Source organism: Chryseolinea lacunae (assembly GCF_016735595.1).
In the GTDB taxonomy this organism is placed as follows: domain Bacteria; phylum Bacteroidota; class Bacteroidia; order Cytophagales; family Cyclobacteriaceae; genus Chryseolinea; species Chryseolinea lacunae.
The window spans coordinates 784,367-829,600 of record NZ_JAERRB010000002.1 but is presented as its reverse complement, the minus strand read 5'-3'; the positions used below and the strand labels follow the sequence as shown (position 1 = coordinate 829,600).

General features: G+C 49.2%; 37 protein-coding genes and 1 tRNA gene (1 of these 38 running past the window's edge). 11 read left to right on the top strand and 27 right to left on the bottom strand.

The features are described from left to right. From JI741_RS09145 to JI741_RS09090, 15 genes are all read right to left on the bottom strand, one after another. Positions 1-7,821, bottom strand: a 7,821-nt coding sequence (locus JI741_RS09145) for a non-ribosomal peptide synthetase (protein ID WP_236675965.1), incomplete at its 3' end; no start/stop codon positions are given. Between the two features lie 110 nt (positions 7,822-7,931). Next, positions 7,932-10,313 (bottom strand): ABC transporter permease, encoded by a 2,382-nt coding sequence (locus JI741_RS09140; RefSeq protein WP_202008733.1) that lies wholly within the window; start codon positions 10,311-10,313, stop codon positions 7,932-7,934. Between the two features lie 110 nt (positions 10,314-10,423). Further along, a complete protein-coding gene (locus tag JI741_RS09135; RefSeq protein WP_202008732.1) occupies positions 10,424-11,746 on the bottom strand; it encodes a M20/M25/M40 family metallo-hydrolase in 1,323 nt (440 codons plus the stop codon). Positions 11,747-11,763: 17 nt separating this feature from the next. Next, positions 11,764-13,293, bottom strand: a complete 1,530-nt coding sequence (locus JI741_RS09130) for a S8 family serine peptidase (protein WP_202008731.1) — start codon at positions 13,291-13,293, stop codon at positions 11,764-11,766. Positions 13,294-13,339: 46 nt separating this feature from the next. After that, positions 13,340-15,364, bottom strand: coding sequence for a lanthionine synthetase LanC family protein (locus JI741_RS09125; protein WP_202008730.1), 2,025 nt, complete (start codon positions 15,362-15,364; stop codon positions 13,340-13,342). Continuing rightward, positions 15,361-16,293 carry a DUF6734 family protein gene (locus JI741_RS09120; protein ID WP_202008729.1) on the bottom strand — a complete coding sequence of 311 codons (933 nt, stop codon included), beginning with the start codon at positions 16,291-16,293 and terminating at the stop codon, positions 15,361-15,363. Before JI741_RS09120 ends, JI741_RS09125 begins: the two co-directional genes overlap by 4 nt. A 22-nt stretch (positions 16,294-16,315) precedes the next feature. After that, the gene (locus JI741_RS09115) at positions 16,316-16,996 is read right to left on the bottom strand and encodes a glycosyltransferase family A protein (protein WP_202008728.1); all 681 of its coding nucleotides are present in this window, start codon (positions 16,994-16,996) and stop codon (positions 16,316-16,318) included. 426 nt (positions 16,997-17,422) lie between these two features. Next, positions 17,423-18,016: a D-glycero-alpha-D-manno-heptose-1,7-bisphosphate 7-phosphatase gene (locus JI741_RS09110; protein ID WP_236675964.1), complete on the bottom strand. Its 594-nt coding sequence runs from the start codon at positions 18,014-18,016 to the stop codon at positions 17,423-17,425. Between the two features lie 84 nt (positions 18,017-18,100). Continuing rightward, positions 18,101-19,729 carry a condensation domain-containing protein gene (locus JI741_RS09105; protein ID WP_202008727.1) on the bottom strand — a complete coding sequence of 543 codons (1,629 nt, stop codon included), beginning with the start codon at positions 19,727-19,729 and terminating at the stop codon, positions 18,101-18,103. A 44-nt stretch (positions 19,730-19,773) separates the two neighbouring features. Further along, on the bottom strand, positions 19,774-20,283 hold the full coding sequence (locus tag JI741_RS09100) for a UpxY family transcription antiterminator (RefSeq protein WP_202008726.1): 510 nt from the start codon (positions 20,281-20,283) through the stop codon (positions 19,774-19,776). Positions 20,284-20,964: 681 nt separating this feature from the next. Then, complete coding sequence (locus JI741_RS32785) at positions 20,965-21,093, bottom strand: hypothetical protein (protein ID WP_255534529.1); 129 nt, start codon at positions 21,091-21,093, stop codon at positions 20,965-20,967. A gap of 44 nt (positions 21,094-21,137) precedes the next feature. Beyond that, positions 21,138-21,266, bottom strand: coding sequence for a hypothetical protein (locus JI741_RS32780; protein WP_255534528.1), 129 nt, complete (start codon positions 21,264-21,266; stop codon positions 21,138-21,140). A 42-nt stretch (positions 21,267-21,308) separates the two neighbouring features. Then, positions 21,309-21,437: a hypothetical protein gene (locus tag JI741_RS32775; protein ID WP_255534527.1), complete on the bottom strand. Its 129-nt coding sequence runs from the start codon at positions 21,435-21,437 to the stop codon at positions 21,309-21,311. Between the two features lie 267 nt (positions 21,438-21,704). Beyond that, positions 21,705-22,418, bottom strand: a complete 714-nt coding sequence (locus JI741_RS09095) for a LytR/AlgR family response regulator transcription factor (RefSeq protein ID WP_202008725.1) — start codon at positions 22,416-22,418, stop codon at positions 21,705-21,707. Positions 22,419-22,458: 40 nt separating this feature from the next. After that, positions 22,459-23,589, bottom strand: coding sequence for a sensor histidine kinase (locus JI741_RS09090; protein WP_202008724.1), 1,131 nt, complete (start codon positions 23,587-23,589; stop codon positions 22,459-22,461). Positions 23,590-23,778: 189 nt separating this feature from the next. Here JI741_RS09090 and JI741_RS09085 point away from each other — a divergent pair, with 189 nt between their 5' ends. After that, positions 23,779-24,171 carry a LytR/AlgR family response regulator transcription factor gene (locus JI741_RS09085; RefSeq protein WP_202008723.1) on the top strand — a complete coding sequence of 131 codons (393 nt, stop codon included), beginning with the start codon at positions 23,779-23,781 and terminating at the stop codon, positions 24,169-24,171. An 8-nt stretch (positions 24,172-24,179) separates the two neighbouring features. On the opposite strand, the gene JI741_RS09080 is transcribed toward JI741_RS09085, so the two are convergent. Then, positions 24,180-27,233: a lantibiotic dehydratase gene (locus tag JI741_RS09080; protein ID WP_202008722.1), complete on the bottom strand. Its 3,054-nt coding sequence runs from the start codon at positions 27,231-27,233 to the stop codon at positions 24,180-24,182. A 137-nt stretch (positions 27,234-27,370) separates the two neighbouring features. Next, positions 27,371-28,009: a 4'-phosphopantetheinyl transferase family protein gene (locus tag JI741_RS09075; RefSeq protein WP_202008721.1), complete on the bottom strand. Its 639-nt coding sequence runs from the start codon at positions 28,007-28,009 to the stop codon at positions 27,371-27,373. Positions 28,010-28,446: 437 nt separating this feature from the next. Between JI741_RS09075 and JI741_RS09070 the strand changes: the two genes are divergently transcribed. The 3 genes from JI741_RS09070 to JI741_RS09060 all read left to right on the top strand — a co-directional run bounded on the left by JI741_RS09070 (position 28,447) and on the right by JI741_RS09060 (position 31,915). Further along, positions 28,447-29,175, top strand: a complete 729-nt coding sequence (locus tag JI741_RS09070; protein WP_202008720.1) for a DUF1028 domain-containing protein — start codon at positions 28,447-28,449, stop codon at positions 29,173-29,175. 164 nt (positions 29,176-29,339) lie between these two features. Then, positions 29,340-30,431, top strand: a complete 1,092-nt coding sequence (locus JI741_RS09065; RefSeq protein ID WP_202008719.1) for a nickel-binding protein — start codon at positions 29,340-29,342, stop codon at positions 30,429-30,431. A gap of 167 nt (positions 30,432-30,598) precedes the next feature. After that, on the top strand, positions 30,599-31,915 hold the full coding sequence (locus tag JI741_RS09060) for a vanadium-dependent haloperoxidase (protein WP_202008718.1): 1,317 nt from the start codon (positions 30,599-30,601) through the stop codon (positions 31,913-31,915). A gap of 249 nt (positions 31,916-32,164) precedes the next feature. On the opposite strand, the gene JI741_RS09055 is transcribed toward JI741_RS09060, so the two are convergent. Continuing rightward, positions 32,165-32,458 (bottom strand): hypothetical protein, encoded by a 294-nt coding sequence (locus tag JI741_RS09055; protein ID WP_202008717.1) that lies wholly within the window; start codon positions 32,456-32,458, stop codon positions 32,165-32,167. Positions 32,459-32,591: 133 nt separating this feature from the next. On the opposite strand from JI741_RS09055, the gene JI741_RS09050 reads away from it, so the two are divergent. Further along, complete coding sequence (locus JI741_RS09050; protein ID WP_202008716.1) at positions 32,592-33,047, top strand: helix-turn-helix domain-containing protein; 456 nt, start codon at positions 32,592-32,594, stop codon at positions 33,045-33,047. A gap of 172 nt (positions 33,048-33,219) precedes the next feature. Here JI741_RS09050 and JI741_RS09045 read toward each other — a convergent pair whose 3' ends face one another. Further along, the gene (locus JI741_RS09045; protein ID WP_202008715.1) at positions 33,220-33,654 is read right to left on the bottom strand and encodes a hypothetical protein; all 435 of its coding nucleotides are present in this window, start codon (positions 33,652-33,654) and stop codon (positions 33,220-33,222) included. Between the two features lie 40 nt (positions 33,655-33,694). Here JI741_RS09045 and JI741_RS09040 point away from each other — a divergent pair, with 40 nt between their 5' ends. From JI741_RS09040 to JI741_RS09020, 5 genes are all read left to right on the top strand, one after another. Beyond that, on the top strand, positions 33,695-34,426 hold the full coding sequence (locus tag JI741_RS09040) for a hypothetical protein (protein ID WP_202008714.1): 732 nt from the start codon (positions 33,695-33,697) through the stop codon (positions 34,424-34,426). A 306-nt stretch (positions 34,427-34,732) separates the two neighbouring features. Continuing rightward, the gene (locus JI741_RS09035; RefSeq protein WP_202008713.1) at positions 34,733-35,692 is read left to right on the top strand and encodes a hypothetical protein; all 960 of its coding nucleotides are present in this window, start codon (positions 34,733-34,735) and stop codon (positions 35,690-35,692) included. Positions 35,693-35,704: 12 nt separating this feature from the next. After that, entirely contained in the window at positions 35,705-36,598 is an 894-nt protein-coding gene (locus JI741_RS09030; protein ID WP_202008712.1) for a hypothetical protein, read from the top strand. Positions 36,599-36,677: 79 nt separating this feature from the next. Then, positions 36,678-36,890 (top strand): hypothetical protein, encoded by a 213-nt coding sequence (locus JI741_RS09025; protein ID WP_202008711.1) that lies wholly within the window; start codon positions 36,678-36,680, stop codon positions 36,888-36,890. Between the two features lie 152 nt (positions 36,891-37,042). After that, positions 37,043-38,041 (top strand): TolB-like translocation protein, encoded by a 999-nt coding sequence (locus JI741_RS09020; RefSeq protein WP_202008710.1) that lies wholly within the window; start codon positions 37,043-37,045, stop codon positions 38,039-38,041. Here the strand turns inward: JI741_RS09020 and JI741_RS09015 are convergent. Continuing rightward, the gene (locus JI741_RS09015; protein ID WP_202008709.1) at positions 38,028-38,318 is read right to left on the bottom strand and encodes a hypothetical protein; all 291 of its coding nucleotides are present in this window, start codon (positions 38,316-38,318) and stop codon (positions 38,028-38,030) included. The two genes, JI741_RS09020 and JI741_RS09015, sit on opposite strands and share 14 nt — an antisense overlap. 191 nt (positions 38,319-38,509) lie before the next feature. Further along, positions 38,510-40,408 carry a hypothetical protein gene (locus tag JI741_RS09010; protein WP_202008708.1) on the bottom strand — a complete coding sequence of 633 codons (1,899 nt, stop codon included), beginning with the start codon at positions 40,406-40,408 and terminating at the stop codon, positions 38,510-38,512. A 167-nt stretch (positions 40,409-40,575) separates the two neighbouring features. Between JI741_RS09010 and JI741_RS09005 the strand changes: the two genes are divergently transcribed. Beyond that, on the top strand, positions 40,576-41,004 hold the full coding sequence (locus tag JI741_RS09005) for a hypothetical protein (RefSeq protein WP_202008707.1): 429 nt from the start codon (positions 40,576-40,578) through the stop codon (positions 41,002-41,004). Positions 41,005-41,259: 255 nt separating this feature from the next. Here JI741_RS09005 and JI741_RS09000 read toward each other — a convergent pair. The 6 genes from JI741_RS09000 to JI741_RS08975 all read right to left on the bottom strand — a co-directional run. Further along, positions 41,260-41,346: transfer RNA gene (locus tag JI741_RS09000), tRNA-Ser, on the bottom strand. Between the two features lie 62 nt (positions 41,347-41,408). Next, positions 41,409-42,476 carry an asparaginase gene (locus tag JI741_RS08995; RefSeq protein WP_369411739.1) on the bottom strand — a complete coding sequence of 356 codons (1,068 nt, stop codon included), beginning with the start codon at positions 42,474-42,476 and terminating at the stop codon, positions 41,409-41,411. Continuing rightward, a complete protein-coding gene (locus JI741_RS08990) occupies positions 42,473-43,246 on the bottom strand; it encodes a TatD family hydrolase (protein WP_202008706.1) in 774 nt (257 codons plus the stop codon). Before JI741_RS08990 ends, JI741_RS08995 begins: the two co-directional genes overlap by 4 nt. A 96-nt stretch (positions 43,247-43,342) precedes the next feature. Then, a complete protein-coding gene (locus JI741_RS08985; RefSeq protein ID WP_202008705.1) occupies positions 43,343-43,690 on the bottom strand; it encodes a diacylglycerol kinase family protein in 348 nt (115 codons plus the stop codon). Positions 43,691-43,856: 166 nt separating this feature from the next. Beyond that, entirely contained in the window at positions 43,857-44,939 is a 1,083-nt protein-coding gene (locus JI741_RS08980; protein WP_202008704.1) for a glycosyltransferase, read from the bottom strand. Beyond that, positions 44,936-45,234: the final stretch of a polysaccharide deacetylase family protein gene (locus JI741_RS08975; RefSeq protein ID WP_202008703.1), read on the bottom strand. It continues 340 nt past the right edge of the window; the window shows 299 of its 639 coding nt (coding positions 341-639); its start codon lies beyond the right edge, outside the window — the gene reads right to left on this strand; it ends in the stop codon at positions 44,936-44,938. The genes JI741_RS08980 and JI741_RS08975 overlap by 4 nt, the downstream gene beginning before the upstream one ends.

Here is a 45,234-nt window from a genome sequence, read left to right as displayed (position 1 = left end):
TATCGTGCGGCTCACCACCCGTACATCTTCTACGCCCGCATAGCCGCGAATAACATTCTCGATCTCACCGATCTCGATCCGATAGCCTCTGATCTTTACCTGGAAATCGCGACGGCCGAGGTACTGCATGTTTCCATCGTCGAGCCATTTCACCAGGTCTCCTGTTCTATATAGTCTTTCGTCAGCTTCAAAAGGGCTGGCCATAAATTTTTCCTGATTAAGATCGTCTCTGTTCCAATATCCTTTACCAACACCTGCACCGCCGATGTAGAGCTCGCCCTTGACGCCGAGGGGCACCAGTTCTTTATGTTGGTCCAACACGTATAGTTTCACATTTTGCAACGGCTTCCCTATGGGCGAAACCGAAGCTTTGACGGGCAGGCTTGCCACGTCGGATTCATAATAGCATGCATCGATGGTGGTCTCGGTTGTGCCATAACTGTTAACAATGCGTATGCGGTCGCCATGGGCGCGCACCAGGCTGGCATAGTCCTCCAGCAAACATACCTCCGAACCCAGCACCACCATTTTGACAAACGAAATATCGAGCGATTCGTCGTTGATGTAGTTCATCAAAGGCATAATCAACGTGGGCGTCGACTCGAAAAATGTGATTTGATGTTCGCGCAGCAGGTCGTAGAGGCCCGCCGGATCGAGGCGCACATCGGCGGGACAAACCACCGTGCAACCACCATGAAGCCATGCCCGGCAAACGTCGCCAAAGAAAACGTCGAACGCCATGCTGGCCATTTGCAACAGCCGCACCGGAAACTGATCGAGGCCATAGGCATGTCGCAAGGCGTCGGTGAGGTTCACCACGTTTCGATGCGAAATCATCATGCCCTTGGGGCGACCGGTCGATCCCGATGTGTAGATCACATACAGTGTATCGTCAGGCCTGCTTTGCAAAACAGGATTGGTGGCACGAAACGTCGAGGCCTGTTCTAGACATGTGGCCACGGGCAACACGGGCGTGTTGGTTTGGGGAATTGCCGCACTGTCGGTCAGCAAAAGTTTTGCACCGCAGTCGCCGATGAGAAACGCAATTCGTTCCAATGGATATTCCGGATCGATCGGAACAAATGTGGCTCCCGATTTAATAATCGCCAGAACATACATCATCATTTTTTCCGAACGTCCAACCAACAATCCGATCCGGTCTCCTGCCACAATGCCCCTTTCGTCGCGCAGATAGTGCGCGATCCGGTTGGCGTGTTCATTCAATTCGGAATAGGTTAAATTCCGGGTATTGAAAACAACGGCCACAGCATGGGGTGTTGCTTCAACTTGTTTTTCAAACATTTCCTGAAAGGTGATCGCATCGTGCAAAGCATTCCTGCGCGGGTTAAAGGCCGTCAGCAATTGGCTGCGTTCGGCGGCGGCCATGAGGGGTATCCGATGAAGAGGTACATCAATATCTGCACACACAACTTCCATCAGGCGATGAAAGTGCGCGGCCATGCGTTCGATTCGTGCCCGCGAAAAAAGGTCTGAATTAAATTCGATCTCCACATCAACGCCCGCCTTCCGCTCAAAGAAATCGATCGATAAATCGAATTGACTGATGGCCGGATAGAGGGTATGTTGTGTAACATGAACGCCTTCGAGCGTCTTCAACTGTTCCACCACATCTTCCTTGTTCTGGAAACCCACCATCACATCGAAAAGCGCAGAGCGCCCGGTGTTGTTTGGCAAGCCCAGGGCATCGACAAGCAGATCGAAAGGATATTCGTCGTGCGCAAATGCCGCAACAACAACACGTTTCACTTCCGCCAAAAGCTCACGGAAATTTTGCTCTCCGCTGAAGCGCGTGTGCAACGGCAGCGTGTTCAGAAACAGCCCGACCTGGTTTTGCCATGCCGATTCATTTCTACCCGCCACGGGTGTTCCGATAACCATGTCTTCCTGCCCGCTATAGCGATAGAGAAGCGCCTTCACGCCGGCGAGCAATGTCGTGAAAAGACTCACGCCTTGCTTTGCACTCATGGCCTTTAAGTTTTCGTGCAGCGACTGCGGCAGCGAAATGCCGAGCTTGTCGCCGGCAAAGGTTTGTACTTTTGGTCGTGCAAAATCAGTAGGAAGATCCAGCACAGGCACTTCGTCGGCAAACTGGTTTATCCAGAATGCGCGACCTTCTTCGTGTGCGCCCTCGCGCAATTGGCGGGCTTCCCACGCTGCATAGTCTTTGTATTGATAGACGGGTTCGGGAAGCGGATTCGTCTGGCCCTTGCAAAAAGCATTGTATAGCGATGTGAGTTCTTTTACAAGAATTTCTACCGACCAGCCGTCGGCAATGATGTGGTGCACCGTGAACAGAAAGAGAAACTGATTGTCGCCTAACAGTGCCAACCTGGCCCGCACCAGCGGAGCCTGTGTTAACTCAAATGCATGCATCGTTTCGTTTCGAATGATAGCCGAAAGGTCGGCGGGTTGTTGCACCTGAAAATGTTGGATCGAAAACAACGCAGGGTCATTTTCACATATCACCTGCACCGGTTCGCCGTTCACCACCTCGAAGGCGGTGCGCAGGCTTTCGTGTCGTTCGCACAACACGCGGAAACTTTCTTCAAACGCTGCGGTGTCAAGGTTTCCCGACAGCGTGAACGCCCATGAGAGTGTGTAGGCTGTCTTTGCTTCCTTCAACTGATCGAGCACCCAGAGACGCTTCTGCGCATGCGAAAGCTCAAAATAACGACCTTCGGCAACACGCTCTATTGCTATGTTCTCCCTTGCCTCGGCGTGCACCACCAACGTGGACAGCTCGCGCACCGTCGGATATAAAAACAAATCATTCAATGTTATCCGCACGCCAAATTCAGTATTGAGGCGAGCGATCAATTGTGTTCCTTTTATGGAATTGCCTCCGTGTTCAAAAAAGTTTCCATCGTTGTCGGGCGACGTTGCCAGCACTTCGCGCCACAGCGCTATCATTCGTGCAATCACCGCCTGACCTTCCTGGCTCGATGCAATGGGATGGGCCTTTATGATGTTGTCGGCCGATGGTTGAGGCAATGCCTTTTCGTCTACCTTGCCATGGGTCGTCACCGGAAGCGATGGAACGGCAATGAACAACGACGGTATCATAAAGAATGGAACCTCGTCCATCAAAAAGCGTCGAATGTCTATCGACTCCAGTTTCACAGGTTCATCATTTTTCAGCACGATGTATGCCGCGAGATATTTTTCTCCTGCTGCATTGTTGCGCACCACAATGTGGGCATCGTCGATGGCGTCGTGTTTTGTGATGGCCTGCAGCACTTCCATCAATTCGATTCTATAGCCTGCAACCTTTACCTGCGAATCGCGACGGCCCATGAATTCGATTTCGCCGTTGTGAAGCCATCGTGCCATGTCGCCGGTTTTGAAAAGCCGTTCGTTTGGTGCAAAAGGTGACGACACAAAGTTACGCGCTGTTTCTTCTTCCAGGTTGTTATATCCCTTTGCCAGGCCCGCGCCGCCGATATACAATTCGCCGGCAACACCCGCGGGAACGTATTGCATTTCCTGATCGAGGATGTAGACCGACCGGTTCGCGATCGGCTTGCCGATGATGGCGGCATCGGCCAGTGTTTCAATTTTATGGTACGTGGCACAAACGGTGGTTTCTGTTGGACCATAGGTGTTGTAGAGCTCCACGCGGCCAATCAACTGGTCGATATAATTTCCTTTCAGAAGGTCGCCGCCACTGATGAGCACACGAAGGCTGTTCACGCGTTGTGGCGATTCGTTGATGGCTTTAATCACCAGCGGTGTTGTGCTCAACACGCTCACCGATTCGCGTTCAAGCGTTTCCAGTAAAGTGTGGATGTCTTTTGCTCCGCTCTCAAGCACAACGAGCGTGCCTCCGGCGCAAAGCACGGGAAATATTTCTTCGATAGACACATCAAACGAAAGGGATGATTGTTGCAAGACCACATCCATGGCCGTGACGCCAAAGTAGCTCGTGAATGTGCGAACATAGTCCACCAAAGCGCTGTGACGAATCATCACCCCTTTTGGACGGCCCGTTGAACCAGAGGTGTACAGGATGTAGGCCAGACCTTCGGTGTCGACGTTTTCAAATTCTTCAGACGTTGGCTGAAGTTCCTGTAAACGTTCAATCTCCTCGACGACCACGGCATTTGCCTGCAGATCTTTTCCGGCCAGAGTCGGGGCATTGGTGTATATATTTTTTATCCCGCAATCTTCTATGATAAAATTCAAGCGTTCTGCGGGATATTCAGGATCAAGGTAAACATAGGTGCCGCCACTTTTCAGCACGGCGATGAGCCCGAGCAACAGGTCATCAGAATTTTTTAACATAAGCCCAATCCGATCGCCGCTGCGCACACCGTGGTGCAGACGCAGCCCATTGGCTATGTGGTTGGTTCTTTCGTCGAGCGTTTTGTATGACATGCAGGTGTCGCCCGCAATCAGTGCTGTTTGCTCGGGATATTTTGAACATGCGCGGCGCAACAAATCCACCACGGTTTCGTGCGCGGGATATGCCACGCGTTCTTGCGTGTGCGCGGCCAACGCACGATCCTGCGCAAACACGTCGAACGAATCCAGCCGATGCTGCGGGTTTTGTGTTACGAGGTCGGTTAGTGTGATAAAGTGCCCGGCCAGGTTTTCGATTTGCCAAAGCTGAAACCGGTCGCTATTGAATTTTATATCCAGCATCAACGCATCGTTGCGCCAGCCGAATTCAAAGCATAAATCAACCAGGGCCGACGTAACGTCCAGATCGTATGGCGCGATAGACACACCTTCCAGTGCATTTTTAAAACTGCTGTCAAAATCCTGGAAGAGGATGAGCACGTTGAACAACGATGCTCCATTGCCCGACAAGCCCAGCTCGCCAGCAACTTTGTTGACAGGATAGTACTGATGTTCATAGGCTTGCAACGCCTGTTCTTTCACACGGTCGAGCAGCGATTCAAAAGACGCATCCTTTTCAACCAACGTTCTCAACACCAGCGTGTGGAGATAGTATCCGATTTGTGGTTCAAGAACATCCCAGTCTCTGCCGGCAATGTCGGTTCCCACAAGAATGTCGGTTTGCCCTGTGTATTTGTGCAGAAGCAGTTTGACGGAGGCCGCCAAGGTTGTGAACAATGTGGTTTGCCGTGCAGCGCTCAGGTCACGCAGCGCATACAATGTGGATGCGGGCACCTGTTTTGAAAACACCTGTCCCTGATAACGATCCACGGCACCGCCGCTGCTATAGGGAAGCTGAAGGGGCTCTGCCCCGCGAAGAAGCTCCACCCAATAGTGGCGGTGTGCCGTCCATGCGCCCGACGCAACCTGGTGGTTGTGCCACGCCGCATAGTCTTTCAGTTGTATCGGTAAAGCTTCTTGCTGATAAGCGCTTTGCGTGCGATAGCTTTCATAGTTTGCAAAAATTTCATCCAGTGCTTTCAACACAGACCATCCGTCGGAGACGATGTGGTGAATGCTAAAAACAAACACGTGCTCGCGCGCTGCCGATCTGACAACGGCCACACGCCAAAGGGGGCCCGTGGCCAGATCGAACGAACGGTCGGCAACTTGCTGGGCCACGCTCCGAACTTCCGGATCGGAAACATCGGAAAGGCCTTCATAAATAAATTGAAACCGAAAATCCCCGGCCGCTATAACCTGTTGCCGGGCCACACCGTCCTGTTCAACAAAAACAGTCCGCAGGCTCTCGTGGCGGTTGGCCAAAGCCTGAATCGCCTTCATGAGAATGTCCACCTGCAGATCGCCCACCAGGTGCCGGGCAATGGTGATGTTGAGTGCGCTTGCTATGGCAGGACGATTGCTCAGCATCCACAAGTCGTATTGACCGTGCGAAAGTTCATAGCTTTCCTGAACCGGAATTGGTTCGATGCCCACGACAGTCCCGATTGGACGAGCTTGAATAAAAATTGTTACCGCTTCAAGCGTTGGGTTGTTTGCAATATCCTGAATTGATACGTTCACCTGGAAACGGCTCTTCAGCGCTGCGCAAAACCGCATGGCCTGCAGGCTGGTGATGCCCATTTCAAACAGGTTGTCGGTAGCATTGATGCGCTTGCCAAAAAGTTCTGCCCACAGCGAGCGCAACGTTTCCACCTGCGCCACGCCATTGTTCACATCGCGTTCGCCCGTTGCGAACTGGGCTTCCACCAGTTGACGCAATTGATTTATCTCATCGTTGAAAACACCGTGTCGGTATTGTCCGACGAGTCTATAGTTTTGAATTTTTCCACTGGTGGTCTTGGGGATTCTGCGAACAGGAATCACGTGACTGACGATGAGGCCCATCCTGCCCACTATGGCTTCTTTTACGGTGAGCACATCGGGCAGAAATGTTTGGAGCGATCCCTTGTGAAGGATGAACAAAACCAACTCTTCGTTGCTTTGCTCATCATCGCGCACACCGCATGCTACCACGCGGCCAAGTTCCGAATTCAATGCGGCGATGGCCACACGTTCGATATCGTGGGGGTAATAATTTTGCCCGTTAACGATGATAATATTTTTCTTTCTGCCGGTGATGACCAACCGGCCGTTGCACACGAAACCCAGGTCGCCTGTTTTCAGCCAACCATCGGCCGTCATAATTTCAGCGGTTCGTGCCTTGTCGTTAAAATAACCGGCTGTTACGTTTTCGCCTTTGATCTGAATATTTCCCACACAGTATTCATCAAGCACGCCATCGTCGTCGCGGCACACCCGAAGGGCACAACCTTTCACAGGGAAACCAACTTCAACAAAGTTGACACCGTCCTCTTCTTCATTTACTTCAACCACCCGATCGCCAATGCTGAGGTTGGTTCTGGAGAGGGTGTAGCTTTTCAACGGCTCCCCTACCTTCGGAAGTGCCACAGCCACACAAGCTTCGGCAAGGCCATAGCCCGGAAACATGCACGAAGGTTGCAGGCCAAAAACGTTCAGCGCTTCCATAAACGCTTTGCAAAGACCAACGGAAATTGGTTCTGCTCCGTTATAGATCAGTCGCACGCGCGAAAGATCCCAGTCCACAGAAAGTACACGATCCTGAAATGTCGACAGAAAATATTGGTATCCAAAGTTTGGAGCATACAACAAACTTGCCTTGTGCTCGCTGGCCTTTGCAATCCACAACAGCGGGTGGCGTATGAACAGCGCCGTGGGCAGAATATATTGATCGATGTTGGCCACCAATGCACTCAAGTGAAAACAAATCAACCCCATGTCGTGTGTGAGCGGCATCCAGCTGAGCGCTGCATCGCCGGGTACAATTTGCGACCGGTCGATGATGCCCCCGATGTTTGCCATCAGGTTGCGATGTGTCAACACCACGCCTTTGGGGTCGCCGGTGGAGCCCGATGAATATTGGATGAAAGCCACATCGTCGGGATCAGGATTATACCGACGGCCAACACCTTCTGATGTGTTCGCGATATCAAGCGATATGAAACGCGATGCGATCTCGTCGTATACTGGCACGAGTTCGTTTTCTGCGCAATAGGACGCCAGTCGTTTCAGATACGCCTCGTCGCTAAAGACAAACGGATGCGACAGTGTTTTCCAGACCTTCACAAATTTATGTTTGTGATCGTCCTGACCCGACATGGTGAGCGGCACGGGAACGATTTTTCCCAGCAGGCATGCCCAGAACGCGATCAGAAAGGTGCGGTTATCTTCGGCCAGCAAAATCATTTCGTGACCGGGTTCTACACCAGCGTCTTGCAGGGACTTTAACAGCGACATCGCACTGTTGTATAGCTGCTCATACGACAGCGTGTCTTCTTCCTGTGAACTACGGATAAACGTAATTCCGGATTTTGCGCCGCGCTGACAATGTTTTAAAACTGACACTAGTGTTGCACTCATACCAAAGAATATGGACGATGGAAAATTGGTTAAACAAAAAAGACTGAAGGGATGTGCACAGTTGCCCGAATTTTCAACTGCGCCGTTATAAATGAGGTAAGAAGACCGTGTTAGCTCCTCAACGTGTCGACGGGATCGAGCAACGATGCCTTAATGGATTGATATCCTACCGTGACCAGCGCCAGTAGCACTGCCACCACAGCGGCAATAAGAAACGGATAGACGTGAATGGAAATTCGATAGGCAAACCCTTGCAGCCATTGATTCATCAGCACATACGCAAACGGTGCGGCGATGACGAACGCAATCATGATAAGCTTCACAATGTTGCCCGTCAGCATCATCACAATGCTGGACTCGGACGCGCCCAGCACTTTGCGAATGCCGATTTCTTTGCTGCGTTGTTCCGTGGTAAAACTTGTTAGTCCAAAAAGCCCCAGGGAAGCGACGATCACGGCGAGCCCCGAAAAGACGCTGAAGATTTTTCCCAACCTCATTTCTGATTTATACAACTGATCGAAGTGATCGTCGATAAACGAATAGTCGAACGGCACGCTGGGGGCAAATTGATTCCACACATCCTTTATTTTTGCCAGGGCACTTTGTGTGTTGCCGGGTTTGATGCGCACCAAAATGTATTCTGCTGCGTTTGGCGCCAGAAACAATATCATAGGTTCAACTTTTGCCTTTAGCGATTGAAAATTAAAATCCTTGACCACACCAATGATTTGAAATTTGAATTTCCATTGGTTGCTCACCGTCATGTCGAGATATTGATTTACGGGATCGTCTACCTTGATCTGTTCTGCGGCAGCTTCGTTGATGATGATCACCGACGCTTCGTCGTCGGTCATCATATCGGACGTCATTTCCTGTGAAAAATTTCGTCCGGCAAGAAGATCGATTTTCAGGGTTTGCAGATAGTCGTAGTCAATGAAAGAAGACTTGAGCAGGATGTCTTGCGATGCGCCCTCCGGCTTAAGCGCCGACACGCGATACTCTTTGCCGGGAAAGCTGTTGGTGAACGAAACACTTTCAACCTGGCTCTGGCGCAACAACTCTTGCTTGAAGGCCATTCTGCTCTCCATTAACCGATCGTTCGAATTCACAATCACCACAACATTCTCTTTGTCGAAGCCCAGTTTTTGTTCGCGCATGTGCTGCAATTGTTGATATACCAATGATGTGCAGATGATGAAACCGATAGACAGTGCGAACTGAAAGATCACCAGGGCGCTACGAATGCCTTTTGCATTTATGCCCGACTTGATTTTTCCTTTAAGGATATCGACTGTGCTAAACGATGTGAGGTAAAACGCAGGATAACATCCGGATATGACGCCGATGAAAATGGTGAGCAGCAGGATCAATCCGATGACGCGCACATCCTGGAAAATCATGGAAAAATAGAATGTCTTTCCTAAAATTTCACCAAGCTGATTTTGCAGGGCATAGACCACCAGCAGGGCGATGAACAGTGCGAAGAAGGTGAGCATCACCGACTCGGTGAGAAACTGCAGAATGAGATCGGACCGGGTTGACCCCGACACTTTCCTGATGCCCGATTCCTTTGCACGATTTGCCGACTTCGCGGTGGAAAGGTTCATGAAGTTAATGCTGGCAATAAGCACAATAAATATGCCTACGAGGCCCAGTATATAAAGATACTGGATGTCTTCGGTGGGGCCGAGGTGGCTCAGCAGATGTCCCGAATACAAATGAATTTTTGTGATGGGTTGCAAAAACAACGTGTAGCCGCCACCATTCTTTTTCCAGTCTACAAGCGGCTGCCCCATCGTTCGTGTGCACATGTCCGGAAATTTTGATTCCAGCGTTGATCCCGATGTGCCGTTTTTTAGCCGCACATACGTTGACAAACGAGGCCAACTCCAGTTGTCTTTTTCTTCCTGCACAAAGTCAAGCGAATAGATAGACGTGAGCATGGTGAAGCGAAAGTGAGAATTTTCAGGAATGTCTTTCACGACGCCCGTCACCGTGTAGGCAACATTGTCTTTGCCCACCTGCAACACTTCGCCCAAGGCCGATTGCTTTCCGTTGAAATAGCGCCTGGCCGTTTCCTGTGTTATCACGATGCTGTTGGGCTTGCTTAACGCTGTGGCCGGATTGCCTTCTGCAAACGGGAAGGTGAATACTTTAAAGAAGCTGGAGTCAACCGCCAGCGCCTCTTCGGCATAAAAATTGTCGCCATCGCGAACAATAATTTCATCAAACTTATAAATATGCGTGGCGGCCGTCACTTCGGGAAATTCGTCCTTCAACGTGTGTGCCAGTGGCGGCGGCGTGGTGGATTGTTGTGTCACTTCTCCCCCCCATATCAATTCAAGGTTCACACGATTCACGTTCTGCGCTTCCTCATGAAATTTATCAAAACTTAGCTCACCCCACACATACGACAGGATCACCAAACTGCTGGTCATGCCGATGGACAGACTAAAAATATTGATAAGGAAATAAAACTTATGCCTTAACATATTTCGAATAGCCGTTTTAAAATACGTCTTAATCATTCTGCTACGTTTTGAGTTTACAAATTTTAAAATATCCGTTCATGCGGGAATGCGCTTCCTTGGCATCGCCCGTTCTATAACGACACGTATACGATCGTAACATGTCGTGCCCCGGCCACTTCCGCAAAGGCTCCCACCGTAGCCCTCACCACATCACAAACAAACCTGTAGTTGATATTCTTCAACACATCGTCGGGACCATTGAGGTACACATTGCGTGACTCGCCGCCATCGCCGATGTGAAGTGCACTAAACCCATTCACCCAAAATTCATAGTGATCGCTTGCTGCAAGATTGGGCGTTGCCTCTCCATCCCCCTCGGCCATGAGCGAAACCACTTTCAGGTTCGGCACATATTTTCCCGCCGCCTGGGTGAATCGTTGCCCGAATTCAACAGACTGTTCGTTGGAGGTGTTTATTACAAAATTGCCTCTGAAATAATTCTGCGACACTTCGCTGTAGGCCACCGGAAAAAGTTGGTCAAAGCCTTCGGGTATATATTGGCTGCTATCTTCGTCAGACGAAAATCCGATCATGTCGTAGTTGATTACGCTGGCAATGTTTTCATATCGCCGAATGCCGTTCTTGTCAACGTAGGCCTTGCTGCCCAGACATCCATCTTCTTCGAGATCGAAATTTATGAACTTGATAGACTTTTCAAAATCATATTGCGACAAGACGCGCATGGCCTCCAGCATGCCGGCCACACCCGTGGCGTTGTCGTCGGCCCCGGGGCTGTTTGGTGCGCAATCATAGTGGGCGGTGAGAAGATAGGTTTCGTTTTCTTCATACTGCCCGGCAATGCGCCCGATGATGTTCTCGCCCACGTGATCCTTCACTTCTTTTGGATATGCAAATATTTGCCGGTAGGGCGTGATGCCCGTGCCACGGTAGCTGTTGTCGATTGTTTTGCGCACCTCGCCGAGGTGTGCAAGGGTTTGGGGCGAATGATAGTTGCGCTCTCCGTTAATGGCCAGAATGAGGTTGCGGACACGCGCAGAGTCGACCTGGTTCACGATCGACTGGATATCAATTTTATAAAGATCGTCGGCCACCAGTTTAATCTTCAGGTCTTCGATGCGCGCGCGCGCGGGAAGATTCCAGAATATTCTTCTGCGCTTCCCTACCTTTACCGGATATCCCACATCACCCTTCGCAGAAGTTGTGTTCACCAAATAGGATTCCCCGCCGTCGTCCGATATTTTCAGGGCAATGCTCACCACCGACTCTTCTTTATCGCGCACATCATATTGCACCACCAGTCGGTTGTGTGCCTTGTCAAGCTTGGCCTTCACATTTTTTATTGCCGGCTTTTCATTTGACTGTGCCGACACCACGCCGGCTACAAACAACGACACCAGCGGCAGGAGGACATATTGTTTCTTGAATGTTTTCATATTGCTGCAGTTATCACCTACTCCCAAATGATTTCAATGGTTCTATTTTTCAATACCACGGTAGATCGTCTGGCGCGATAAGGCTTTGTTACCGACAGGCTCTCTTTGATGATGTCGATGTATTCCTGGTCGCGCACAAAGAATTGGTCGCCTTTGTGAAACACCACTGCCGACAAACTTTCCGACTCAGGAACGCGAAGGCTGAAAACATTGCCCGCCTGTTTCACTTCTTCACTCACCGGCGCAACCACGGCGTTACTGTCGCTCAGCAACACAAGCACTTTGCGCGCATCGGGCACCCCATAGCCCAGGTAGTTGTTTCCATAGCCCGCAAGGTGACTGGACGCTTGAAGAATGTTCAACACCTGGTGGCTCGTTAGCGAAGGATTCTTCTCTAGCATACACGCCACAATTCCGGTGATGACCGGCGCCGAGTAGGACGTGCCGGTTGAAGAATAGACCGATACGTTTGGTTTAACATATGTTAATGCACTGGGGCCGATAGAACTCCATCGCTTTTTGAGACCAAACACATCGGTGGTGCCAACGGTAATCACACCCTTGGCATCGGCCGGCGCGGCCACCACCTGCCAGTCGAGATTCTCGCCCTCGTTGCCGGCGGCAATCACCAGCACCATGCCTTTGTCGCGTGTGGCAATGTTGGCCACGCTTGAAATCGGGCTGGCCGTTCCATCCATTTGCTCGGGTGTATGATTCTCTTCGGGATTGTCAAAGCCTGACGTATAGCCCAGCGACGAATTCACCAGACGAACACCAACGCTGTCCATCCATTCGAGGGCCGAGATCCAATAGTCCTCTTCGCCTCTAAATTCCTTATCCGAAACTTCTGTGCGCGCCAGGTAAAATCGCACCGAGGGTGCCGCACCAAATCGTTCATCCTTGTTTTTGTCGTAGCCGGCAATCAGCTTAAGCACTGCGCTGCCGTGCATCTCATTGTCGTTCCGTAGCGGCTTGAACAAGTCGCCCGGCGATTTCGATTCGGCAAAGTCACGTGCGGCAACGATTTGCTTGTTTGCAAAAACATGTTGCAATGCCGGGTCTATGTCGGCACAATAGTAGTTGCCATCGATAACGCCCACGTTCACACCGCGGCCCGACAAGCCGGCTTCTTCCAGGGCCCATGCATTGATCTGGCCCAACGCAAAACTTTCCGGCGACGACTTTGCTGCGGCCAGCGTGACCCGGTTCTGCACTCGCCGAACCGACACAACGCCATGCATAAGTGCAACGTCACAGGCTTGCTGGTCGGTGAGGCGCGTCGTCACGGCATTGAGCCATTTCGAATAGTTGATAATCTGCGCTCCGGTGGCTGATTGCAGCTGGCGAACATAGGCTTCGTTCACAGGCGCGTCTGAATATTGAGTAACATTCAGTTGCAGCCGTTGCCTGTTGATGGCCGCCTCACGGGAGATATACGAAACGTCGGCCTTAAACTCCTTATCCTTAAAAAAGACCCAATACTTGTCCTGACCGAATGCAAGAATTGCTCCGCACCATACCAAAAGAAATAGAATAGCTTTTTTCATACGAACATATTTTAAATAAGCAATGGTCACGATATCATCATCGGCACTAAACACTTGCCGTGGGGTTAGCCACCAGGATGCCCGCAATGAGATCATCTTTTATCTGTCGCAGCACGGCGGCCGGTGTCATCGCATCTTCGCTGGTCAACGCCACATGGCAAATTTTCGAAATGTCGTTCATCAGTGTTTTCACCTGGCAAGACTCGTTCAGCCTCGACAGCAACAGCGACTGTACTTTGTTTGGATAGATCTCCTGAACGTGTGCATCGTTCCGGCGTGTTTTAAACTCCAGCGTTGTCTGACGAATGTCTTTTACCATCGAAACCCGGCTTGTTGCTTTTAGCAGCACGGTGTGTTGACGATCGCTCTTGAACACGTTTTCAGAAAATCCCAGATCCACTTTCATGTTGGGATTGATGGAGGTTTGCACCTGCACAATGTTGTCGGCAAGCGACAGCCACACATCTTCACAAAGGCCGTCGGGCTGCCCAACCAAAGCCTCTGCTTTTTCCAACGCCATGATTTCGTTCATTTGCACAAACGACTCGCTAATCATGTTGTCTTCCAGTCGCACCTTGGCACGTTCCAGGTTGAAGATGTCGCTAATCGCCTGAATGTATTTCTCATCGAGGGTGGGAATCACGGCTTCTGCAAACATCATGAATCTGTTCTTGATGTCTGCTTCGCCAATCGCCACATTCAGAAATTCACGCCATGCCGCAGGCGCCAGGTTCTCCAACATAAAAATGGTGCGGTAGAAAATTTTACCCAACAGTCGTTTTGCCAATTCGACCCGCGACATGCCGATGAACGGCATTGCGCTTGTTTCGTGGGCGTCGCCAATGGGAAACTCCAGCCCGGGCAACACCAACGATGTGGTGTCGAACGGGTTTTGCAACATCATATAAAAATATCCCACACCGCTCATGCCATGATACAGACTAAAATCTTCGCGGCCTTCAACCTGTGTCGAATAGTCAACACCATAGCTCAGTTCGCGTGCCGTCCGTTTGGCAAACTGCAGATACTTCACATCCTTTGTAATGCGGTAGGCTTCCAGTGCAAACATGCCACAGCCTATTTTTCCGTCGTATAGTCCATACGCCGGCAGGTCGCTCATGGTCGTCGACACTTTGTCAAATACATTATCCATATCGGTTCGATACCGTGTTTTTCCTAATAGTTCATAGGCGCGGCTTCGGGCCAATCCAATGCCCGCCGCACCGTTATACGACACGAGGTCTTCCGATTGCCGGAACGCCTCGAAATTGCCTGTCTTAAAATTTTCGCGCTGAATAAAATAATCCTCCGCATTACGGGTTTCAGCACTTTGGTTGGGCCAGTTATTTCTCTCTTCGCTCCTGTAATAGTCTTCAAAGAAGAAGACCTGTTCGGCGAAGGTGTAGAAGGTGTCGTTTTCAAAATAGCGACCAAGCTCCAGCAACACATAGCCAATGCCCGATGCGCCAAGCGGAAATCCGCATTCGCTGTGTGCATTCACCTGCGCACTTTTCCAATACAATCCCTGGCGGCCGTGGCGCACATCGCGCATGAGTTTGTTGACATAGAGGTTTATCAGATCGAGAACCCATTTTTCGTCGGTGAGTGCATGCAGGTGAAGAAGCACCAGAAGGCTGCCGGCTCGTCCCTTGTGAAAGGTGTTGAATGTGCCGGGGTTGTTGAGATATTGCTCTGCGCTTTTTTGTGCAATCTTTTTTGCTTCGTCAAGGCAAACTGCGTTCAGGCTCACCTTGTAGAACTGAAGCAGCGTGTAGGCCACGCCCATTCGGCCGTGTGCAAACGAATAGTCGGCTGCGGGTTGTGTGTTCACGAACCGCACCAGGTTTTTCACGGCCTGGTTGGCCAGCGAAATATACCGTGGGTCCTGCGTCTGGCGATAGAGCTCGATCAGGAACAGGGTCACGCCCGAAACACCGTTTGCCAGCGATGCCGAAGCATGCTGCTTGCGATCGCTTTTGAGCGGATCCAGCACGCTGTCGCCACGGCGTGCTATTTTGTCGCCAAGGGTGATGGCTTCTTCCAGGAATGAAATACTTTTTGTTACGTTCATAGCTGTATCGTGTCAAGTTCTTCGAGAATATCAATGATCTTGAAATAGTGATCGGGATGATGCTTGCGGAGTTTATATTCCAGCTGAGCACAAACCGTCATGTTCTTCTTGAACCCAAAAATGGGGTGCACGTAGGCGTTACTTCCCCGCTGCCCGATGAACTGCGCCTGAGGAAACGTATTGTAGCTTGCATCGTCCAGCACACAGGCAACGTTTCGGTTGTGCTTGCCGGTGAAGCAGGTAAAAATGTAAGACTCAATAATTGCATTCATAATATCGATTTTGTTGGTGCCCGAGCTCATCATCAGGTCGCGTTCCAGATACGGAAGATGGGCATCGATGATGTGGAGGTTGTTGTTCACAAACGCAAAAACCTCGCGGGCATATGCCTCCAAAAACTCCACATCGCTGCCACCGCTCACGCCCGGGTTGAAAACACTGATAAAATCTTCATCGCTCTGTGCATGGTCCGAAAAACATGTTGGCACAAACGCAAAACCGGCCATCATGTCGAGCAACATCAAATTGCATTCGGGAGGCATCAACATTTTGTTTTGCATCACCAGCGGTGCATGCTCCAGTGCCGCATGGAGCTTTTCAAAAATAAAAACGTCGTGATCGACATGGAGAAAGGGTTCGCGTTGGTTGCAAAACGTGTGCACTTTGGCGAGCGACCACAAGTCTGCATCATATTCGTTCAGGGCATCGAGCGCCAGCACAACCTTTGTGTAGGGAAGATCAAGTGCGGCAAACAGTTGGCTACCCAATTCGTCGGTCACCAATTCCACCTGGTCATAGAATCTGCGAAGCTGCAGGCAGCTCAGCGAATAGGCCATCAACTGATATTTTCTTTCGGCCCAGCCTCCGTTGCTCCGGCTGCTCAGGTTCAACGTTGACGGCTTAGACCAAAAACTTTGTATGATTTTCATCGGTGTGTAAAACTAGGTACGCTTAGTGGTCCATGTGTTCAACGGGCACCATCGCGCCCGATTTGTAGGTCAGCATATTTTTGCGGATGCCAAAATGACCCTGGTTCGATACGATTCTGCCCGCCAGCAGATTGGTGCACGATCGTCGTGAATTGCGAAATTCCATTTCTTCCCACGACAGGCGCGAGTCACAATTCTTGATGCTGTCTTCTTTTGTGTTCTTGATGGCTGCGATGTATTGCGCATCGGGGAAACGCCGATACATCAATCCAAACTCTGCCAACCGGTTGATGAGGTCCATGTCTTCGTGTCCCATAGGTTCGAGCGCCTCGTCATAGCCTCCGATGTGGCGAAAATATTTGTTGTGCATGCCAATGCGTCCATAGCTCCCGGCCTGATAGTCGCCATCGAATTGATGGAGCAATAATTTTTCGCCGTGCTGCAAGAACTGGTCAAGCACAAAAGCACTTCCGTTGGCACCTATAAGATTGTCGCCATCCAGGTTCACCAGAAATTCGCCCATGCCATAGTAGTGTGCCGTGTTCTTGGCAATGGAAGCATGCCAGGCGGGCATCTCTTCCGTATAGAAATAGCGCAGGTATCCTTCGTCTAATGCTTCTTTGAAATTTGACAACACCCAGTGTTGCAGTCCGTCTTTGCTGCTGAGGTCAACCAAAACAAACTCGGTGATATCCTTCAGCATTTTGTTTCCCTCCAGATTCTGGCCAAGCGTTTTAGAAATCTGGTGAAATCTGTTTTTGCAGGTAATACAAAAAGACACTTTCTTGTTGCGTATCATAGCAGTGAACAATTAGTGTGTGATGGTCAGCGCACCTACCTGTGCAGACAGGGCTTCGCCAACGGTGAGTCACATTCTCATTTTTTTATCAATTCTTTGGAAAGTACCGCTGCCCTCAGAGCAATCGGTTGGCAATGCCTTGCTTAACAACTATACCCGCGACAAAACCGATGCTCACGATGGCAGGGCTTTTTTTCGATGGTCAGGGTGTGTTTTGCTATCATGGTTCTAAATACGGCAGAATGCCCTCGGGCAGAAAAACTTTTAGACCAACGTGGATCCGTTTTAGACGTACATGGGATTTTGCAGGATTCCCGCAAAACATTTCCGTCAGACCAGCACCCGTTGGTTTTCGAGCACGATGGCAGCCGCTTCGCTCAAGCTTGTGGCCGTTGCCGTTGGAGGTATGCTTCCCGCACGATCGCGGGTTGTTTCAGTGTCCGAAATTAAAAGGGTGAAACAGCCGGCGCGGCGCCCCGCAGCCACGTCGTCGAGGCTGTTGCCAATCATCCAGGAGTTTTGCAAGTCGATGTTAAAGTCTTCGGCCGCGCGCAGCAACATGCCCGGCGCGGGCTTGCGACAGTTGCAAGGCCGCGCATAGGCCGCCACACTTCCTGCCGGATGATGCGGGCAAAAGTAAAAGCCATCGAGCGTCACGCAATAGTTTGCCAACTCCGTTGCCACAACATTGCCCACGTTTATAACCGCCTCTTCTGTAAAAAAACCTCTGGCCACGCCAGACTGGTTGGTTACAACAATGATGAGAAAACCGTGTTCCTGAAGCTGGCGCAAACTTTCGCGTGCCCCTTCGTAAAATTCCATCCGCGAAGGATCAACATTATAGGGCACGTCGACCAGCAGCGTGCCATCCTTATCAACAAAAATCGCTTTGTTGATTTTGCCGTGTTGTTGCGTGTTGTTCATTGCAAAAAAATATCATTATCCTGTCGGCGCGAAAGGCCGATGGGGCGGTTAGTGTTCAATTCAAAAACATTCTCTTATTCCGGCTCAGGAACGACCCGTTTGCAGATGATGTAACACCCGGTTCAGGTTTCGGAAGAACCCCTTTCGAAGGCGTTCTATGGTTTTGCACTCGTGGGCTTTTGCGTTGTATACAATCTCCACCAGCAGCTGACCGTCTATGACCATCGTTAGAAATTCCAGCTTTGTGGTCATGTGATTTTCTTTGTCAACATCGCCCAGTTCGCCTCCGGGTTGAAAATCAAAAAGTTCGTTGTTAAAATCGGAGCTCAATGCTCCCAGATATTTCAGGCGCACTTCCGATCGCTCAAACGATTCGTTGTCGGTATGACTTTGAAAGTGCTGCAGGCCATAGCTGAGGTCGCAATGCGGCACAGAATCCACCTGCGCTTTGAGCGATTCGATCAGTTGACCAAGCGACTCGCCATGCAAGGCAAGCCGCAAGGGATATAGGGTCGACAACCAGCCAATGGTTCTCGAAAAGTCCATGCCGCAGATGTGCCGGCCGCTGTCTTCCTGTTCAATCACTACGGTGTCGGCTCCCGTCCACTCGCTGAGGGTGAGGGCAAGCGACACGTTCAGCACCACCAGCACCGTGGTGTGGTAGCGTTGATGGGCATCGCCCAGGAGAAACTTGGTGGGGCCGGCTTCGAGGTAGCCAATAACCCGGCAAGCATTGCCCGACCGCCAGTCGGGTGTGTCGAAATCAAGGGGTATGGAGAAAGGCGTGTTGTGAACAACTTCCCAATAGTCGGGGGCGCTTTCCACGCAGGCCGAACCTTCGTCGTGCAATGTGGTGGCCGAGGCCGTGCCTTTCAGCAAGCGTGGTCGCTTGCCAACTTCCAGGGAATGATATACCGAATACAGGTCCTTTATAAAAATCTGCCACGAGGTGTTGTCCATCAGCAATTGATGGGCGGTGACGAGCAAATAGCTGCCGCCGTGGCGAACCTTCACGATGGCCGCTTTCATCAGAATATTTTTTGCCAGGTCAAATTGGCCCTTCCATTTCGACAAGGTCGCTGCCTGGTCTATGTTTTCTTCCAGCACCAGCGAAAGATGATCTTCAAACACAAATTCGTCCAGCGCAAAATTCGTCATCGTATGCTCGGGCTGAACCGCCGTGGTTCCTTTGCTTTCGTCATAGCCAACGCGCAAACCATCGTGATACAGAAGCAGTTTTCGAAACGCCTCTTCAAGCATGGCCTTGTCTACAGGACGTTTGAGTGCAAACGCAAACGACTGGTTATAGTGATGTGGGTTTTCAAAATGTTGTTCAAAGAACCATTTCTCCATGGGAGCGATTCGCGTTTCGCTTGGTTTCTTTTTGTTCTTTACCGGCACCTTCACGGTTTCCACCTCCTGGTGTGACGCGATTTTTTCAATGGTGCGGTAAATGAGTATGTCGCTTATTTTAACACTGATGCCATGTTGTGAAAGACGCGATGCAATTTCGACGGCAATCATCGGGTCGCCTCCAATGCTAAAAAAATTATCGTTGACGTTGATGTCATTCCGTCGAAAAACTTCCTTCCAAACGCTCACAAAGCGATCTTCGCTTGCTGTTGGTGAAACGCGCTCCTGCACCGACAGTGGCGCACCCTCTTGGCGGGGTGCCACATCATTGATGTCTTGAGTAACTACTGTTTTTGTCATGACTTTTGGGATTTTTTTGACTTACGGCTATACTGACCTGACAGCTATAGTGCGTCGACCTTTTCAAGAAAACTGGATTGAATGTCGACCGAAATAGCTTGTGCAATGGAGCCGAAGCGAATACCGAAACGTCTACCTCCCTTCTTCTCCAACAAGACACCGACCATGCCTGCAAAAGGACCTTGTGTCACTCTCACATTTTCGCCGGTTTCATAAAATTCTTCATTCTCGATGCTCACGTCTTCGTCGAGCAATCGTTTTATGGTGGTGATTTCCTTTTGCGGCACAGCCGATGGCAGCCCGTCGACGGAAATGAAACGTGTGATGCCCGGAACGTTAAACACTTTGAAACGATCTCTGAGTGAGATCTGCACAAACACATAGTTGGGAAACAACGGAACACTGAGCTTCTTCTTGCGATCGCTCCATTGCTTCACCACTTTTTGACAGGGAAAAAACGCATTGATGTTTTGCTCGGTCAAATCCTCAAAAATCCGCCTTTCCTGCTTGGGATAGGTGTAAACAACATACCAGGGGATTTCAAATGTGTTCATACAAAATCATTTTTACAAAGTTGGATATGCCGCGGCGTTGTCTGTTGGGCAGGGCTTCGCCGTCGTGGGTCACACGGGTTATTTTTTGCTCATAGTTTTGCTATTCGTGCCAGGAAAAACCGGCAAGGCAAAAAGAGACTGGTGCTGTCGGACGAACCGGCAGCAAATTTTGGATTGCCTTTGCGTATCGGGTTGGATACAGGCCTCGGGGTTGGGGCGTTATCGTGCTACGCCAAGTAACCCTTCGCATTACGAGTCGAAAATCAAGTGAAGGCTTACGGAAACATTCTGTTTCGGAATGTCAACGTATTCGTTGTCATCGTGCGCCACCCGGTTGGGAAGCTGTGCACGTTGGAAGAAATGATGGTGCTATCGTGCGCCCACAGGGCATGGATGCACTCAATTTTGCTACAGTTCTTTTTCTGAAAGTAAGTTTTTGGGTTTCCATGGTGATGACACGTTTTAACTACTGGGGGACGATGAATGATGAAAATAGTGGCGACCGTGTTTCGGTCAGCAGCCCCGCGGCTTCAGTTCCGTGCACATGGGGAGGAACGACAGTACTACAGCGCGGTGGCTGCCGGCGTGTGCGTTTAATCTTGCAACAGTTCTTTTGGAGAGTGATAGTTTTTGCGTTTTCATGGGGTTGTTTTTTGGGTCTGGGAGTTTCTGTTTGTGAGGCTAGTTGCCGCGGGCTTTCAGTTCGGTGCACATGGGCAGGAACGACAGCACTATAGAGCGATGGCTGCCGGCATGGCCGCTTAATCTTGCAACAGTTCTTTTGGAGAGGGACAGTCTTTGCGTTTTCATGGGGTTGTTGTTTTTGGGGTTGTTAGAGATTCAATTTGTGAGGATTAGTTGCCGCGCGCTTTCAGTTCGGTGCACATGGGCAGGAACGACAGCACTATAGAGCGATGGCAGCCCGCGTGGCCGCTTAGTCTTGCAACAGTTCTTTTGGAGAGGGACAGTCTTTGCGTTTTCATGGGTTGTTGTTTAGAGTGTGGTAAAATTTCTACAGTTTCGTTTCAGATGCCGCGTGCCTTCAGCTCGGTGCACATGGGGAGAAATGAAAGCACCACGGAGCGGTTGTTGCTGGCGTTGGCATTCAAGCGGGCTACTGTTCTTTTTGCGAGGGTGAGTTTGTTAGTTTTCATGGTTTTTTCTTTTGGGTTGTTGAATACTTTTTTTCTCAACGACTTTTTCAAACATCAACCGTGTTTGCCTGCGTTGATGATACTAAGTAACATCGCCACCACGCCGTCTGAAAAGATTTTAGACCAACATGTCTATAAATTAGACGTACATGAAAAATTGAAGAATGTAAAGACCAACGTTCTTTTCGTGGACCTGAAAAGGCACAAAAACAAGGCTTCCAGGGGTGCTGGAAGCCTTTCTTACGGCAAGAAACCCGTTAAAAGACGTTAAATGTTCTTGAGTTGGTTCAGCAGGGCATCTCGGTATTGCAGCCCAATGGGTGCCTGGAAGTTATTGATGAGCTCAATAACGTTTCCATTTATAGCCTTTATGGCATTTAGTCTTACGATATAGGATTTATGGCTTCTGAAGAAAAGGGTATTGGGCAATAGCTCTTCAAGCCGTTTCATGGTGATGTGGGTGATGATGACCTTCTGCGACGTATGCACCTTCACATAGTCTTTCATGCCCTCTATAGAGATGATGTCGTCATAGTTGATCTTCACCAGCTTGTAGTCCTGCTTCACAAAGATGTGATTGGTCTGGCTGGTCTGGCCTTCATGCGCGTCGGCAGTGCCCTGCTTCTGCTGCATTTTCACCTTGTTAACAGATTTCAGAAAACGCTCAAACGGAATGGGTTTGATGAGGTAGTCTATGGCGTCAACATTAAAACCTTCCAGGGCATACTCCGGGTAGGCTGTCGTGAAGATCACATAAGGAGTCTCCTTGAGCGCCTTCACAAACTCGATACCGGTTATCTGGGGCATCTGGATATCACAAAAAATGAGATCGACCGACGCCGCATTCACCTTGTCGAAGGCATCTATGGCGTTATCGCATTTGCCTACCAGGGTAAGAAAGTTTATGCGTTGAATGAACGTCTCCAGTACATTTTGAGCAAGCGGCTCGTCGTCAATTATGAGGCACCTGATCGTGGACATGGGTGTGTGGGGTTTTGGTAACCAAATTTAGACCTTGACGCTATTTCAGCGTTATCGTCAAATTTATCAAAAAAGACGACACATCTTCTACAACATTCAGGGTATATGCGTGCGGATAAAGCAGGTCCAGGCGCTTGCGGGCGTTGGCAATGCCAATGCCCCCCACTTTCTTGCCCTTATTCTTCTCCTTCTCTCTTTCCGTTGGTGTGGGACTGAAGCGGCTATTGCCCACCTCGGCTTTCAGCACTCCGTTTTCGGCACCCAACCTGATGCTCACCCACGATCGCTTGATCGACTTGTTGATGCCGTGCTTGAATGCATTTTCAATGAAAGGAAAAATGATCAGGGGTGCGATGCTAAGGCCATCGCTGTTTCCATAAAACTCCACATCGATGGTTACGCGCTTGGTGTGCCTGATTTTTTCGAGCTCCACATAGTTGGCAAAAAAAAGCAACTCCTTTTCCAGGGGCACACTGGGAGCATTGGAGTCGTATAGTGTGTAGCGCATCAGGTCGGCCAGCTTCAGCACGATCGCCGGCGCGTTGTCGCTTTTGTCGAGCGTGAGCGAATAAATATTGTTGAGGGTGTTGAACAGGAAATGCGGGTTGATCTGAGACTTTAGAAAAGCCAGCTCAAGATTCAGGTTGTCGCGCTCCAATTTGAAAGCCTGTGTGCTGAGGTTGAGCACGGTCACGGCCAATTTCATGATGAGGGCCGGCGAAAGCAAATACGACAGGTCGAGTAAGATTTCGGGCGCATCCTTCAGACGCAAAATTCCAACCACGCCCTCGTTCAATAAGCGTTGTGCATACATATGATATCCCTTGCCGGGGATGTCGACAAACCGCGGCAGAAGCGAATATTCAACAAACGCCACAAAGGCATAGAAGTAATAGACCAGCACCAAACAAAGGGCCATGTGCAGATACTTCCGTTTGAACAACAATTTGGGAACAACGTAGTAGGACAGGAAATAGAATATGCTTGAAATGATGATAACATCTTTCACTTCCACCAGGGCCGTCATGCCAAGCGACAATCCCATCAATGGTTTCTTTACATAGATAAAGAAAAAGAAGATGATCAACCAGAACAGAACATGCAGGGCAATGCGAAGGTATTTGAGATATTCTCGGGTGTTCTGAAGCTTCCGCCAAACGTTAGGTTTCATTCACAAAACAATAAATACGACCTCCAACAACTTCCAAAAAAAGACCTATCATCAAAGTGCTACGTCTAAAAGCTGTCGAAGAATGTCGACAATATTCATGAGTTCGTCTAGATCATTTAGGAAAGTAACCAAATATACCCTTTTTAACAAAAAATACAAATCACTAAGTCGCTCGGAGGGACTACCGTTTTGAAAAAAATACTATACTGCATCATCGTCGAAGACGAACCACTGGCCCTGCAGCTTCTGGAAAAATACATTACCCGGTTAGACCAACTTAAGCTGATCGGAAAATGTGAAAGTGTTGAAGAAGCATACGAAGCCATCGCTTCTCACCACGTGGATATTGTGTTTCTGGATTTAAATCTGGAGTCCGTCTCCGGTTTCGACCTCGTCGAAAAAATGACGGTGGAATCACAAAACACCTACTATTTTATCATCACGTCGAGTGTGCCGCCATCCAGCAAAAAGATGGATGCTTTCCGGTCCGACAATCTTCTTCTGGTCGATCATCTCACAAAACCCTTTTCGTTTGAGCAATTTTTGCAAAGCATCGAAAAAGTGATGAACATCAAAAAATAGAAGCTGCGTCAAACCACCACGTTTCGCTTCGCTTGTGACTGATAGTGCTGGAACAAAAAGTCGTAGAGCACCATTTCATGATAGCGGGGGTTTGCGGGCAGCAGGCGGTTCAACGAAAGGTGAATGTAGTGTTTCAGCAGCAACGGCACGGGCACCGACAACGTTCCCTCACGTTGTTTCTTCAAAATCTCTGCAGCAAAAGGCCGCATAGCCACACCGCGTGTCAGAATAATTTCCTGTATAGGTTCCGCAAAGGCATCTCCCTGCAACACTTGCCCGATGGCCGTTCGATAGCCCCGCAGTTTGTCGGCCAGGGAGCGCTTCATCGCCGACGTAACATCCATCTCCTTGAAAAATTGCTGTCGCAGATCATACACGATCGCCTGTTGCTCAGTCGCGCCCATGTCGAAAACCTGAAACCATTGGTTCACCAGGGCCAGCCCCAGCTTCCAACGCAAGTCCTCGTCGTCTACATGCGCCAGCAATTGAATGACCGATTCTGAATCGAGAAAAAACAACGACTCGCTGGTGTCGATGTTCTCGTCGCCATAGCGCTCAATTTCGCGTCTGTAAGTGGTTGTCTGGATGTCGGAAATCACGCCGGCCTCCATCAGCCGATGCGCTCCCTTCTGAAATTCCGCGATCACCGTGTGGTAGAACAAACCTTTTCCGTTGAACCGGACACGAACATGATTCAAGGGATCTCTATAGCGGATAAAAAACCATCGGTCAACGATGCCCTGCTCCAACAAGTACTCCGCCAGCGGCTTCACCAACGCCAGCAACACCTGATCTGACGCCCTGGTGTTGCAATAGATCTTATAATATATCCATTCAGAACCCAGCGCGAACGACCGCCTTGCCTTCAGCGGCATCGTTCGGCTTGGTGTGTGGTGACCTTGCGCCGCGTTGTTTGCCAGGGGCACAATCAATTCGTTGCTGTAGCCATTTCCGGCGGCATCGCGAAAAAGCAAATTTCCTTCGTTCGTAATACTCTCCTCCAACACGTTTATGGTTTCCACCAGCTTTTGAAGCACCGGCAGATGGCTGTCGTTCTCCAGATCAAGTGGTATTTTGTTATCGCGTTCCCCCAACACCACCCGGCGGGGTATGCCATGCTTTTTTCGCAATGCCTCCACTACACGCTTCACGTTATCGGTCTTTGCGATGGCCTCAACTTCTCCGGCGGTTAATTGCCATTTTGCCGCCGACAAAATCACGTTCCCCATTTTCACCGTGGGCAGGTAGGGTGCGTTTTTCAAAGGCCCCCAGTCCCACATCACCGACGATTGAATGCCCTGATATTGCAAGTCGCACAAGAACCTGTAGGCCGCAATGGTGTCGTTGGAAAAGTTATGCGCCGAACTGAGTCGCGGAATAATTTCGCGGTCCAGCTTCTTCGATCGCAGCACCAGCCGCCCTCCCACCAGCGCGAGCGTCAGATCGTTGATCGACACCGTGTGATCGTTGTCAACACCGCTTCGGGCGAGAATGGGTATTTCGTAAGGTCGCAACACGGGCCGGGTAGAGATGTTGCCGATGCGCGCCTCGTTTGCGTGAACAACTTCGGCAAAGATTGCATCGGCATAATTTTGCTCTTCCCTTCGCAGGGTTTCACAAAGATCATCTGCAATGTCTTTGCGCAAGTGACAAAACCGCGCAATGAGCGAGGCCGCCGACGGGCCATAGGCGCCCGTAAAGAAAACATCGGTGTGTTGCTCGCCGGTGGCCAGGGTTTTGTTGTGAAGCGAAACAAAGGCATACAATGAAGAGGGAAGTTTGCCGGGTTTAATGAAGGGACGCAATTCGTCTTTTGTCAACAGCAGGGGCTGTTTGTGCTGTATCGCTTCATGATATTTGCCCAACAGAAATTTATAAAAGTCAGACGACGTAAACACCACGGCATCTTTTTCCCTTGCAAAACCAATGTCTTTCAGCAACATCGAATCCTCGATCGGAACGGAATATTGCACGGGATATCCCACACCCACTTCCGGATCGAGGGCGATGCAAAGGTCTATGGTTTGATGCTCGTAGCGCTCGTAAAAAGCCTTGCAAAAATCGTCGAGCGTTTTCCCTTCTTCCGGAGCCATCAGTCCCGATAGCGTCTCCACAGCATCCTGAACGGTGTCGGCAATGTTCCGGGTCAATGCCACGGTACCATCCCGGTATGCATCGACCTGCAAATAGTTTACGGGACTGTTCGGGTTTGCAAACTGGCGTAGCGTGTTCATGAGCGCGGGATAGACCGATAGATTTTCGTGGGCTACCTGGCGATCGAGTTGCGTGAGATATTTCTGAATGTGATCCAACACCGGCGCCGGTATGCGATGCTGTTGCAGCACCGATTGCACATTCGAAAAATAGTCGCAACGGGTCAGGTTGATTTCAAGCTCGCTGGTGAGCAGTTGGTTTCGGATAATCAATTCCACAAATCCATAGGCCTCTTCAAAATCGATGTCGTCGTTCACAAGACTCAACGCCAGGGCGCGCTTGTTTTTTCCGTGGCGCGCCTGCTCCAGCACGTGGCGAATGCTGTCGTTGTCGTCGAGGTTGGAGAGGCTGTAGGTCCGTCTGCCATTCTCGATCGTGTATTCGATGTAGCGCAAGGTGTTGCCAACGGCATACAAGGTGTTGTTTGGAAAGAACTTCACAGCATCGCCAATTTCCGGTTGGGCCATCATGGCAGCCGCCAGTGTCGAAACAAAGTCTGTGTCGAGCCGTGTGTGCCGTTTAATGCTGGCGGGAAGTATGGTCTGTGGAGTGTCTGACCAGATTCCTTTTGTTATCCCCGAGAACAATCCAAACGGCGTGGGCCGGCACGATAGCCGCAGCAAATATTTCTGGAGCGAGAACGCCACGCGTTTCATCTCTCCTTCGCTTAGTGCCGACTGCAGGAATGGGTCCAGCTTGGCATATAGCGCCGACGACGCCAGGTAAAGTGCTTCCTTCACCATCGGGTCTGAAAATTTTGATTTTAAAGCGTCAATGTCAAGCAGGTCGGCGGTGTGATAGGGAAAGAGGGGTGTTCGCAAAATGAAGTACGACTCATGTGTGATCATAGGTGGTTTTTTTGAAGAAACAGTACTGCAACAACAATGTGGTTTCAAAGTACCTGTCGCCTCCATCCATTTCACAACACTCCTCTGGTGCCTCGACCCCACGGCATGTTAAAAACACTTTCAGCTTTTTTTACAGACTAATCAAAAATTGAGATGGTGTGAACTTCGATGGTTTCCACACGCTTGTCGATGGCCAGATGCGCCTTATAGCCCTGCGCGATATGCAACGGATAAATACTCCACAGCGTGTCGGCCATATAAATTTGTTCGTCACTTTGTATTTCCTTCAACGGAATCTGCAGTCCCCGGCCATCGGCCTTTATCACGGCCTCCTTGATCGTCCAGATCCTGAAAAATTCCGGCAGGCTCTCCTTTTGCGCGTTCACGCGGCGCCACTCTTCGCCGGTCAAACAATCTGCAAAATCATGCACGTTCACATCGTGGATCCTTTCAATATCAACTCCCACCCTGCAGTTTGATCCCAGCGCGCAAACAACAAAACCGCCCGAGTGCGATATGTTGAAATCAACGTTCGCGCCCGCTATGTAGGGGCGATTATAGGCGTTGTATTGAATTATTTCTTCGTGGCCGTTAACACCCTGTGCCGCCAATCCTTTTCCGAGCAACAACCTTCCCATCAGGAAAGCCTGTGCATCTTCCCAACGCCTGTATTTGCCGGCCTTCTCCAACAACGCCTGCGGCAGCCGGTTCGCAACCGCTTCATAAACCGACTTCTCCCAGCAAATGTTATTTTCAGAAACAAAAATTTTTACCATAGAGACACAAAGATCACCAACGTCTGACACCTAAAAAAGGAAAAGCACCCGGCACTACGCATGAAGCCTTTAAACAAGCCGGGCAAAAAAGAAAGAAACCAAGGAAAAGAAATCAACTAAACAACCAAACGAAACTATCAGACAACGCATCCCGGACCGACCGGTTACCCCCTACGCAAATCAATTCACGATGCCGGACCCTACAGTAATTTAGCAATAAATTCAAACCTCCAAAACTATTTTTCCAGTCACAAGGCAAGTGATGTGTCTGTTGGCAAGCTGTGCGCGAACACTTTTGTAGGCGAGACGTTAAGGACTTTGGAAGAACGCTCTTGTTTCTATCAACCTGCAAGACACTCTATGAAACACCCATCGGATGGCTGAAGTATAGAGCATCTTATGTAAATTGGTTCTGTCTAAATCATAACATGTTAACTATGAACGTAACCAAGACTCTCTTTTTAGTACTCTTACTGGCGACACAAGGGTTTTCATCTTTCGCCACGTGGTCTATCATCGTGGCAAATCCCAAAACAAAAGAAATAGGAATTGCAGGAGCTTCGTGCACGCAGAGCGTTTATGGCATTGGGGCCATTATGCCGGGCAAGGGTGCGATAGTGGTGCAGGCGAATGCAAATGGTTATGCAAAATTGCGAGGATTTGAGATGATTATGAGCGGAACGGCACCGGCAACAATACTTGAAACGCTCAAACAACCTCAGTTCGATCCCGAAAACCAACAATATGCCATACTCTCCCTGACCGACGTTGACCATCCCGTTACCTATACCGGAACAAAAACAATTTCTTATGCCGGCAGTTTGACAGGACACGGCATTTCCGTGCAGGGCAACATGTTGACAAGTGCAGATGTTTTGAAAGCGGTGTTTGATGCGGCGGTAAAAGCTCAAAAAGATTCGCTCGCTATCGAGGATATATTGATGATTGCTTTGGAAGCAGGCGCAAAATTTGGTGGTGACAAAAGATGTGGAGAAAGAAAGGCATCAAGTTCATTCCTCACCGTGTCGCAACCGGAAGATGTAGATAAGCATTGGCTCAATTTAGTTATCTATGGCAACGATGATCGTACCCGCGCAGTGGAAGCTCTCCGTCAAAAATTTGACGAGTGGAAGTCAAGTGAGAAACCCAATCGTAAAACCCCATAAGCAGAAACTCACCAACAATCGGCGATACATGGCAACGCTAGGGGTTAAGGTTTCCAAAGACAATAATTCTGGTATGGGCGACAACCTCCGGAATAATAAATTTAAATCCTTCTGGCCACCCAAATAATTGTTATATTCAAATACCTAAACCGAGCCAATCGAGTATGCCACTCTACATGGATTTTCATAAAATTGAGAACGTTACAATTGACGACGTGCTCTCCGCGCACATGGCAGATGAATCCGTTCAGGAAAAGTATGGCGTTAAATACCATCAATTTTGGGTAAACCAAAAAGAGGGTACCGTTTTTTGCCTGGTGGAAGGTCCCGATGCCAAAACCTGCGAGCTCGTACATCAGATAGCGCATGGCAATTTGGCTTGTGCGATGACGGAAGTGGAAGGGAGCAGCTTCAACCTTTTTATGGGCGATAAATTGGTAGTGGACCATGGACTAACGCGCCATGAAGACGGGGAAATTGACGAGGGCTATCGCTCCGTGCTCGTGGCGTCTATACGGGGCATTACCACCGCTAAAAATTCCAGTGACTTCCAGCGCCTGCAAATTCCATTCTGGGCAAAAGAAACGGTTTCCAAAAATATTAAGTTGAATCGCGGGCGCACAAAGAAAGCCGAAGCCGACGACACCATCATCGGCGTGTTTAACGATGTGGAAGACGCTATCCGGTGTGCTGCAAAAATCCAGGACGAACTACAGCATAGCGTAGAGCAGCCAAAAGTACTTTTCAAAATGGGCATCAGTGCCGACCAGCCCGTGACGCCTGATGGCGAATTTTTCTCGAAAGCTATTCGATTAAGCCATCGTTTGTGCACCACAGCTTTCGACAATCAAATTCTGGTCTCGGCACTGGCCAGTAAACTTTGTGCGGGCGTAAAAACGTCTGGTCAAATCAGATTTCTGGGCAGCCACGAAGAAGCGTTTGTCTTCGATTTATTAAACATTGCAGACACCAAACTTGCCGATGAGAATTTTAATGTGGCCACCATCTGCAAAGACATCGGCGTGAGCCGGCCGCAGCTCTACAGAAAAGTGACGGCACTAACCGGCAGGGCACCCAATGACTTTCTCAGGGACATTCGTCTTGAAAAATCACTGACGTTGTTGAAACAACGCACCAAAAACATCTCACAAATAGCATTGGAAGTCGGCTATAGCAATCCTTCCTATTTCTCGAAGTGCTTTGCCGAAAAATTTGGATGTATGCCTTCCGAAGTTCTGGCTTCAGCTAACCGATAGCGATGACCACGTTCTTCTCCCGTGCAATAGACCTCCCCAGATCAATTTGAACAGTTACGGGCATTCTTTGAACAATTCAAGGTAGAACTTATTGCCCCGGCAACGCAATTTGGCATTACGATTTTTGATCGATGTAAACGCCAACGCTAACCCTCTATTAAGTGATTATGAAAAAAAGATACCTCATCGTATTCCTGCTCTTACTTCAGTGGACAGTTATAACAACTGAAAGTCTTGCGCTGCCTCCCGCCAAACCCGACGGAAAGCTACTGTCTGACTGGATCGCACTTCATCTCAAGCTGATCCGGAAGACGAAGGGCTTAAGTCAGGGACAGCTCAACCGACAATTTGCCTATAGCAGCGTCGCGTTCTATGAAGCCGTTGCAGCGGGCGACGGTCGTTACGTATCGCTGAAAAATCAATTGCAGGATTTAGAGAATATACCCGCCGCTCCCACGGAGAAAAAAACATGTCGTGTAGCCAGTGGCAATGCCGCGATCGCTTCCACATTACGGAACTTCTATGCAGACAATCCGTCGAGTACAAATCGCATTGACTCACTTGAAAATTATTACCTGAGTGTGTTTGCAAAAGATGGCTTCACGAAGGATCAGATCAAAACAGGAGCTGACTTTGGCGTGTCCATCGCTACGGCTGTTCTGGAATGGGCAAAGCGCGACGGTGCTGCAAAAACATATCCGCCATACGAGGTGCCAAAGGGTGACGGATTGTGGGAACCCACACCTCCCGGATTTACTGCACCGGCTGCACCGTATGCTTCTCAGAATAGAACGTGCATAAAAAACAGCGGTAGCAACACGTTGCCCGTTCCTCCTATAAGTTTTGCCGCTACGCCTGCGTCGGATTTCTATAATATGGTGCAGGAGGTATATCAGGCTTCGCTGGCTTTAACGGAAGATCAAAAATCGATGGCACTTTTCTGGGACGACTTTCCAGACGGCAGGTACTACGGTGCTTCAGGGCATTGGGCTTCTATCTTGAGGCAGATCATCGATTCAGAAAAGTTGTCGCTGGTCAAAGCGTCGGAGGCATACGCGCAAATGACCACCACCCTACTGGATGCCTTCAACGCCTGCTGGAAAGCCAAATATACCTACAACGTGCTCCGGCCCATTACTTACGTTCACAGATACATGAATCATCCGGAATGGCAGTCGCTAATCACTACCCCAGCTCATCCCGAATATCCGGCGGCTCACGCATCCGTGTCGATGGCCGCAGCCAAAGCCCTTACCTACACGCTGGGCAGCAACATCAAGTTCACCGATCACAGCTATGACGATCTGGGCTTTCGGCCAAGAAGCTTCAGGAATTTTGAAGAAGCCGGCAAGGAAGCAGGACTATCAAGATTTTATGGAGGGATTCACTACCGACCCTCAATTGAGGCCGGATACCTGTTGGGAGCAAAAACAGCAGAGAACATAAAAAGCCAAATACACTTTACCGAGGAGAGGTCTAAATAACCAAACGCGCGGGACAAACTTCGACAATCAAACTTGTCAAAAAGACCTACGATTGTCAAAGTTACCCGCGTTACTTCGGTTGGGTATATATTATTCTGAACTATATCTAAGTCATGTTGATTCTTGTTGTTCATTTTTATTCTTTGTTCATATAAAATGAACATTCAAAAACAGTGAACAAATCAGTTCGCCCGACAGGCGGATCACCAAGGCGTTCGCCGTCCACTCTCGGCTGAACATGCTCCAAGGCTACCGGGGTTTCCTTAACCGAGTTTCCTCAATGCCTGACCGCCGCGGCCGGGGATGAAGCACCCCGTCTATCATTTTCAGTAGCTCGCACAGCAAGTCCACATGGTGGGCCATCTCGGTGAATTTCACGTGCAGCGCGTTGTGTTCGCGCAGGATGTAGACGTGGTAGAGTTCGATGAGGGTTTCGCGATAGTCGTTGGCCGAGGCGGTGTCGAGGAGGTGGGCCAGCTTGTCTATGACTTCCTGGGTGAGGAATTCCGGGAGCGGCCTGATGATTTTGTTTTGCTCGTTCATGACGTTTGGGTTTTGTTTGTCACGAAACACGGTGCGCATACTGAAACCGGCCAGCAGGGCGTGGCATAATTTATCCGGTTTTCGGGCTAAATTATGATCGGGGAAACTTGACATTATTTATATATTTGTTGACATGAAGGAATATGAATTTTCTGAAAAAGCATCCAGACCACATCAAGGTCGCAATGTGAGACGCTTTCGCGACATGGCGCGCCTGAAACAGGAAGCCTTGGCCGCAGCGTTGGGTGGAGATTGGACACAAAAGAAAGTGTCGCAGATAGAAGCTATGGAAGAAATAGAACCGGCATTGCTTGAGCAATTGGCAAAGGCGCTGCATGTGACACCCGCAGCCATTGAACATTTTGATGAGGAGAAGACCCTTGCTTTTATTTCAAACATATTCAACGACCACTCAGGTCCTGGCATTAGCTATAGCACTGTCACCTATGAAAATGCCAACGACGCTTTGTTGGCTGAGAACAAAAAGTTGTACGAGACTTTATTAAAGGAGAAAGACGCTTTGCTAAAAGAGAAGGACGAGCGGATTGCTTTGCTTCAAAAGTTGCTGGAAGATCGCGCTGCTAAATAATGGTTCGCGCACTTCAGGCTTTGTGCTTGCTATAAAATTAACCTATCGTGGCCAAAGCATTCCACGCTCACAGCAGTGAAGATAAAGATCTGGCGGAAAAAATTGCCACATCCCCTGGTTCGAACCGGTGCTCTGAAGTAAACTAACTAGTGCCGGAGATATAGTTTACAGATCATTTTCCATCACCACCCCTTTCCCCCACCCGCACGCGCTGCACTCGCGCATGCAAACCCTGAACACGCGAAAAAACAAAACGCACAACCAACTTTCGCCCGGCCTTTCGCTCGTGCAAGCCTCTCCATTTCAAAAACACGCGCAGCACCAGCGCGTGCCGAACCGCCAAAAGCTCATTTATAAAAATCTTTCCTGAAACCACGCGGTGCAATGGCTCGTGCATTCCGCACCATAGCAAGTGCACGCACCGCAATAGCTTCTGCACGGCAAGCCACGGCGTGTGCACGCTTTGCCATTGCTTGAGTGCGCACTGAACCGACGAAATATCGTTGGATGATTCGTTTTTTCGTTGGCTGCAAAACACTGAAAGTGCGAATTCAGGCTGGAATCTGCGTTTTTGAATTGGCCCGAGGGTTGTTTCGGGGGTTGGCATACGAAATTATTTTCTAAACCAATTTTAAAATTTCACTACCATGAACTCGAATGAACAAAGCCACGAAAAGAATGTAGCAAACTTTGACGTGCTCATTGAACAATGTAAAACCCTGAAAGAACGCTACAATCCGGCGCAAGACGATTTGCAGTTGGTCAAGCTTTCGGAACTGAGCACACGGGCCAAGGCGGTGCTGGCGGCCGTGGGCAGCGCCAAGACGGACTATGATATGAACGTGAACGCCCGGTCAACCCTTTTTCAAAGTTTACTGAAAATGAGCACGCGCGTGTTGCGCGCGCTGGCGGCGGCGCGCATCGGCGAAAAAGATCTTGTGGATGCGCGCGAACACGTGCGCAAGATGCGCGGCACGCGCGTGAAACCAAAAGTGGTGGCCATCACCGACACGACGTCGCCACCCGCGCCCACCACGGCGTCGTCGTCGCAGCGGGGCTTCGATAGTCAGGTGAAACACTTTCGCGAGTTTGTCGATGGCATTAGCAAGGAACCACTCTACAAACCCAACGAGGCCGACCTGAAGGTGGAGACCCTTCAGAAGCTGGTGGCGGACCTCGAAGAAAAAAATCTGAAAGCCAAACAAACGGCGGCGGTCATCACGAGCCTGCGCATAGAGCGCAACGCCGTGCTCTACGCCGCAAACACGGGGCTCTATGATATTTCGATGGCGGTAAAAAACTATGTGATCTCCGTCACGCAAGTGCGCGACCCTGCAGCGCAAAAAATGCGGGCCATACCGTTCAAGAAGCTGGCATAGGTTGAATGCTTTAGATCGGTGTTGGCACGGTTAACTTTTTTTCCCGTGCAAGCGGCGTAAGCGTTTCAAATTTTTCTATCTTCGGGCATGAGCCCATCAATCTGCTTTCGAGCGGATGGATGGGCTCATTTTTTGTGAAAGACCCTGTCGGGTGGCGGCTTATCGGAAGAAGTTAAGCCGGGGCAGCGGGTTTATAATCAGGTGTTGGCGGAGTATAAGAGAAATCATCAGGCGGGGTGGTGATGGGATTCGGAAGCCCCGTTTAAAAAGAATTGGCTATATTAACCTTAGGTAACGTTTTCCACCATGAGCCGCAAAGCAGACTGCTTCGATGAACTTGAGGCTGCTAAATACTATCATCAAGAAATTATTGAATTTTACGAAACCTGCAAATACGGTAACCCTAAGAAATTCATGAACACGCGGATGTCATCCGCTCTCCATGCACTCCGAGCAATCTACGAAAAATCATACCTTGACATTTACGAACAAATTATCGTACCTACATTAGGCAAGCCCGTGGATATGGATAAGGTTCACATATCTTTTCCTAGGGCGGATTCTCTGTCAGGCTTTCAAGCAGACAACACGATAAAGCTTCTAGCCCCTTTACATGCCGACATTACTTCGATCCTGGAATCAGTCCAACCATATAACAATCCACACATAAAGAGATTGTTTTACTACTCTGGAAAGTCCGGTCACAATAGGCCGATGACGGAAGCTAAAGAGGCGCATGGATTGTCTATCGGTGACGTAAAGATTACTGACGAATGGAATAGCACTTTCTACTTTGGAACCGGAAAGAATGCGATAATCGATTGCCAATATAGTAACCCCTTTAAAAATCTTGTTCTGGTGAATTCGGAAAATGCCTCAGTTCTTCAGGGCGTTTTCAATTCGGTCATAATTGTAAATTGTCATGAATTTGATTTAGCCCATAGTTTTATCGAGAATCTATCGCTCGTCAATAGCTCCGGCCTTGTATATGGCAATACAATTCGCGGCCACAAGCAAATAAATAGCATTACAGTTAAATTTGACAAACTAACATTCGAGCCCACCGCATATGATGTTGTTAACGGCCAAAAAATTCCTGTTAATTCTTTCGCATCAGTTGAAGCAGAAATATTCCAAGAGATATACATGAAGAATCTAACTAGGTTCTACTTTGAGGCGACAGAACTTGAAATTTTGAGCTTCATAGGTGTGGGGATAATGTTCGCAGACAAATATTTAAATGACATCTACAGTATTTTGAAATAGGAAATTAAAACCATGAGAACTAAATTATTTTGGACGTACCTATCATGGATACTGACCATCATCAGTTTCATCACCTCTTTCTATTTCTATGAGGATGCAAAAAGAGAGAGAATTCCCACGTTCTTTGAAGAACCCTTTAGGACTGAAATTGTCTCCAAGAATCTGGTACTATCCGCCCCTATCAAGATTTATGATAGTGAAGGACTACCTATTGCAACTAACGTATATTCTACCAAGTTTTACTTCTTCAATCAGGGTAAAGAACCCATTAAAGATGAAGATATCCTTAAGCCGTTATTTATTCAATTATCCGATGATAGCGCGAAGATATTGAGCGTCAAGCTGATTAAAGTAACTAGAGAAGTCACGGGACTGACGTTACAGCTGGATTCGCTTCTCAAAAATACGCTTAGCATCAATTTCAAAATCCTTGAACAGAATGATGGCTGCATTGGTCAGATTATTTATCAATCCGACCGCGAACCCCTGTTAAAAATATCGGGAACTATCGAAGGTAGTGGTGATGCATTCACTAATGAGATGAAGCTTTCTTACCCAATAACGTTTATAGTAATTATAGTTGTATTGGTAATTTTCTCAATTGCTCTCTTCGTTCTATTATTAATTTTCTTAGAGCGGCTGTCAGCAAAGCTAGGTAGACCTAACAAGAGCTTGGGAAACTGGTTATTTTTAAAATACATTCTCACAATTCATAACGCCAACAACCCTCGCGAAAGAACAAGTATGAGATTTACTTATTTTCAAGTTATCATAGCGTCAATTGCCCTTTTTACCATTTTACACGTCCTTTCCTATTTTACAACTAAATCTGCCTTGGACAAATGGATTAACCCAAACTATCCAAACAGAAAAGAAATTGAAATCCCGTCAACGCTAAAGCAATAAAGGTTCTTAAAAAATAATCTATTTTTGTAATGCTATGGCGTAGCGACGATTTAAGTCCCACTTAAACCGATTTGCTACTATGCCATTCCAACACGAACGCGGAAAATATCCAGTAGGCACCGTGGTCCGACTAAAGAAAACAGGTGAGTTTGCCATCATCGTAGATAAAGCCTACTTGAAAGATGAAAAGGAGTTTCTTAACTACTATGCAAACATAGAAGGACGTGCCGATGGACGGTGGGCACTATATGATGGTGACTTTGAACTCGAGTGCTTGCCACCTACAACCTGACACACATGTGCTGCTTGCGCGCTCTTTTTGAACTCTTGACTTTAGGCTAATATTGAATTATATTCGGTTGCACCAATGTCACCCTCTTTGGTAACCACAGATTAAGAAAACGCGTGTTTAACCAACGGGTCCATGTTTGGGCCGTTAGCACAATGAAAACTCTTTTGCCATTTGTTATCATTCTTGTAATGCTCACGTTGCTGAGTTGTGGCGACGATGCGAGCGAAAAGAATGGCAGTTGTCCTCCATTTTCAATCGTTCCTTCAGCGCCCTACAGCAATCCCATTTGGCACCCCAACGGCGACATTATTGGCTTCAACCACAGGCCCATCAAGGAGATTGATTATGGCTATGGCAAAGATTGCCCTCTGCAAGCTACCTACACTTACAAAGAAGATTCCGTCGGATTTTGGCTTGCGGGCAGCGATGGCACAAACAAGCGGCGGGCGCTGCCGGCCATGCTCGAAACGCCGGTGTGGAGTCGTGATGGCAAGTGGATAGCGTTTGGCTTTAGTGGAGGGATTTATAAAATGCCGTTTGATGGTGCTGAATTTGACACCACCAACATTATTTTGCTCACCAAGAGCGGCCGCAATTTCTTTCCTGCATGGAGCCCCGACGATTCGTTTATTGCCTTCGACAACACAGATTGCGGCAGTGCCACCACACCCGTGCCGCCAAACAGTTGCGGCACCCTCGTTGTGAACAACAACGGCGATGATTTAAAATATTACGGCCTGGGCCGTATGCCATATTGGGGCCTGGACAACAAGGCTGTGTTTACCGGCGGCGTGAAGTATGACACCGGCACCGGCGAGGCCACTACATTTTTCGACCCCAATGCAAACAAGGTGGTGTTTGACGGCCCTCCACAGTTTAGCCCCGACGGCAAAACCATTGCCTTTGTGGGTCACTACACCAACACACCAACAGCTTTCTCCATGCTCTTTAGGATGGAAGCCGACGGATCGAAACTAAAAACAATTACCGACGAACATATTACGCATTTTTCCTGGTCACCCTCCGGCAAAATCGTTTACTCAAAATTCGACTATCAAGGTGTTGACGATGTGAATGGCACGTTGTGGACGATGAATGCCGACGGGACAAATAAGAAGCAGATTACTTTCAACCGTTTCAATGCTTGGTAAGAATCCCGAGTTCGTTCTCTGGTCTCCATCTCCTTAGTTCCAGCATTTCGCTTTCATTTTCACACTCAATAAGAAGTCCCATGTTCATCGTCTCATCATCCGCCTTCCTCATGGAAGAAACCCCCTTTATTCTCCTTTTTCTCTTCTTACCAAATGCATCAAATTCAATATAGTCGCCAAAATAAACCACACCTTCCTCAATTGTCCCTGCTAAAACCAGCCCACGGTCGGTAATAATGAATGTGTCTTTAATTCTGAATCTTGATATCATTTTCACTTCAAAGTCTTTGTTTGTCGGAACGTTTTATATCAAACAACGCAATTGCCTCGTCATTACACCTTTCTCTTGCAATTGCTATCATCTTACGGATCCCGAAGTTTGGATATGCTGGATTAAAAACAAAAAAACTCAAAATCATAGGAACATCGAGTACCATTTATTACAGGTTATGTCAGTTTTCACATATGTTACTTTTTGTCCGCGTCAACGAACTTCCCCGCAAGATTTGTAAAGCTAAACCCAAGCCCGATGTAGCTGGAGTCCTTATCGACGTTTAGATTCTTGCCAGCGACGACAAATATCTTATTACGAAACAGCCCCAACACGCCAGCAACACCAATTTCGACGTCCCTACTTTCTGAGAAGTCAATGTAACTAACATTGATCCCAAAGCTCGGCTCCCACCACTTTAAAAACTTCCGTTTGCCGTTGTCGCTGCCGTAAGCCCACATTAGCGAAACTCCAGGTGCCCCTTTGTATTTCGATGGTGACACATCCGAATCGTCCTTATCCACATGCAGTCTGTTAATAAGTAAAAATGAGTCGGCAATCTTCATCCGAAACCCAAGCTCTTTGATATCGTATGCAGCAATTAACACCTCTTTCTTCCTCAAACTGTCCGATCGGTTTTGCCGCGAATTGTATAGGTCTTCTTCGTTGGGTTCCGATCCGTAGCGAGCTACGTAGATGCGCAAAATGTCGCCCTCTTTCGCATCCTCCTTTCGCAAATCGATTACGGCAGGCTCAAGCTTTGCAAAAATATAGCGAGACGCTGTCCGAGCTAAAAACTCATTGTATGCAGCTCGAATTGGTGGATGACTCATTAGGAATTCAAGATCCAATTGATTGGTTGCTCCGGAACAGTCGTTCGATGCCTGACTTAACTGGAGATCGAATGTGATGAATAGGCCGCTCTTTTTAATACTATTTCTCGCGTTAAACAACAAACGCGCTTGCGCTATTTTTGCTGAATCCTGTTGTTTTTCGATTATTTTCAATTGGGGCAACATAACGAAGTCCCTCAAGTTTTTAAGTTGAAGAGTTACATACCCAATATCCTCGACTGCCGATCGCATCTGCATGCTTCTTAGTTCGGCGTTCGTGGGTTGGGCGGTTTTTGCCTGTACCTTTTGCACTCTTTGGATGACCGCGTTGAAATTGTTTATAGCCGAATCGAACGTGGCGCTAATGTGCTGAACGAAAATTGGGTCTTTATCGATGCTCTTGGAATACGCGCGTCTTGTCTCGCCATCTGTTTTGCTGAAATAATCTATGTAACCTTTGATCAATTTTAGGTGAGTTTTCACTTTCAAGATCGACGTTATCATAGAATTGCTTATTTCATCAGCCTGATACTTCTTTGCCTCAATCTCTAACGCCATCACTTGCGCAGATACTATCTGCATTAATTGTGTCGACGAGACGGCTGTATCAATTTTAATGGCGGGGTCGATGGTATTGGCTTGCTTAATGCCTTCGGATGTTGTGATCATCAGTGCCCGCAGACCCTCCCGAAGCTGTTTGAATAAATCATGCCTCGTTTGCAATGACGCGATTTTGCTGTCGATCGTACGACGGTCGTTTATCTCGTTGTACCGGTTTAGAAATTCACAAAATGTCGCATGGTTAAATCGATTTGTTTCTGTAATAAAACTCGACAGTGACGAGGCGAAGTCGCGACTGCTGTTAACTCCTTTTACTCCTATGGGTTTCGACTCTTTGCCAACTTCAGAATACGGACTAACCTCAATTGCGCGATTATTTATCTTCGCTGTTAACGATACCGACCCCAGAAAGTCAGCGAAACCGGACAATGAGTCGCGATTGATGTAAATGATCACTTTGCTACGATCATCAACAAATGTAACTTGCTCCACAAACGGGTGTTCAGCCAGATAGATAGACTTCAAAGTATCAGAGCCATAACTATCTTCGTAGATGGAGATAACTGCTCTAGCATTGTCACTTAAATCCATCCCTTGCGGATGCTTCCGAGGTGGTTTTTGCGCACGGGCAAAGTCATGCAACAGCAAACATAAAACCGCCAGCCAAAGGGCAAGTCGAGCCAAGTTTTGTAAATATTTCATATTCAATTAGGGTTACTTATCTAATTGAATCTGACTTAGACGGGCTTCTGAAGGTATAAAAAAAAATTAAAATAGGTATTACCATCAATGTTTAAAATTTGGATTAAACTTCGATTTTCCGCTTCAAGCTACCAAGGGTTATTAGTTCCCATACTCTATCGTCAATCATGGCTGAATATCTTAGTTCCGCTTTCGATTCCTTGGTATGTATGATTTCATTTCACAAATCCTCGAGCTTAATCAACGCCCGGTTCAGAGAAGGTAAAGATGGAACGGTTTACGGATTGACTTTGGTCGACAATCGGAAATGCGCGGTATTTAATGGAAGCGATCTTGGGAAAGGCTATAGTGGACAGGCATTAATTAAGCGGTTTGAAGAGAAGCCTCGTCTGGTGACGGCTGGTGAAAAAGAAAGGCATGCGCTTACTCCACAAGGTTCAGAATTGCCGCAACTTCAACTCCGCGATCTTTCTCTACCCACCTGGATACATGACATTGCAAAAGAGTTCTTGAATGTGATGAAGGCTGAAAAATCCGGGCAAGAACCGATTAATCCATCATTGAAAAAGAAGAAAAGGAAAAAGAAACGAGGATAATTGTCGTGTTCATATCACCGAGGTTAAGTTAAAAATCGACTTATACAGCCTGGGTGAACGATAGCTTTTCAATTGAGAAAAGTGCGTTTCCAATCTGTTTCGGCATTCGGTGATACCAATTTCCGACAGAGGTGGTATCCCCGAATTTATCACCTGGGAGTTGATCTTTTTTATCAGAAAATGACCGGGATGAAAACAAAAAACCTCAAAATCATAGCAGATCTTGAGGTTTCAATTCATTTGTATTCATTTACGCGGAGAGGGCGGGATTCGAACCCGCGATACCCTTTCGAGTATACACACTTTCCAGGCGTGCTCCTTCAACCACTCGGACACCTCTCCTTTTGTGTTGGGCCTGGAAACGGGGCACAAAGAAATCAATAAAAATCGCAGTTTCCAAGTGTTCACGAGGTCAATTCTCCGGCCAGCGACAATCCAATGAGGTCGCGGGTGCGTTCGGGGCCGTATTGGCCCAGCAGCAGCATCAGTTTGGTCACGGCGGCCTCGGTGGTCATGTCGGCGCCGCTAATCACGCCTATTTGCTGCAGGCGTTTGCTGGTTTCGTAACGGCCCTGCAACACGCGGCCGCCGGGGCATTGCGAGATGTTCAATAAAATCACGCCGCGCTCAATGGCCAGCTTCAGCTCTTCGATGAGCCACGACAGCGTGGGGGCGTTGCCCGAGCCATAGGTTTCGAGCACCACGGCTTTCAGGTTTGGGGTGGTGAGTATGGCGTTTACCACCTGCCGGTTCAGGCCGGGGAATAATTTCAGGATCACCACGTTGGTTTCGAAGGCGTCGCGCAGTTCCAGCTTCATGGAGCGGGGGGCCGAGCGGATCACCGAAAAGTTATAGTCAATCTTCACGCCGGCGGTGGCCAGGGGTGGATAGTTGCCCGAGTCGAAGGCGTCGAACTGCATGCTCTCCACTTTCTTGGAGCGGTTGCCGCGCAGCAGTTCATAGTCGAAGAAGATACACACTTCGGGCACCAGGGGCATGCCCTCCTGTTTTGCCGACGCAATGTCGAGGGCCGTGATCAGGTTTTCGCGGGCGTCGGAGCGTGGCTCGCTAATGGGCAGTTGTGCGCCCGTGATCACCACCGGTTTGCTGAGGCCTTCCAGCATGAAGCTGAGGGCCGAGGCGGTGAAGGCCATGGTGTCGGTGCCGTGCAGCACCACAAAGCCGTCGTGCTGTTCGTATTCGTCGTAGATGATTTTGCCGATGAGCTGCCAGTGCTCGATGTTCACGTTCGACGAGTCGATGGGATGCTCGAACGACACGGCCGTGATTTCGAGCGCGAGGTTTTTCAACGTGGGCAACTGCTCGAGAATGTAGGGAAAATCGAAGGGCACCAGCACGCCCTCGCGGTCGTAGTTCATGCCAAAGGTTCCTCCGGTATAGATAATGAGGATACGGGCACGCGACTTGCCCGGCAGCGCCGTGTTGATGCTGACTTTGTTGAGGCTCATCATGCAGGATTGAACAGCGCTAGCGCATTTTTGGTGGTCATGGTTTCAACTTCTTCCACAGGCATTCTTTTCACGTCTGCAATTTTGCGGGCCACCAGCGGAATGTAGGATGGCTCGTTTCGTTTTCCACGGTGTGGCACCGGGGCAAGATAAGGACTATCGGTTTCCAAAACCATATGCTCGAGGCTCACCGCTTCCAGCATGGCATCGAGGCCACCGTTCTTGAACGTGGCCACGCCGCCAATGCCCAGCAGAAAGCCCAGCTTGGTGATGCGTTCGGCCTGGGCTGTGGTGCCGCCATAGCAATGAAAAATTCCGGTGAGGCGTCCATCCTGAACCTTCTCCACCAGGGCAATGGTTTCGTCGAGGCTTTCGCGGCAATGGATCACGATGGGGAGCACATATTTTTTGGCCCACGCCACCTGCACGTTAAAGGCTTCCACCTGTTGTTCCCAGAAGGTCTTGTCCCAATACAAATCGGTTCCTATTTCGCCCACAGCGGCAAACTTGCGCTTGCCCAGCCAGGTCTCCACGGTGTAGAGTTCGCGTTCAAAGTCTTTCTTCACCGAACACGGATGGAGGCCCATCATGGCATAGCAGGTTTGGGGTGAGCGGCTTTCCAGCTCCATCATGCGGTCTATGGACGTGTGGTCTACGTTGGGCATAAATATTTTGCCGATGCGCTGCTCCTCGCAGCGGTGCAGCATGTCGTCATAATCCTTAATAAAGTCCTCGTGATAGATGTGGGCGTGTGTGTCGACGTAGAAATTCATGTTTCAAAAATACGAGGTCTGGCGGAGAGAGTGCGAATAAAACCGGCAATAAAAATGCAATCGGTCAATCCCTGCCGGTGCGTTGCCGTGGGGCCGTCACAACAAATATTTCCGAAAAATGATGATGCCCACCACCACGGCCATGCACGACACCACCAGCACGGCGCCAGCGGCAATGTCTTTTATTTTGCCGGCCTGCGGGTTGCGCTCCAGCGTGATCATGTTCACCAGCTCTTCAATGGCCGAGTTCATCAGCTCCAGGCCAATCACCACCCCAATGCACAAACACACAATGCACCATTCTTCGGGCGTGATCTGCACATAAAATCCGGCGCCAACCACCAACAGGGCCACGCCAATTTGCACCTTCAGGTTGCGCTCGCCGGAAATGCCCGACCAGATGCCATGGAACGCATACACAAAACTTTTCAGGAGGCGTCTCATACTTTTCTTAGCTAAAAAATTTTACGGTTGTTGTCGTGCCCAATCAACGGCATAGTGTGGAGTGTAGTTGCCTATCGGTTCGGTTGCCCGTGCGTTGAGTCTATTCGCCTATGCGCAACGGCTGTTGTTTGTGTTTGGCGGCCAACGTGTTTTTTGTATGCTTCAATCACGGCATCGTTCCCTTTGCATCGAACAGAACGTCTAACGCTTTTTGAAGCAACGCACCGCTGGCAGGCAGGGCTGTGAACCCGGAATACTTTTTCGATTCCTGCCATGCGCTTGCAAAATCGAAGCGATGTTGCTCTTGCGCATAGGCCACGCCCTGGTTCATTAAGCGTGTGGCAAGATACTCCTGTTCGGTCTGCCCCGGTGTGGGCACAAAGATGGCGCGCCGTCGCAGGGCGGCAAGGTCCATCACGGTGCTGAAGCCACTGCGGGCAATCACGCAGGTTGACTGTTCCAACACCTTCTGAAGCGCCTCGCCCTTCAGGAAGTTAACACAATTCCGGTCATCTTGCTGCTCGCGGGCCGAGGGAAGTCCACGCACAATAAAATATTTGAGGCCCGAAGCCTTCACCTGGTCAACCACCTTCTTTTCGAAATGGCTGCGCTGGGGCTCAGGGCCGGAGAACACACAGACCACGTCGAACACCGTTTCTGTTTTCTCCGATGGCGTGAAGCGCGACTGTGGGCCGATGTAGTGCACATTCTTTAACGCACTGGTTTCACCAAACGCAATGAGGCTGCCCGCAAGACTGTCGTGGCCGGGAACATCGGGAATCCAGCATTGTGCAAACCGGCGAATGAGTGCGTGGTTGCGTCGGCGAACCCAGGGCGACAACCAGCCAAATCGTTTTGGCATGAGGATGTTGCTTTGATGGGTAATGAAAATGGAAGGCACCTTTGCCGACCAGCATCCATAGCGATTGTCGGAAATCACCAGGTCTATGTTGTGTTGCTTCACGTGGCGTTCCAGCAGTTCGTGTTCGTCGCGGATCACGCGCACAAACTTGGGCAACTGTTTGGCCATGCTCCACACCATGGAACCGGTGCTGTATTCGGGTTGATAGCCCGGCAGGTCGAGAAAGGTGAGCGATGGAAATTCTTCCTGCAACAACACCTGTGCATCGCCGCTGCCGGCGATAAAAATGTCGCACTGCCGTTGCTGCAATGCGCGGATCAGCGGAATGCACCGGGTGGCATGCCCCAGACCCCAGTCGAGCGGTGCTATGAGAACACGTTTGATCATGCCAGGGTCTTGAACTGGAAATCGAGCGCAGAGAAATGATCGAGCAGGCGCGGCAGGGCGTAGGTCATGTTCTTCTCGGCTTTGAGGCTGTCGTGAAAAACAATGATTGATCCTGCACGTGTAGCCTTCACGGTGTTTCGAAGACAACGTTCGCGGGCCAGGCTCTTTGCATAGTCTACCGACAGCACGTCCCACATAATGATGTTAAAATCCTGGAGCGCCAAAATCTGGTTTCGGGTGATGCGCCCATAGGGTGGGCGAAACAGTGGGCGACTTGCCACGCTGTGCGCAGGCT

What these genes read in the sequence shown, in the direction of transcription:
- JI741_RS08990 (WP_202008706.1), bottom strand. Translation starts at nt 43,246, where the DNA reads ATGAATTTCTACGTCGACACACACGCCCACATCTATCACGAGGACTTT.
- JI741_RS09100 (WP_202008726.1), bottom strand. Translation starts at nt 20,283, where the DNA reads ATGAACACATTTGAAATCCCCTGGTATGTTGTTTACACCTATCCCAAG.
- JI741_RS09040 (WP_202008714.1), top strand. Translation starts at nt 33,695, where the DNA reads ATGAACTCGAATGAACAAAGCCACGAAAAGAATGTAGCAAACTTTGAC.
- JI741_RS09035 (WP_202008713.1), top strand. Translation starts at nt 34,733, where the DNA reads ATGAGCCGCAAAGCAGACTGCTTCGATGAACTTGAGGCTGCTAAATAC.
- JI741_RS09130 (WP_202008731.1), bottom strand. Translation starts at nt 13,293, where the DNA reads ATGAAAAAAGCTATTCTATTTCTTTTGGTATGGTGCGGAGCAATTCTT.
- JI741_RS09030 (WP_202008712.1), top strand. Translation starts at nt 35,705, where the DNA reads ATGAGAACTAAATTATTTTGGACGTACCTATCATGGATACTGACCATC.
- JI741_RS09055 (WP_202008717.1), bottom strand. Translation starts at nt 32,458, where the DNA reads ATGAACGAGCAAAACAAAATCATCAGGCCGCTCCCGGAATTCCTCACC.
- JI741_RS09095 (WP_202008725.1), bottom strand. Translation starts at nt 22,418, where the DNA reads ATGTCCACGATCAGGTGCCTCATAATTGACGACGAGCCGCTTGCTCAA.
- JI741_RS09045 (WP_202008715.1), bottom strand. Translation starts at nt 33,654, where the DNA reads ATGCCAACCCCCGAAACAACCCTCGGGCCAATTCAAAAACGCAGATTC.
- JI741_RS09010 (WP_202008708.1), bottom strand. Translation starts at nt 40,408, where the DNA reads ATGAAATATTTACAAAACTTGGCTCGACTTGCCCTTTGGCTGGCGGTT.
- JI741_RS09065 (WP_202008719.1), top strand. Translation starts at nt 29,340, where the DNA reads ATGCCACTCTACATGGATTTTCATAAAATTGAGAACGTTACAATTGAC.
- JI741_RS08995 (WP_369411739.1), bottom strand. Translation starts at nt 42,476, where the DNA reads ATGATGAGCCTCAACAAAGTCAGCATCAACACGGCGCTGCCGGGCAAG.
- JI741_RS09020 (WP_202008710.1), top strand. Translation starts at nt 37,043, where the DNA reads ATGAAAACTCTTTTGCCATTTGTTATCATTCTTGTAATGCTCACGTTG.
- JI741_RS09115 (WP_202008728.1), bottom strand. Translation starts at nt 16,996, where the DNA reads ATGCTGAAGGATATCACCGAGTTTGTTTTGGTTGACCTCAGCAGCAAA.
- JI741_RS08985 (WP_202008705.1), bottom strand. Translation starts at nt 43,690, where the DNA reads ATGAGACGCCTCCTGAAAAGTTTTGTGTATGCGTTCCATGGCATCTGG.
- JI741_RS09120 (WP_202008729.1), bottom strand. Translation starts at nt 16,293, where the DNA reads ATGAAAATCATACAAAGTTTTTGGTCTAAGCCGTCAACGTTGAACCTG.
- JI741_RS32780 (WP_255534528.1), bottom strand. Translation starts at nt 21,266, where the DNA reads ATGAAAACGCAAAGACTGTCCCTCTCCAAAAGAACTGTTGCAAGACTA.
- JI741_RS09090 (WP_202008724.1), bottom strand. Translation starts at nt 23,589, where the DNA reads ATGAAACCTAACGTTTGGCGGAAGCTTCAGAACACCCGAGAATATCTC.
- JI741_RS32775 (WP_255534527.1), bottom strand. Translation starts at nt 21,437, where the DNA reads ATGAAAACTAACAAACTCACCCTCGCAAAAAGAACAGTAGCCCGCTTG.
- JI741_RS09135 (WP_202008732.1), bottom strand. Translation starts at nt 11,746, where the DNA reads ATGAAAACATTCAAGAAACAATATGTCCTCCTGCCGCTGGTGTCGTTG.
- JI741_RS09060 (WP_202008718.1), top strand. Translation starts at nt 30,599, where the DNA reads ATGAAAAAAAGATACCTCATCGTATTCCTGCTCTTACTTCAGTGGACA.
- JI741_RS32785 (WP_255534529.1), bottom strand. Translation starts at nt 21,093, where the DNA reads ATGAAAACGCAAAGACTGTCCCTCTCCAAAAGAACTGTTGCAAGATTA.
- JI741_RS09080 (WP_202008722.1), bottom strand. Translation starts at nt 27,233, where the DNA reads ATGATCACACATGAGTCGTACTTCATTTTGCGAACACCCCTCTTTCCC.
- JI741_RS09140 (WP_202008733.1), bottom strand. Translation starts at nt 10,313, where the DNA reads ATGTTAAGGCATAAGTTTTATTTCCTTATCAATATTTTTAGTCTGTCC.
- JI741_RS09075 (WP_202008721.1), bottom strand. Translation starts at nt 28,009, where the DNA reads ATGGTAAAAATTTTTGTTTCTGAAAATAACATTTGCTGGGAGAAGTCG.
- JI741_RS09110 (WP_236675964.1), bottom strand. Translation starts at nt 18,016, where the DNA reads ATGAACAACACGCAACAACACGGCAAAATCAACAAAGCGATTTTTGTT.
- JI741_RS09005 (WP_202008707.1), top strand. Translation starts at nt 40,576, where the DNA reads ATGGCTGAATATCTTAGTTCCGCTTTCGATTCCTTGGTATGTATGATT.
- JI741_RS09050 (WP_202008716.1), top strand. Translation starts at nt 32,592, where the DNA reads ATGAAGGAATATGAATTTTCTGAAAAAGCATCCAGACCACATCAAGGT.
- JI741_RS09070 (WP_202008720.1), top strand. Translation starts at nt 28,447, where the DNA reads ATGAACGTAACCAAGACTCTCTTTTTAGTACTCTTACTGGCGACACAA.
- JI741_RS09105 (WP_202008727.1), bottom strand. Translation starts at nt 19,729, where the DNA reads ATGACAAAAACAGTAGTTACTCAAGACATCAATGATGTGGCACCCCGC.
- JI741_RS09125 (WP_202008730.1), bottom strand. Translation starts at nt 15,364, where the DNA reads ATGAACGTAACAAAAAGTATTTCATTCCTGGAAGAAGCCATCACCCTT.
- JI741_RS09025 (WP_202008711.1), top strand. Translation starts at nt 36,678, where the DNA reads ATGCCATTCCAACACGAACGCGGAAAATATCCAGTAGGCACCGTGGTC.
- JI741_RS08980 (WP_202008704.1), bottom strand. Translation starts at nt 44,939, where the DNA reads ATGATCAAACGTGTTCTCATAGCACCGCTCGACTGGGGTCTGGGGCAT.